Annotated in this window: 56 protein-coding genes and 3 riboswitches (2 of these 59 running past the window's edge); of the genes, 47 read left to right on the top strand and 9 right to left on the bottom strand. The window is 42.1% G+C overall.

Annotated elements, in window-relative coordinates:
* From metX to ACXAEY_RS04305, 19 genes are all read left to right on the top strand, one after another.
* Positions 1–166, top strand: partial view of a homoserine O-acetyltransferase MetX gene (metX, locus tag ACXAEY_RS04215; protein WP_474810641.1) — the 3' portion only. 908 nt of this gene lie to the left of the window's left edge; only the last 166 of its 1,074 coding nucleotides appear in the window; the start codon falls outside the window, past its left edge; its stop codon occupies positions 164–166.
* Between the two features lie 3 nt (positions 167–169).
* Positions 170–1,468 carry an O-acetylhomoserine aminocarboxypropyltransferase/cysteine synthase family protein gene (locus tag ACXAEY_RS04220; RefSeq protein WP_474810642.1) on the top strand — a complete coding sequence of 433 codons (1,299 nt, stop codon included), beginning with the start codon at positions 170–172 and terminating at the stop codon, positions 1,466–1,468.
* Positions 1,469–1,485: 17 nt separating this feature from the next.
* Positions 1,486–1,598, top strand: a riboswitch (SAM riboswitch).
* 74 nt (positions 1,599–1,672) lie between these two features.
* Entirely contained in the window at positions 1,673–3,451 is a 1,779-nt protein-coding gene (locus ACXAEY_RS04225) for a PLP-dependent aspartate aminotransferase family protein (protein WP_474810643.1), read from the top strand.
* A gap of 21 nt (positions 3,452–3,472) precedes the next feature.
* Positions 3,473–4,477 carry an aliphatic sulfonate ABC transporter substrate-binding protein gene (locus ACXAEY_RS04230; RefSeq protein WP_474810644.1) on the top strand — a complete coding sequence of 335 codons (1,005 nt, stop codon included), beginning with the start codon at positions 3,473–3,475 and terminating at the stop codon, positions 4,475–4,477.
* 18 nt (positions 4,478–4,495) lie between these two features.
* Complete coding sequence (locus tag ACXAEY_RS04235; protein WP_474810645.1) at positions 4,496–5,326, top strand: ABC transporter permease; 831 nt, start codon at positions 4,496–4,498, stop codon at positions 5,324–5,326.
* A 12-nt stretch (positions 5,327–5,338) separates the two neighbouring features.
* On the top strand, positions 5,339–6,094 hold the full coding sequence (locus ACXAEY_RS04240; RefSeq protein WP_474810646.1) for an ABC transporter ATP-binding protein: 756 nt from the start codon (positions 5,339–5,341) through the stop codon (positions 6,092–6,094).
* Positions 6,091–7,740 carry an acetate--CoA ligase gene (gene acsA / locus ACXAEY_RS04245; RefSeq protein ID WP_474810647.1) on the top strand — a complete coding sequence of 550 codons (1,650 nt, stop codon included), beginning with the start codon at positions 6,091–6,093 and terminating at the stop codon, positions 7,738–7,740. The genes ACXAEY_RS04240 and acsA overlap by 4 nt, the downstream gene beginning before the upstream one ends.
* 14 nt (positions 7,741–7,754) lie before the next feature.
* Positions 7,755–8,957, top strand: a complete 1,203-nt coding sequence (locus ACXAEY_RS04250; RefSeq protein WP_474810648.1) for a homoserine dehydrogenase — start codon at positions 7,755–7,757, stop codon at positions 8,955–8,957.
* 663 nt (positions 8,958–9,620) lie between these two features.
* Positions 9,621–10,526, top strand: coding sequence for a branched-chain-amino-acid transaminase (ilvE, locus tag ACXAEY_RS04255; protein WP_270179926.1), 906 nt, complete (start codon positions 9,621–9,623; stop codon positions 10,524–10,526).
* A gap of 365 nt (positions 10,527–10,891) precedes the next feature.
* Positions 10,892–12,607: an acetolactate synthase large subunit gene (gene ilvB / locus ACXAEY_RS04260; RefSeq protein WP_474810649.1), complete on the top strand. Its 1,716-nt coding sequence runs from the start codon at positions 10,892–10,894 to the stop codon at positions 12,605–12,607.
* The gene (gene ilvN, locus ACXAEY_RS04265) at positions 12,604–13,125 is read left to right on the top strand and encodes an acetolactate synthase small subunit (protein WP_270179924.1); all 522 of its coding nucleotides are present in this window, start codon (positions 12,604–12,606) and stop codon (positions 13,123–13,125) included. The genes ilvB and ilvN overlap by 4 nt, the downstream gene beginning before the upstream one ends.
* Before the next feature lie 29 nt (positions 13,126–13,154).
* A complete protein-coding gene (ilvC, locus tag ACXAEY_RS04270; protein ID WP_270179923.1) occupies positions 13,155–14,180 on the top strand; it encodes a ketol-acid reductoisomerase in 1,026 nt (341 codons plus the stop codon).
* Positions 14,167–15,708, top strand: a complete 1,542-nt coding sequence (locus tag ACXAEY_RS04275) for a 2-isopropylmalate synthase (protein ID WP_270179922.1) — start codon at positions 14,167–14,169, stop codon at positions 15,706–15,708. The genes ilvC and ACXAEY_RS04275 overlap by 14 nt, the downstream gene beginning before the upstream one ends.
* A gap of 17 nt (positions 15,709–15,725) precedes the next feature.
* Positions 15,726–16,832: a 3-isopropylmalate dehydrogenase gene (gene leuB / locus ACXAEY_RS04280; protein ID WP_474810650.1), complete on the top strand. Its 1,107-nt coding sequence runs from the start codon at positions 15,726–15,728 to the stop codon at positions 16,830–16,832.
* Positions 16,833–16,849: 17 nt separating this feature from the next.
* Positions 16,850–18,262: a 3-isopropylmalate dehydratase large subunit gene (gene leuC, locus ACXAEY_RS04285; RefSeq protein ID WP_474810651.1), complete on the top strand. Its 1,413-nt coding sequence runs from the start codon at positions 16,850–16,852 to the stop codon at positions 18,260–18,262.
* Between the two features lie 12 nt (positions 18,263–18,274).
* Positions 18,275–18,856, top strand: coding sequence for a 3-isopropylmalate dehydratase small subunit (gene leuD / locus ACXAEY_RS04290; RefSeq protein WP_270179919.1), 582 nt, complete (start codon positions 18,275–18,277; stop codon positions 18,854–18,856).
* 240 nt (positions 18,857–19,096) lie between these two features.
* A riboswitch (SAM riboswitch) is annotated at positions 19,097–19,206 on the top strand.
* 116 nt (positions 19,207–19,322) lie between these two features.
* On the top strand, positions 19,323–20,345 hold the full coding sequence (locus tag ACXAEY_RS04295; RefSeq protein ID WP_474810652.1) for a methionine ABC transporter ATP-binding protein: 1,023 nt from the start codon (positions 19,323–19,325) through the stop codon (positions 20,343–20,345).
* The gene (locus tag ACXAEY_RS04300; RefSeq protein ID WP_270179917.1) at positions 20,338–21,006 is read left to right on the top strand and encodes a methionine ABC transporter permease; all 669 of its coding nucleotides are present in this window, start codon (positions 20,338–20,340) and stop codon (positions 21,004–21,006) included. The genes ACXAEY_RS04295 and ACXAEY_RS04300 overlap by 8 nt, the downstream gene beginning before the upstream one ends.
* Before the next feature lie 23 nt (positions 21,007–21,029).
* The gene (locus ACXAEY_RS04305) at positions 21,030–21,872 is read left to right on the top strand and encodes a MetQ/NlpA family ABC transporter substrate-binding protein (protein WP_474810653.1); all 843 of its coding nucleotides are present in this window, start codon (positions 21,030–21,032) and stop codon (positions 21,870–21,872) included.
* 41 nt (positions 21,873–21,913) lie between these two features.
* Here ACXAEY_RS04305 and ACXAEY_RS04310 read toward each other — a convergent pair whose 3' ends face one another.
* The gene (locus tag ACXAEY_RS04310) at positions 21,914–22,864 is read right to left on the bottom strand and encodes an L-lactate dehydrogenase (protein ID WP_474810654.1); all 951 of its coding nucleotides are present in this window, start codon (positions 22,862–22,864) and stop codon (positions 21,914–21,916) included.
* A gap of 162 nt (positions 22,865–23,026) precedes the next feature.
* Here ACXAEY_RS04310 and ACXAEY_RS04315 point away from each other — a divergent pair, with 162 nt between their 5' ends.
* The 14 genes from ACXAEY_RS04315 (at position 23,027) to ACXAEY_RS04380 (ending at position 39,008) form a co-directional block, all read left to right on the top strand.
* Positions 23,027–23,398, top strand: coding sequence for a carboxymuconolactone decarboxylase family protein (locus ACXAEY_RS04315; RefSeq protein WP_270179914.1), 372 nt, complete (start codon positions 23,027–23,029; stop codon positions 23,396–23,398).
* A gap of 258 nt (positions 23,399–23,656) precedes the next feature.
* On the top strand, positions 23,657–23,797 hold the full coding sequence (locus ACXAEY_RS04320) for a YuzK family famiily protein (RefSeq protein WP_474810655.1): 141 nt from the start codon (positions 23,657–23,659) through the stop codon (positions 23,795–23,797).
* A 317-nt stretch (positions 23,798–24,114) separates the two neighbouring features.
* Positions 24,115–24,900 carry a Fe-S cluster assembly ATPase SufC gene (gene sufC / locus ACXAEY_RS04325; RefSeq protein WP_270179913.1) on the top strand — a complete coding sequence of 262 codons (786 nt, stop codon included), beginning with the start codon at positions 24,115–24,117 and terminating at the stop codon, positions 24,898–24,900.
* 18 nt (positions 24,901–24,918) lie between these two features.
* A complete protein-coding gene (gene sufD, locus ACXAEY_RS04330) occupies positions 24,919–26,226 on the top strand; it encodes a Fe-S cluster assembly protein SufD (RefSeq protein WP_474810656.1) in 1,308 nt (435 codons plus the stop codon).
* On the top strand, positions 26,226–27,449 hold the full coding sequence (locus tag ACXAEY_RS04335; protein ID WP_474810657.1) for a cysteine desulfurase: 1,224 nt from the start codon (positions 26,226–26,228) through the stop codon (positions 27,447–27,449). Before sufD ends, ACXAEY_RS04335 begins: the two co-directional genes overlap by 1 nt.
* Positions 27,439–27,885: a Fe-S cluster assembly sulfur transfer protein SufU gene (gene sufU, locus ACXAEY_RS04340; RefSeq protein WP_270179910.1), complete on the top strand. Its 447-nt coding sequence runs from the start codon at positions 27,439–27,441 to the stop codon at positions 27,883–27,885. Before ACXAEY_RS04335 ends, sufU begins: the two co-directional genes overlap by 11 nt.
* Before the next feature lie 101 nt (positions 27,886–27,986).
* Positions 27,987–29,384: a Fe-S cluster assembly protein SufB gene (sufB, locus tag ACXAEY_RS04345; protein WP_474810658.1), complete on the top strand. Its 1,398-nt coding sequence runs from the start codon at positions 27,987–27,989 to the stop codon at positions 29,382–29,384.
* Positions 29,385–29,558: 174 nt separating this feature from the next.
* Positions 29,559–30,371: an ABC transporter ATP-binding protein gene (locus ACXAEY_RS04350; RefSeq protein WP_270179908.1), complete on the top strand. Its 813-nt coding sequence runs from the start codon at positions 29,559–29,561 to the stop codon at positions 30,369–30,371.
* Between the two features lie 66 nt (positions 30,372–30,437).
* A complete protein-coding gene (locus ACXAEY_RS04355) occupies positions 30,438–31,379 on the top strand; it encodes an iron-hydroxamate ABC transporter substrate-binding protein (protein ID WP_474810659.1) in 942 nt (313 codons plus the stop codon).
* A gap of 15 nt (positions 31,380–31,394) precedes the next feature.
* Complete coding sequence (locus tag ACXAEY_RS04360) at positions 31,395–32,438, top strand: FecCD family ABC transporter permease (protein ID WP_270179906.1); 1,044 nt, start codon at positions 31,395–31,397, stop codon at positions 32,436–32,438.
* Positions 32,435–33,439 carry a FecCD family ABC transporter permease gene (locus ACXAEY_RS04365; protein ID WP_474810660.1) on the top strand — a complete coding sequence of 335 codons (1,005 nt, stop codon included), beginning with the start codon at positions 32,435–32,437 and terminating at the stop codon, positions 33,437–33,439. Before ACXAEY_RS04360 ends, ACXAEY_RS04365 begins: the two co-directional genes overlap by 4 nt.
* Before the next feature lie 339 nt (positions 33,440–33,778).
* Entirely contained in the window at positions 33,779–34,456 is a 678-nt protein-coding gene (locus ACXAEY_RS04370; RefSeq protein ID WP_474810661.1) for a response regulator transcription factor, read from the top strand.
* Positions 34,453–35,811 carry a sensor histidine kinase gene (locus ACXAEY_RS04375; protein ID WP_474810662.1) on the top strand — a complete coding sequence of 453 codons (1,359 nt, stop codon included), beginning with the start codon at positions 34,453–34,455 and terminating at the stop codon, positions 35,809–35,811. The genes ACXAEY_RS04370 and ACXAEY_RS04375 overlap by 4 nt, the downstream gene beginning before the upstream one ends.
* A gap of 68 nt (positions 35,812–35,879) precedes the next feature.
* A complete protein-coding gene (locus tag ACXAEY_RS04380; RefSeq protein WP_474810663.1) occupies positions 35,880–39,008 on the top strand; it encodes an efflux RND transporter permease subunit in 3,129 nt (1,042 codons plus the stop codon).
* A 38-nt stretch (positions 39,009–39,046) separates the two neighbouring features.
* Here ACXAEY_RS04380 and ACXAEY_RS04385 read toward each other — a convergent pair whose 3' ends face one another.
* Complete coding sequence (locus tag ACXAEY_RS04385; RefSeq protein ID WP_474810664.1) at positions 39,047–40,093, bottom strand: NAD(P)/FAD-dependent oxidoreductase; 1,047 nt, start codon at positions 40,091–40,093, stop codon at positions 39,047–39,049.
* Positions 40,094–40,819: 726 nt separating this feature from the next.
* Between ACXAEY_RS04385 and ACXAEY_RS04390 the strand changes: the two genes are divergently transcribed.
* From ACXAEY_RS04390 to ACXAEY_RS04425, 8 genes are all read left to right on the top strand, one after another.
* Positions 40,820–41,671, top strand: a complete 852-nt coding sequence (locus ACXAEY_RS04390; RefSeq protein ID WP_474814732.1) for a DUF72 domain-containing protein — start codon at positions 40,820–40,822, stop codon at positions 41,669–41,671.
* Between the two features lie 15 nt (positions 41,672–41,686).
* A complete protein-coding gene (locus tag ACXAEY_RS04395) occupies positions 41,687–42,508 on the top strand; it encodes a sulfite exporter TauE/SafE family protein (RefSeq protein ID WP_474810665.1) in 822 nt (273 codons plus the stop codon).
* A 15-nt stretch (positions 42,509–42,523) separates the two neighbouring features.
* On the top strand, positions 42,524–43,912 hold the full coding sequence (locus tag ACXAEY_RS04400) for a bifunctional metallophosphatase/5'-nucleotidase (protein ID WP_270179898.1): 1,389 nt from the start codon (positions 42,524–42,526) through the stop codon (positions 43,910–43,912).
* Between the two features lie 74 nt (positions 43,913–43,986).
* Positions 43,987–44,289, top strand: a complete 303-nt coding sequence (locus ACXAEY_RS04405; protein WP_270179897.1) for a YunC family protein — start codon at positions 43,987–43,989, stop codon at positions 44,287–44,289.
* A gap of 103 nt (positions 44,290–44,392) precedes the next feature.
* The gene (yunB, locus tag ACXAEY_RS04410; protein ID WP_270179896.1) at positions 44,393–45,163 is read left to right on the top strand and encodes a sporulation protein YunB; all 771 of its coding nucleotides are present in this window, start codon (positions 44,393–44,395) and stop codon (positions 45,161–45,163) included.
* Positions 45,164–45,239: 76 nt separating this feature from the next.
* Positions 45,240–45,420, top strand: a riboswitch (Lysine riboswitch).
* Between the two features lie 116 nt (positions 45,421–45,536).
* On the top strand, positions 45,537–47,108 hold the full coding sequence (locus ACXAEY_RS04415) for a Na+/H+ antiporter NhaC family protein (RefSeq protein ID WP_474810666.1): 1,572 nt from the start codon (positions 45,537–45,539) through the stop codon (positions 47,106–47,108).
* 232 nt (positions 47,109–47,340) lie between these two features.
* Positions 47,341–48,867: a sodium-dependent transporter gene (locus ACXAEY_RS04420; protein ID WP_474810667.1), complete on the top strand. Its 1,527-nt coding sequence runs from the start codon at positions 47,341–47,343 to the stop codon at positions 48,865–48,867.
* Between the two features lies 1 nt (position 48,868).
* Positions 48,869–48,973: a methionine/alanine import family NSS transporter small subunit gene (locus ACXAEY_RS04425; RefSeq protein ID WP_270179893.1), complete on the top strand. Its 105-nt coding sequence runs from the start codon at positions 48,869–48,871 to the stop codon at positions 48,971–48,973.
* A gap of 30 nt (positions 48,974–49,003) precedes the next feature.
* Here ACXAEY_RS04425 and ACXAEY_RS04430 read toward each other — a convergent pair whose 3' ends face one another.
* Positions 49,004–49,996 (bottom strand): M23 family metallopeptidase, encoded by a 993-nt coding sequence (locus ACXAEY_RS04430; protein ID WP_442865125.1) that lies wholly within the window; start codon positions 49,994–49,996, stop codon positions 49,004–49,006.
* A 181-nt stretch (positions 49,997–50,177) separates the two neighbouring features.
* Between ACXAEY_RS04430 and lipA the strand changes: the two genes are divergently transcribed.
* On the top strand, positions 50,178–51,065 hold the full coding sequence (gene lipA / locus ACXAEY_RS04435) for a lipoyl synthase (RefSeq protein WP_474810668.1): 888 nt from the start codon (positions 50,178–50,180) through the stop codon (positions 51,063–51,065).
* A gap of 33 nt (positions 51,066–51,098) precedes the next feature.
* On the opposite strand, the gene ACXAEY_RS04440 is transcribed toward lipA, so the two are convergent.
* Entirely contained in the window at positions 51,099–51,758 is a 660-nt protein-coding gene (locus ACXAEY_RS04440) for a YhcN/YlaJ family sporulation lipoprotein (RefSeq protein WP_474810669.1), read from the bottom strand.
* 124 nt (positions 51,759–51,882) lie between these two features.
* On the opposite strand from ACXAEY_RS04440, the gene ACXAEY_RS04445 reads away from it, so the two are divergent.
* Positions 51,883–52,188 (top strand): YutD family protein, encoded by a 306-nt coding sequence (locus ACXAEY_RS04445; RefSeq protein WP_270179889.1) that lies wholly within the window; start codon positions 51,883–51,885, stop codon positions 52,186–52,188.
* 23 nt (positions 52,189–52,211) lie between these two features.
* Here the strand turns inward: ACXAEY_RS04445 and ACXAEY_RS04450 are convergent, their stop codons facing one another.
* Positions 52,212–52,487: a hypothetical protein gene (locus tag ACXAEY_RS04450; protein ID WP_270179888.1), complete on the bottom strand. Its 276-nt coding sequence runs from the start codon at positions 52,485–52,487 to the stop codon at positions 52,212–52,214.
* 49 nt (positions 52,488–52,536) lie between these two features.
* Complete coding sequence (locus tag ACXAEY_RS04455) at positions 52,537–52,809, bottom strand: DUF3055 domain-containing protein (protein WP_270179887.1); 273 nt, start codon at positions 52,807–52,809, stop codon at positions 52,537–52,539.
* 142 nt (positions 52,810–52,951) lie between these two features.
* Between ACXAEY_RS04455 and ACXAEY_RS04460 the strand changes: the two genes are divergently transcribed.
* The gene (locus tag ACXAEY_RS04460) at positions 52,952–53,395 is read left to right on the top strand and encodes a DUF86 domain-containing protein (protein WP_474810670.1); all 444 of its coding nucleotides are present in this window, start codon (positions 52,952–52,954) and stop codon (positions 53,393–53,395) included.
* Between the two features lie 57 nt (positions 53,396–53,452).
* A complete protein-coding gene (locus ACXAEY_RS04465; protein WP_474810671.1) occupies positions 53,453–54,217 on the top strand; it encodes a TIGR01457 family HAD-type hydrolase in 765 nt (254 codons plus the stop codon).
* Between the two features lie 35 nt (positions 54,218–54,252).
* Here the strand turns inward: ACXAEY_RS04465 and ACXAEY_RS04470 are convergent, their stop codons facing one another.
* Positions 54,253–54,750 carry a phosphatidylglycerophosphatase A family protein gene (locus ACXAEY_RS04470; protein WP_270179884.1) on the bottom strand — a complete coding sequence of 166 codons (498 nt, stop codon included), beginning with the start codon at positions 54,748–54,750 and terminating at the stop codon, positions 54,253–54,255.
* A gap of 167 nt (positions 54,751–54,917) precedes the next feature.
* On the opposite strand from ACXAEY_RS04470, the gene yutH reads away from it, so the two are divergent.
* A complete protein-coding gene (gene yutH, locus ACXAEY_RS04475; RefSeq protein WP_474810672.1) occupies positions 54,918–55,919 on the top strand; it encodes a spore coat putative kinase YutH in 1,002 nt (333 codons plus the stop codon).
* Between the two features lie 43 nt (positions 55,920–55,962).
* Here the strand turns inward: yutH and ACXAEY_RS04480 are convergent, their stop codons facing one another.
* Positions 55,963–56,190: a NifU family protein gene (locus ACXAEY_RS04480; protein ID WP_270179882.1), complete on the bottom strand. Its 228-nt coding sequence runs from the start codon at positions 56,188–56,190 to the stop codon at positions 55,963–55,965.
* A gap of 206 nt (positions 56,191–56,396) precedes the next feature.
* Between ACXAEY_RS04480 and ACXAEY_RS04485 the strand changes: the two genes are divergently transcribed.
* Positions 56,397–56,702, top strand: a complete 306-nt coding sequence (locus tag ACXAEY_RS04485) for a DUF1462 family protein (protein ID WP_270179881.1) — start codon at positions 56,397–56,399, stop codon at positions 56,700–56,702.
* 37 nt (positions 56,703–56,739) lie between these two features.
* Here ACXAEY_RS04485 and ACXAEY_RS04490 read toward each other — a convergent pair whose 3' ends face one another.
* Positions 56,740–57,671, bottom strand: partial view of an NAD(P)/FAD-dependent oxidoreductase gene (locus ACXAEY_RS04490; protein ID WP_474810673.1) — the 3' portion only. Its footprint extends 133 nt past the window's final position; the window shows 932 of its 1,065 coding nt (coding positions 134–1,065); its start codon lies off the right edge, out of view; its stop codon occupies positions 56,740–56,742.

Genomic DNA, 57,671 nt, shown 5'->3' on the forward strand with positions numbered 1-57,671 from the left:
AATTTACCCTCCTAAAGATCTTGAAGCTTTATTTTCGCTTAAGGCGCGTTTTACGATCGTTGATACAAAGTATGGTCATGATGGATTCCTCGTTGAATTTGATAGATGGGGGCAATTGATTAAAGAACAATTACAAGAACCGTCAAAAATACAAAGGAGTGGATAAGAGATGGCAGAGAAGCGTTATAACCTAGAAACGATTGGCATCCATGGTGGTTTACAGGCAGATCCAGCTACAGGAGCGAGAGCACTACCGATCTATCAATCCAACGCGTACAAATTTAACAGCACGGAACATGCAGCTGATTTGTTTGGTTTAAAAGAAGAAGGGTTTATTTATTCTAGAATTGGTAATCCGACGGTAGGAACGCTTGAAGAACGGGTTGCGGAGCTTGAAGGCGGAATTGGAGCACTCGGTCTTGCAAGTGGTATGGCAGCTATTACAAACGCGATTTTAAATATTGCGAATAGCGGTGATGAAATTGTTTCTGCTTCTACTTTATATGGCGGGACATATAATCTTTTTTCAACGACGCTTCCTAAATACGGAATAAAAACCAACTTTGTTGATCCGAAAGATCCGGAATCGTTTAGAAGTGCGATTACTCCTAATACAAAAGCAATTTTTGCAGAAACGATTGGTAATCCAGGTCTTCACGTACTCGATATCGAGAAAGTGGCTGAAATTGCTCATGAAGCTGGCATTCCGCTTATCATCGACAATACCTTCGCAACACCATATTTATGTAGACCGATCGAGCATGGTGCTGATATTGTTATTCATTCTGCGACGAAGTGGCTTGGTGGTAACGGTTCAACGATGGGAGGTTTGATCGTCGATAGTGGAAAGTTCGATTGGAATTCATCTAAATTCCCAGGCTTTATCGAACCAGATCCTTCCTATCACAACATCGTTTATGCAGAGGCCCTGCCTGAAGCAGCTTTCATCATAAAAGCTCGTGTTCAACTATTACGAGACACAGGCGCCTCATTGAGTCCTTTTAACGCTTTCCAAATCGCATTAGGAATTGAGACACTTCACGTTAGAATGAAGGAACATGTTGCAAACACGCGTAAAATCGTTACCTATTTGAAAGAAAACCCCGCAGTTGAGTGGGTGAGTTATCCTGAAGAAGAAAATCATCCGTCAAAGACCTTAGCTGCAAACTATTTACCAAAAGGTGCGGGAGCCGTAGTCGTCTTCGGAATAAAAGGCGGCCGCGAAACCGGAGCAGGAATTATTAACTCAGTAAACCTGTGGTCACATGTGGCAAACGTTGGGGATGCAAAAAGCTTGATCATTCATCCTGCAAGCACAACTCACCAGCAGTTAAGTGCAGAAGAACTAACCGCTGCGGGTGTTCGAGATGACTTGATCCGCTTGTCGGTAGGCATCGAACATATCGATGATCTTATCGACGATTTGGATCAGGCAATTTCAAAAGCAAGAATAGAAGCAAGTGTATAGCAAAACTAAATAAATCACTCTTATCCAGAGAGGCAGAGGGACTGGCCCGATGATGCCCGGCAACCTTTAAGCAAGATGCTTAAAAAGGTGCTACTTCCTGCAGAATAGCTACTATTCTGAGAGATAAGAGGAGGCAAAAGCCCTCTTCTTATTGAAGTGGGCTTTTTTTATATTTACTACAACACAATTACTGGAGGAATTACGATGACACAACAATATCAGTTCGACACACTTTCCCTACACGGAGGCCAATCCCCAGATCCAACGACTGGCTCGAGAGCAGTACCGATTTATCAAACGAGCTCGTACGTTTTTCATGATAGTGAACATGCCGAGCGATTATTTTCCCTTGATGAACCAGGAAACATTTACTCCCGGATTGGAAATCCCACGGTGGATGTTTTTGAGAAACGAATGGCTCTGCTTGAAGACGGGGTCGCAGCGGTTGCAACTTCATCAGGTCAGGCAGCAATCGCACTTTCTATTCTGAATATCGCAAGTGCGGGTGACGAGATCGTAGCGGCTTCTAACTTATACGGCGGTACTTATAACTTATTTGCGGTAACCCTCCCGAGATATGGGATCAACGTAAAGTTTGTCGATCCAACAGATCCAGAAAACTTTAGAAAAGCGATAACTGATAAAACAAAAGGCGTTTTCGCTGAAATCATCGGGAACCCAAGCTTGTCTGTACTGAATGTAGAAAAAGTCTCAGCAATCGCACATGGAGCAGGCATTCCATTGATCGTCGATAATACGTTTGCCACTCCATACGCATGTAAGCCACTCACTTTAGGAGCAGATATCGTTGTACATTCTGCGACGAAGTGGATCGGTGGCCACGGTACATCGATTGGAGGAGTAGTCATCGACGGAGGTCGTTTTAATTGGAACTTTCCGAAGTTTCCAACGTTCACTGAACCTGACGATAGCTACAACGGCATTCGCTATGCGATTGATTTTGCGACTCTTGCGTTCAGCACAAAATTACGTGTCCAGCTCCTTCGAGACTTTGGGTCTTGTTTGAGTCCATTCAATGCCTTTCTTCTTTTACAAGGACTTGAGACGCTTCATCTCAGAGCGGAAAAACATAATGAGAATGCACTTAAGCTAGCAACCTATTTACAAGATCATCCTGCAGTAGAGTGGGTGAGCTATCCTGGTCTCCCAAGTCATCCTTCCTATCATGATGCGAAAGAAATTTTAACGAATGGTTTTGGTGCAGTTGTGAACTTTGGCATAAAAGGAGGAAAGGAAGCAGGGCGTAAGCTCATTGATCATGTTTCACTTTGGTCTCACCTTGCAAATGTGGGGGATGCGAAAAGCTTGATCATTCATCCAGCGAGTACGACTCATCAGCAGTTGAGTAGAGAGCAGCTAGAGAAAGCGGGAGTAAAAGAAGAACTGATTCGCCTATCTGTCGGTGTAGAAGGTGCAGACGATTTAATCTTCGACTTGGATCAATCGCTTCGTAAAGCGGCAGGTCTAGAAACGGATACTCGTATCGTCATCAATGATGAAGGTGAAATTCAATGGGCACTTCAAAGTCCTTATGAAAAAGAAGTGATCGATGGTGTTGAAACGCAAAGACAGAAAACACTTGCCGTCGTTGGTCTAAGTGGGAACGAATCGCGACCGAGTCACCGATTAGCAAGGAAGATGCAAAGGCTAGGTTACAAGATAATCCCTGTGAATCCGAAGGCAGATACAATCCTAGGTGAAAAAGCGTATCCCGATTTAAAAAGTGTCCCACATTCAATTGATGTCGTGCAGGTGTTTAGAAGTCCTGAGGCAGCTGTTGAAATCGCAAGAGAAGCAGGGGAGATCAAGCCACGCATATTCTGGCTGCAAGAAGGGGTGGTATCTGAAGAAGCTGCACAAATAGCAGCAGACGCTGGTTTACAAGTTGTTCATAATCGATGCACATATAAAGAAGCCCAGAGGCTAAGAGGCACGATTTCAACATATGCATGTGAACTTTAAAAAGGAGAGGGAGAAACCATTATGAAGAGAATTCCATGGATTGATTTAAGAAGTTTCGTTGCACTCGCACTGATCGCGGCGTTGATTATTAGTGCAGGCTGTTCTTCTTCAGACGCTTCTTCAAAAGAAGGGCCTGATGAAATCAGAGTGGATTACGCTTACTATTCTCCTACTAGTCTTGTCGTGAAGAAGCAAGGGCTTCTTGAAGAGGAGTTTGAGGACGAGGACATCAACATCGAATACGTATTGAGTCAAGGAAGTAACAAAGCGCTTGAATTCTTAAATAGTAACAGTATTGATTTTGGTTCAACGGCAGGTGCAGCGGCACTGATGGCAAAAGCAAAAGGAGCACCGATTAAAAACGTGTATATTTATTCAAAGCCAGAATGGACAGCACTCGTTACTGGAAAAGATTCAAGTATTCGTAGTGTAGAAGATTTAAAAGGTAAAAAGGTAGCCGCAACGCTCGGTACGGATCCTTACATCTTCTTGCTCCGTTCTTTGAATGAAGTGGGGTTAACTCAAGATGATATCGAACTTGTGAATCTTCAACATGGAGACGGGGCATCTGCCTTAAGTACTGGTCAGGTAGATGCTTGGGCAGGACTGGACCCTCATATGGCGCGTCTTGAACTAGAAACAGGAGCAGAACTTTTCTATCGAAATGCAGATTTGAATACGTATGGTTTCTTGAACACACGGACAGAGTTTGCTGAAAAATATCCTGAACACGTGAAACGAGTGATTAGCGTTTACGAGAAAGCTAGAAAATGGGTGATCGAACACCCGGAAGAGGCAGCTGAGCTATTAGCTGAAGAAGCTGATATCCAACTTGACGTAGCAAAAAAGCAGCTTGAAAGAAATGATTTTTCAAGTCCCGTTCCTGGTGAAGAACAGAAGAAAGCGATTGTTGAAGCAGGAAACGTACTACAAAAAGGGGAGATTATTGAGCCAGATGCTGATATTGAAACGTTAACGGATGAATTGATCGATCCATCGTTTGCGGAAGAAGTCATCCAGAAATAGAAAGGGGATAAGAGATCCATGGCAAAAAACCATACGGAAGCAATCCCCTTAAAGGGGGTTACGGGTAAAGCCTCGCCTAAACCGTTCAATTTACATCCGATTCTTATAGGAAGTATTCTCCCTTTCATATTGTTAGTTGTTTGGGAAACGCTGAGTCGGTTAGGGGTGATCCCTTCCTATCTACTTCCAGCTCCAACAGTAATCTTTAACACGATTGTCGATCTAGGAGCTGATGGCTCTCTCTTTGGCCATATTGGAATCACGCTTTATCGGATTTTCTTAGGTTTTCTCTTAGGAGCGGGGGTTGCCTTAATACTCGGATCTTTTGTAGGGATTTATCGTAAAGCTGAGCAATTTTTTGATCCGATCATCCAAGCCTTTCGCTCGATTCCATCGCTAGCCTGGGTTCCTCTTTTTATCTTATGGATGGGGATCGCAGAGGCATCGAAAGTGACACTGATTGCAGTAGGCGTGTTTTTTCCAGTCTATCTGAATGTTGTTAGTGGAATTTTGAGCGTCGATCGTCAATTGATCGAAGTAGGAAAAATGTATGGATTAAATAGTTATCAATTAGTAAAACGAATTATTCTCCCTGCTTCACTACCTTCATTTCTTATCGGCCTTAGAAGTGGTCTAGGGCTTGGATGGATGTTTGTCGTTGCAGCTGAATTGATGGGTGCAAGTCAAGGATTAGGATATTTGCTGGTTCTTGGGCAGAACACATACTCACCAGAGCTAATTATTGCAAGCATCGTTCTCTTTGCTCTGCTTGGAAAAGTGAGCGATGCGATATTGAAGGTAGTCGAGAACAGATCGCTGCATTGGCAGGATCGAATGGAACAGCGGTAAGGGGGAGTAAAAATGAGTTTACAAATACGAAATGTGAGTAAAGAGTTTGAGAGTCGAAAAGCCATTAGCAACATTTCGTTTCATGCAGAAAGTGGCGAAATCATCGGGATACTTGGAACGAGTGGGTGTGGGAAGAGTACATTGCTACGAGCGATTTCAGGATTAGATACATCGTATACCGGCGATGTCATCATCGATGGAGAGGTGTGCAACCATGTTGATGAGAAATTAGGATTCATTTTTCAGCAGCCGAGGCTTATGCCATGGTTATCCGTCATAGACAACGTATCGTTTGGTTTAAAAGGAACGAGAGAAGAGAAGCGCTCAAGCGCAGCGAAGTACCTTGATCTTGTTGGCCTAAAAGGCAATGAAAAAGACTTTCCAAAACAGCTTTCTGGTGGAATGGCGCAGCGTGTTGCGATTGCAAGGGCGCTTGTAACATCCCCGCAGTATTTGTTATTAGATGAGCCTTTTAGCGCACTCGACGCATTTACGAAAATGAAGCTTCAAGATCTATTGTTAGAAATATGGGAGTCTTACAAAACAACGATTCTGCTCGTTACTCATGACATTGAAGAAGCGCTATACCTTTGTGACAGGCTCATCATTCTTAAGGGTCAGCCTGGAAGGAAAGAAGAAGAAATCATAATCGATGAACCACGACCTCGATCTCGAGGAAGTGTAAAACTCGCAGAATACAAAGAACAAATTTTAGAGAGGTTGGAATTGACCACACCTGCAACCGTCAGTGGAGGGACCAGCATATGAGCATTACACTACCAAAACAGATTTCATCTCAAGCGAAGTATACGAACCTTGAAAGTTATGAAGAAGCATACGCAACATTTCAGTGGGAAAGTGTCGATCATTTCCTCCATCGTTCTGGGAAAATGAACGTCGCTTATGAATGCATCGACCGACACGTTGAAAATGGATTTGGAAATAAAGTTGCATTGCATTATGTTAATGAAGATGAAAAAAGATCGTTAACGTTTGAAGAAGTGAAAATCAAGACGGATCATTATGCCGCTGTGTTAAAAAAGCATGGGGTAAAAAAAGGAGAAAGGGTTTTTGTTTTCCTCCCTAAAAATCCTGAATGCTATATTGCCATACTCGCAGTGATTAAGATCGGGGCGATCGCAGCTCCTTTGTTTGAAGCATTTATGGAAGAAGCTGTGAAGGATCGCATCATCGATTGTGGAGGTACAGCGCTCCTTACCGATCGAGAACTTCAGAAAAGAGTGCCTGCAAATGAAATACCTACTCTTCGTCTTATTCTCACAACCGAAGAGGTGGAAAGAACTCAGGTAGACGAAGAGCCACGTATAGAGTGGGCAGATCCGGAGGATGGTTTTTTACTTCACTATACAAGTGGTTCAACAGGAAAGCCAAAGGGCGTTCTTCATGCTCAACGCTCCTTGGTTCACCATTTTCAGTCAGGTAAATGGGTACTTGATATAAAAGATACAGACGTGTATTGGTGCACCTCTCACCCTGGGTGGGTAACAGGAAGCGTATATGGATTGTTTGCTCCCTGGTTAAATAAAGCTACGATCGTCATTAACGGAGGCCGCTTTAAAGCTGAGGATTGGTATAGCTTAATCGATGAGCTGAAAGTCACAATCTGGTATAGTGCACCAACTGCGTTTCGCATGTTGATGGCAAAAGAAGATATAGTAGAAAACTATCGCTTAACATCATTACGACACATTTTGAGCGTAGGAGAACCATTGAACCCAGAAGTGATTCAGTGGGCATCCCGGGTATGGGGGCAACGAATTCATGATACGTGGTGGATGACAGAAACAGGCGGACACCTGATCGTGAATTTCCCTGGTGAGAAGATTAAGCCTGGTTCGATGGGACGGCCGTTTCCAGGTGTAAAGGTTGGGATCCTGGATGAGAACGGAAACGAGGTTCCTGTCGGAAATACAGGACAGCTTGCTATTCAAGCACCGTGGCCAGGATTAATGAAAACGATCTGGAACAACAAGGAGAAGTATGAAAGCTATTTTCCTTATTCAGGTTGGTATGTGTCAGGTGACCTAGCTTATAAAGATGAGGAAGGATTTATATTCTTCCAAGGTCGAGATGACGATATGATCAATTCTTCAGGTGAACGAATCGGTCCATTCGAAGTTGAGAGTCAATTGATCACCCATCCTGCTGTTGCTGAAGCAGGCGTGGTAGGTAAACCCGATAAACTCCGAGGTGAAATCGTTAAAGCCTATATCACTTTGCGATACGGTTATAAAAAAAACGACCAACTTCTAGATGAGATTCGCCAACATGTAAGAAAAAATTTGGCTGCCCATGCGGCTCCAAGAGAAATAGAAGTACTCGATGAGCTTCCTAAAACCAAAATTAGCGGAAAAATATTAAGAAGAGTACTAAAAGAATGGTCAGCACAATAACGGGGGTGGAGATGATGGAAACATTACATGTAGCGTTAATTGGTTTTGGAACAGTAGGCAAAGGGGTTTATGAGAGTATTGGAAAACAGCGTGAACAATTGGAGGCTTTACTGCGAAAAAAGGTGTCGATAGAAGCGATTTTGATTCAAAACGGTGAAATAAAGCGAGAAGTAGACGATCGCGTGTTGGTGACGACGGATGTTGACGAGTTATTAAATCTCCCAAAGCTTGATGTCGTATTCGAAGCGATTATAGGAGTTGAACCTGCACATACGTATTTGTCTAGATTCATAGAAAAAGGCTGTCATGTTATTACGGCGAATAAAGAATTACTTGCTACTTCGGGTAATGAACTTAGGAAGTTAGCAGAAAAGCACAACGTAGGACTTAGATATGAAGCGGCAGTTGCAGCATCTATTCCGATTCTTAGCACGCTGCGAGAAGGAATCAGAAGTAACCAGATTAAAGAGATAAGCGGAATTCTGAACGGAACTTCTAATTTCATTCTCAATGAGTGTCAAGTGAGCGGGTTGTCTTTTGAAGAAGCACTCCGGTTAGCACAAGAGAAGGGATATGCGGAGGCTGACCCTACGAATGACGTCGACGGCTGGGATGCATTTTACAAGATTCTCATTCTCTCTGATCTTGTTTATGGAAAACAGCCTGAATGGGAAAGTATCACTAGAAAAGGAATTAGGGAAGTGACCAGCTTTGATATTAAGAAAGCTGAGGCACTTGGTCTTAGAATTAAACATATCGCAAATCTTCGTTTGCAAAAGGAAGAGCCAGTTATTACGGTTGAGTCAGTTGCAGTTTCTGAAGCCCATCCTTTTTTCAATGTGACAGGTGTTAACAATGCTCTATCTGTTGCAGGTAATCTCGCAGGTAACATAACGTTAACTGGTCAGGGTGCAGGAGCAGATCCTACAGCGAGCGCAATGGTAGAAGATTTATTAAGCATCGACCGAAACAGCACTGAACCGGTTTACTATTCCCGAATAGAAAAGGGGAATGCTGTTGAAGAGGACTTCTTGTTGATCGGAGACGATTCAGAAGTAAGGGGACTCGAAGTACTTCCTACCTCAGAAAAAGGAGCTTACTATGTCACAGGCAAAAGAAGTGAAGTAGAAGCATTACTGGAACATAGTAAAGCGAGCCTCTATCCTCTCCAAGGTCTGACCCTAAATCATTCTACTTCTAGATTAGCGGTTGTTTAGTTCCTCCCCCTCTCGAACTGAGAGGATTCAACCTGTTGGGAAACCTAGGATATTCTATTCCCTACAAGGTAGGAGTTAGATAGGTCTATTAACTTAAGAAAATTTTTCTGAGCGATTATGTTATTCACGTCAATGCAAGTTAGTTTTTTATTTGAATTAAAGATTTGAGCACAATGCAGATTGGAGCGGAAGGATGCTCGACTCCTGCGGGAGCAGCGGGACGGGTCCACAGGAGCGTAAGCGACGAGGAAGCTCACCGCCCGCCCCGCGGAAAGCGAGCATCTGGAGCGGAAATCTCACTATATCGTTGGTAGGAGCTTTAAAGCTTTCACGACAGACTGTCCCCTCTCAAATTGAGAGGGGGTTTTTACTTTTTTACAATGTAAGCGCTTTAATAAAATTTACAATAGAAAACTTGATGTCATGTAATCTCACTCTAGATGGGATTGTAAGCGGTTGCAAATAAACAGATATATCTAAATAGTCTAAAAACTTTCAGAAAGGGTGTTGACCTTCTGTGGAAACGGGAGTATTATTGTCCTCAATTAAACAAATTATTTAAACAATTCACACACATTGAACAAGGACCTGACTCGCTTTGGTCCTTGAAATTAAACTTGACGCTTTAATGCGTCTATTACCAAAAGGAAAGGAGTGAACAAGGTGAGTGAACAATGGATCTACCTTAACGGAGAATTTGTAAAAAAAGAAGATGCCAAAGTATCGGTATACGATCATGGCTTTCTATACGGCGATGGGGTGTTCGAAGGAATTCGCATGTATGACGGAAACGTATTCCGACTAAAAGAACATCTTCAGCGACTTTTCGACTCAGCTCATTCAATCATGCTAAATATTAACTATACGATGGAGGAACTGACTGACATTATCGTTCAGACATTGAAGAAAAACGATCTTCAAGATGCTTACATTCGTATTGTTGTATCACGAGGCGTGGGAAATCTTGGGCTTGATCCATTCACATGCAAGGAGCCTCAAGTGATTGTTATTGCAGAATCACTAGCCTTGTTCCCTAAACATCTTTACGATACAGGAATTGAGATCGTAACGGTAGCAAGTCGAAGAAACCGTTCGGACGTTCTTAGTCCTAAAGTGAAATCATTAAATTACTTGAACAATATTTTGGTGAAAATCGAAGCGAACCTTGCCGGTGTGAGCGAAGCACTCATGCTAAATGATCAAGGCTATGTTGCGGAAGGTTCTGCAGATAATATATTCATTGTCAAAGGTAACGTAATTAAAACGCCACCTGGGTATGTTGGCGCACTAGAAGGCATTACGCGAAATGCCATCATGGAACTAGCGAGAGAAAAAGGATATGAGATGCGAGAAGAAACGTTCACTCGACACGATGTGTATGTTGCCGATGAAGTTTTCCTTACTGGAACAGCTGCAGAAGTGATTGCAGTCGTTAAGGTAGACGGAAGAGTAATCGGTGAAGGCCGACCAGGTAAAACGACGAACAACCTTCTAAAAGCTTTCAGAAATATTGTGACAACAGATGGCGTAAGCGTATACCCATCTAAGCGAGACGTTCAAGCGGGTTAAGGATTCAAAATTAAATACACAAAATCAATGACGAGGTAAAAGGTGCAGGATCGAGTGGTTACCAGAGAGCCGGTGTAGGTGGAAGCCGGTATTACTCCCTGCTCCGACATCCCCTCTGAGTGTTGATCTGAATTGAGCTACTTAGGATCAGCCAGGTGTTTTACAACACTTGTTATTAAAAAACAGCATTAGCTGTTACTGAGGTGACGAAGTTTGTCACAAATGTAGGGTGGTACCGTGAAAGTCTTTTCGCCCCTACGGACCGTATAAAGCGGCGTGGGGATGAGAAGGCTTTTTTTCTTTAGCAATAACCAGTTCATACAGGATGAAAAAGCTCATCAATAAGCATTGGAGGGATCAACAGTATGCGGGCGAAGGCAAGAAATGAAGCCGAAGCTGTTACAACGGAGATGACCGGAGCGGATATTCTGATCGATTCATTGAAGAAAGAAAATGTTGAAGTGCTGTTTGGCTATCCGGGAGGTGCGGTTTTATCAATTTATGACGCACTCTATCGTTCACCGATCAAGCACATCCTATCAAAGCATGAACAAGGTTCGATTCATGCTGCAGAAGGGTACGCGAGAGTAAGCGGTAAGCCTGGTGTTGTCATTGCTACATCTGGTCCTGGTGCGACGAACCTCGTGACAGGCATTACTGACGCCATGATGGATTCGCTGCCAATCGTTATTTTTACAGGTCAAGTTGCGAGCAATGTGATCGGCACAGATGCTTTTCAAGAAGCTGATGTTATGGGGATCACATCTCCGATTACAAAGCATAATTTTCAGGTGCGCGATGTAAAAGACCTTCCTAGAATCATTAAAGAAGCTTTTCACATCGCCTCCACAGGGCGACCAGGCCCAGTCCTCGTTGACATCCCTAAAGATGTTTCGAATATGAAAATGGTTCCAGGTGATGAGTCCAAGGTGAATCTGCCAGGCTATCAACCAACCTTTTCTCCTAATGTCTTACAAATTAAGAAACTAGCAGATGCAATAGGAACAGCGAAGAAACCGGTTATTTTAGCTGGTGCTGGGGTTCTTCACGCGAATGCTGGGAAAGAGTTGCGTGCATTCTCTGAAAGGCACGAAATACCTGTAGTCAACACTCTCTTAGGCTTAGGAAGCTATCCAGGAAAGCATCCACTGTTTCTTGGGATGGGCGGAATGCATGGTACGTATACAGCCAACATGGCGCTTTATGAATGCGATCTACTCATCAGCATCGGAGCGAGATTCGATGATCGCTTAACAGGAAACTTGGATCATTTTGCTAGGCATGCAACGGTTGCTCATATCGATGTTGATCCAGCAGAGATCGGGAAAAACATTCCTACCCAAATACCGATTGTTTCAGACGCGAGGGAGGCGCTTATAAGTTTACTCGATACAGAAACACGAACCCCTGAGACGGAGGAGTGGCGCAAACAACTTGCCCAGAAGAACGAAGACTATCCACTTTGGTACAAATCGAACACAGAAGAATTCTTGCCTCAGCGCGTAATCGAGCTCGTCCATAAGCATACGAAAGGGGACGCCATCATCACGACAGATGTCGGGCAACACCAAATGTGGGCAGCTCAATATTATTCTTTTGCTGATCCGAACAAATGGGTGACTTCAGGGGGATTAGGAACGATGGGCTTTGGTTTTCCGGCTGCGATCGGTGCCCAGCTAGCGTTTCCAGACCAAACCGTCGTCTCGATCACTGGAGATGGAGGGTTTCAAATGACGCTTCAAGAACTTTCCGTTCTTCAAGAGCTGAACCTGCCTGTAAAAATAGTCATCGTGAACAATCAATCGCTAGGTATGGTGCGACAATGGCAGGAAGCTTTCTATGAACAGCGTTACTCTCAGTCTCTTATACCGGTTCAACCTGATTTCGTAAAGCTAGGTGAAGCTTATGGAATCAAAGCTTATCAAGTGCATACAGAGGAAGAGGCTGAAGCAGTCTTCAGTGAAGCTTTCGCCCATAGAGATCCTGTATTGATCGACTGCAGGGTAAGTGGTACTGAGAATGTATATCCAATGATAGCGCCTGGTAAAGGTCTTCATGAAATGATCGGGGTGAAACCATGAAGCGAATTGTGACAGCTACAGTCATCAACCAAAGCGGGGTATTAAACCGAATCACTGGGTTGATGACGAAAAGACAGTTCAACATCGAGAGTATCACAGTTGGTCATACCGAAACGGAAGGTATTTCAAAAATGACGTTTGTGGTGAATGTTGAAGGCGATGGAAAGATTGAACAGCTGATCAAACAGTTAAACAAGCAAGTAGATGTATTGAAAGTGTCTGACATCACAGATCAAGCCATCGTTGTAAGAGAACTCGCGCTGATCAAAGTCGTTAGCAATGCACAGGTCAGAAGCGAACTATCGGGAATAATCGAACCATTTAGAGCTTCTATCATCGATGTAAGCCGTGAAAACTTAACAGTTCAAGTAACGGGGGATTCAGATAAGATCGAAGCGATCATCGATCTTTTGCGACCATACGGAATTAAAGAGATGGTTCGTACGGGAATCACAGCTTTCCCAAGAGGTAGTCAAAGATCTGTAACTGATCTAAAACAGTATTCAATTCTTAATTAATCAACCAAAATTAGAAGGGATGGAGAATCATGGCAAAAGTTTACTATAACGGAGATATTAACGAAGGTGTACTGAAGGATAAGAAAATCGCGGTAGTTGGGTACGGTTCACAAGGGCATGCACATGCACAAAACCTAAGAGAAAGCGGATTTGACGTAACGATCGGCCTACGAAAAGGACGTTCATGGGATCAAGCAGCTGAAGACGGTTTCGATGTAAAAACTGTTAAAGAAGCAAGTGAAGAAGCAGATGTCGTAATGGTTCTTCTCCCGGACGAACATCAGCCGGATGTCTATAAACAAGAAATTGAGCCAGGTCTTAAAGCAGGCAATGCACTTGTCTTTGCTCACGGCTTCAACGTTCATTTTAATCAAGTTGTTCCTCCGTCAAATGTGGATGTCTTCCTAGTTGCACCTAAAGGTCCAGGGCACCTTGTAAGAAGAACATTCGCTGATGGTGCTGGTGTTCCTGCATTGTTCGGTGTTTACCAAGACGTGACAGGAGAGGCGAAAGAACTTGCTCTCGCTTATGCAAAAGGAATCGGCGGAGCGCGTGCAGGAGTACTTGAAACATCATTTAAAGAAGAAACAGAAACAGATCTATTTGGAGAGCAAGCTGTCCTTTGCGGCGGTCTAACGTCACTTGTTAAAGCTGGATTCGAAACGTTAACTGAAGCAGGATACCAGCCAGAAGTCGCTTACTTTGAATGTTTACACGAGCTGAAGCTTATCGTGGATTTGATGTATGAAGATGGAATTGCCGGTATGCGTTACTCGATCTCAGATACAGCTCAGTGGGGTGACTTTGTATCAGGACCACGCGTTGTGGATGCAGATACAAAGCAGCGTATGAAGGATATCCTAGAAGAAATCCAAACAGGAAAGTTTGCGAAAGGATGGATTCTAGAGAACAAGCTGAACAGACCTGAGTACCATGCGATCAATGAGAAAGAAAAGCAGCACCCTATCGAACAAGTTGGAAAAGAACTAAGAGCAATGATGCCGTTCGTTAAGCCAAAATCCAAGAAGGAAGTGGTTTCAAGTGCAAAAGATTAATGTATTCGATACGACGCTTAGAGATGGAGAACAGTCAGCGGGTGTCAATCTGAATGCATTAGAAAAGCTCGAAATCGCGAAACAGCTTGAGAGACTAGGAGTCGATATTATGGAAGCGGGTTTCCCAGCCGCTTCCAAAGGCGACTTCGAGGGTGTGAAGAACATTGCAGATACTGTACGAAATGTTTCTGTAACTGGTCTTGCTAGAGCGAATAAAACAGACATCGATACAGCATGGGAAGCCTTGAAAGGCGGTGCGGATCCAAGGCTTCACGTATTTCTTGCGACATCTCCGATACACATGACACACAAGTTGAAGAAGACGCCTGACCAAGTGGTAGAAACAGCAGTTGAAGCTGTGAGGTATGCCAAGACGATGTTTCCGAAGGTTCAATGGTCTGCAGAAGATGCGTGTCGTTCAGACCGAGCGTTCCTTGCAAAGATCATTACTGAAGTGATCGAAGCTGGTGCTACTGTCATAAATATACCTGACACTGTAGGGTATCGTAGCCCGCAAGAATATGGTGAACTATTCACTTATTTGAAAAACAACGTACCTAATATCGATCGAGTGGCACTTTCTGCTCATTGTCATGATGATTTAGGAATGGCTGTAGCAAACTCTCTAGCTGCGATCGAATGCGGTGCTACTCAGATTGAAGGAACGATCAATGGGATCGGTGAGCGTGCAGGGAATGCTGCGATCGAAGAAGTAGCGGTTGCCCTTCGAATAAGAAATGATTTCTACAACGCTGAAACGAACTTGAAATTAGATGAAATTAAACGAACGAGTACGCTAGTCAGTAAGCTGACTGGAATGGCGGTGCCGGGAAATAAGGCGGTTGTTGGAGCAAATGCGTTTGCCCATGAATCAGGAATCCACCAAGATGGCGTTCTTAAAGAGAAATCCACCTATGAAATTATTAGTCCTCAATTGATAGGTGTTCAATCGAATAGTCTTGTTCTAGGTAAGCATTCTGGTAAGCATGCTTTCAAAGATAAAGTGAAAGAGCTTGGTTTTGTTCTGGATGACGCGAAGATTCTTGAGGCTTTTTCAGACTTCAAAGACCTTGCCGATAAGAAAAAACACATTACCGAGGAAGATCTGATCACCCTTCTTACAGATATTCAAACCGATGAAACAGTTGAGAAATATGAGATTCATAGTATTCAAGTACAGTATGGTACTGCTAACATTCCGACGGCAACCATTTCGATGGTCTCACCTGATGGATCGATGCTGCAACAAGCTGGAACGGGTTCAGGTAGTGTAGAAGCAATCTATAACACGATCGAGCTGATGATTCCGGGTACGTTACAACTACAAGACTATCGTTTAAGCTCAGTCGGTGGCGGGCGTGATGCTCTAGCTGAAGTCCATGTACGGGTATTGTATAACGGAATCGAATCGAGTGGTAGAGGTACTGCCCAGGATGTATTAGAGGCTTCGGCCAACGCATATCTAAATGGAGTGAACCGTACGCTCGCTCGTGAAAATTATTTAGTGAAAAAGCAAGCTCACGTTTAAAAAGGAGGTTATATAGGATGAAGAAAACAGTTGCGGTATTACCAGGAGACGGAATTGGCACAGAGGTGATGGAGGGAACGATCAAGGTTCTCAATGCCGTAGCAGATCGATTCGGCCATGTGTTCGAATTTCAAAAAGGCGTCATCGGGGGCGTAGCGATCGATGAAACAGGCGAACCGTTGCCTAAAGAAACACTAGATATGTGTAAGCGATCTGACGCTGTACTTTTAGGCGCTGTAGGCGGACCGAAGTGGGATGATCTGCCTGGAAGACTTCGTCCTGAAAAAGGCCTTCTAACAATTAGAAAAGAGCTTGAATTGTTCGCAAATCTACGTCCGGTCAAAGCGTATGACAGTCTTTTAGACGCATCACCGTTAAAGGAAGACCGCATCAAAGGCGTCGATATGCTGATTTTAAGAGAATTAACGGGTGGCTTGTACTTTGGTACACCGAGTGAACGGAGAGAAGGTGGAGAGCGCGTAGTCGATACGCTTTCTTATACGCGTGAAGAAATCGAGCGCATCGTAGAACAAGGATTTAAAGCAGCTAGGAAACGAAAGAAGAAGCTGACGAGTGTCGACAAAGCGAATGTTCTAGAATCGAGCAGGATGTGGCGTGAAATCGTAAATGAAAAAGCAGCCTCATACCAGGACGTGGAAGTTGAGCATATGCTTGTGGATGCTGCAGCGATGAAAATTGTTCAGAATCCTGCACACTTTGACGTAATCGTAACAGAGAATCTTTTTGGAGATATCTTGAGTGACGAAGCTTCGATGATCACTGGGTCTTTAGGGATGCTTCCATCTGCAAGCTTAAGAAAAGATGGGTTTGGCATGTATGAACCAGTACACGGTTCAGCGCCCGATATCGCTGGTAAAAACCTTGCCAATCCACTAGCGATGATCTTATCTGCATCGATGATGTTAAACCATTCGTTCAATATGAAGGAAGAATCTGATGCGATCGATAAAGCTGTGATGGAAGTTCTTGAAGCAGGGTATTTCACAACTGATCTTGCGGGTGTTGGAAAGCGAAGTCTAAGTACTGATAAGATGGTCGATCAAGTTATCTTTCAACTAGCAGAAGATAATGCTACGGCTGGTATCATGGAAGCTTATGCGTGACAGTGAGGAGGATGGGTGTGGAGCCAAAAACAATTATAGAAAAGATCTGGGAAAAGCACGTTGTGCATAGAGAAGAAGGCAGTCCAGATTTACTTTATATCGATTTACACCTTGTGCACGAAGTAACATCTCCGCAGGCTTTTGAAGGCTTGCGTATGAATCAGCGGAAGGTCAGACGTCCTGATCTGACCTTCGCTACTATGGATCATAATGTTCCAACGATTGCGCGGCATATCATTAATGATCCTGTTTCAAAGGTACAGATGGAGAAGCTAGAAGAAAATTGTAAGGAATTTGGGGTCGAAATTGCCGATATTAACCATCCAGACCAAGGTATCGTCCATGTGATTGGCCCAGAACTAGGGTTGACTCAACCAGGCAAAACAATCGTTTGCGGTGATAGTCATACCTCGACACACGGTGCTTTTGGAGCACTTGCATTCGGGATCGGAACGAGTGAAGTCGAACATGTTCTTTCAACTCAAACTCTTTGGCAATCCTCTCCAAAAACAATTGAAGTTCGAGTGAATGGTCAGCCGGGCGCAGGTGTAACGGCGAAGGATATCATTCTTGCAATCATAGCGAAGTTTGGAGTGAATGCAGGAACAGGGGCTATTCTTGAATATACAGGTGAAGCGATTAGAAAGATGTCGATGGAAGAGCGAATGACAATCTGTAACATGTCGATAGAAGCCGGTGCTAAAGCAGGATTAATCAGTCCTGATGAGGTAACGTTTGACTACCTAAAGGGAAAAAGGCATGTTCCACAAGGAGAGGAATTCCAAGCAGCGATATCAGAATGGAGAAACCTTGCTACTGATGAAGGAGCAACGTATGACGACGTTTTAGAGATCCATGCTGATGAGATAGAACCTCAGGTTACGTGGGGTACGAATCCTTCTATGGGATCATCCGTCTACGGTAGAGTGCCTTTTCCAGAGGACTATGAAGATCCGGCTGATCAAAAAGCAATCGCACAGGCCTTAACGTATATGGGGTTAACAGCTGGGATGGCAATTCAGGATATCGACATCCAACATGTCTTTATCGGATCTTGTACAAATTCAAGGATTAGTGATCTTAGAGCCGCAGCAAATATTGTTCGTGGAAGGAAAGTACACCGCAATGTTCGAGCGCTAGTCGTGCCGGGTTCTAAATCTGTCAAAGAAACAGCGGAAGCAGAAGGACTAGATCAAGTGTTTATTGATGCTGGCTTTGAGTGGAGAGAAGCAGGATGCAGTATGTGTCTTGCGATGAATGACGATATCGTTCCACCAGGAGAGCGATGCGCTTCTACATCAAACCGGAACTTTGAGGGACGGCAAGGAAATGGTTCTAGAACGCATCTAGTCAGTCCTGCCATGGCAGCCGCCGCTGCTTTGGAAGGCAAATTTACAGATGCAAGAAAAATGAAGCAGCCTGTCGTGTAAAGGAGTGAAATCATGGAACCTATCAATGAATATACAGGTGTCGTCTATCCTCTTGAAAAGGTGAATGTGGACACTGATCAAATAATACCAAAGCAATTTCTGAAACGGATCGAGCGACAGGGGTTTGGACAGTTTTTGTTCTATCATTGGCGTTTCGATGACGATGGAATCGCACGGTCTGATTTCTCTTTAAATGAAGAGCAATACAGGTCGGCTTCAATCCTAGTAGCGGGTAAAAACTTCGGCTGCGGTTCATCGAGAGAACATGCTCCATGGGCCCTATTAGACTACGGATTTAGAGTGATCATCGCACCAAGCTTCGCAGATATCTTTTACAACAACTGTGTGAAAAACGGTATCCTTCCAATCGCTCTTCCTCAAGAAACCGTTGCTGAATTATTTACAAAGGCAAGCGAAGGTTATTCACTCACTGTTCAACTCGAAAACCAATCTATTAGTGATAATGATGGGCTGCACGTATCGTTTGAAATCGATCCCTATTGGAAGGAAATGTTGTTGAACGGGTGGGACGAAGTATCTAGAACCCTCTCTCTTGAGGATAAAATCGAGCAGTATGAAAATCAAAGAGCGTAAATAAGAGAGCATGTTTGATCCGTATAGAGATACAACTGAATCATTGGCGCGAGCGCTGTATGGATTGCAGCGCTTTTACGCTGTCAGAAAAGAGGGCTGACTTTAGAGGAGTAGTTGAAACTCTGACAGCTGGTTTTATTTAAAAATTCGGACTTTTTACTCATCGATTGACACACTAAAAGTCCCATGCTAGAATTCGATTTAGTACTTAACTAGAGTAACGTGTTAATAACTAAATATCTCTTATTCAGAGAGGTGGAGGGACTGGCCCTATGAAGCCCGGCAACCGTCAAACAGCGTGTTTGAGAAGGTGCCAATTCCTGCAAAGCAGATGCTTTGAGAAATGAGAGAAAGACATCGATTTCAAGTGCCTTTCTGCTCATAGCGGAAAGGCATTTTTTATTTCAAAAGGTTTTAAAATCAACCTATTGTGATGGGATATCGTAAGGTAAAAGGAAGTGTGCAAATGATTGAGTTAAAAGGTATAAAGAAGACGTTCTTTGCAGCCTCTGGACCAGTAGAAGCGGTGAAGAATACTGATCTTACAATTGAAAAAGGCGAAATTTTCGGAGTTATCGGATATAGTGGCGCTGGAAAGAGTACACTTATCCGCATGTTAAATCTACTTGAGCGACCAACTGAAGGCAGCGTAACAGTAGATGACAAAGCATTATCTAAGTTGAATAACAAGGAACTTCGTCTAGCAAGACAAGAAATCGGAATGATTTTTCAGCATTTTAATATTCTCTGGTCACGCACTGTAAAAGAAAATATTGCGTTCCCGCTTGAAATATCGGGCGTGCCGAAAGAGAAAAGAAAAGCTCGAGTGGACGAGTTGATCAACCTCGTTGGGTTATCCGGGAGAGAAGATGCGTACCCATCTCAACTAAGTGGTGGTCAAAAGCAGCGAGTTGGGATTGCGCGGGCACTTGCTAATAACCCTAAAGTGTTACTCTGTGACGAAGCGACATCGGCCCTGGATCCGAAGACCACAGATAGTATTCTCGACCTATTAAAGAAAATTAATAAAGAGCTAGGACTAACGATCGTGTTGATCACTCATGAAATGCACGTGATCAGAAAGATTTGTCATCGTGTTGCGGTCATGGAAGGTGGCAGTGTTGTTGAAGAAGGTCCAGTACTTGATATTTTCCATCATCCCAAGCAGCCGATCACCCGTGATTTTGTAAACCAACTGAGTGAGCCAGAGGAAATGAAAGAATCGATTTCACATCTTACTGAAGGTGCAGAAGGGACACTCGTACAATTTACTTTTGTAAAAGGAGCTACGGGGTCACCTCTCGTAACGAAGTTAATCAGAGAGTTTCAGATCGAAGTGAACATCATTCAAGGGAAGGTCACCCATACGCAGGATGGTCCTTATGGTAAGCTATCGGTCTTACTAAAAGGTGAACAATCTTCTATCGACAAAGCACTGAGCTATGCACGTGAGCAGAAAGTAGAAGTGGAGGTGATTCCAAATGCTTAGTTCACTATTTCCTAACGTGCGTTGGGAGGATATGTGGGAAGCGGCATTACAAACGATCTACATGACCGCGATCTCTGTGTTCGCAACGTTTATACTCGGCATTGGACTCGGCCTGCTGCTTTTCTTAACTTCAAAGGGAAACGTCTGGGAAAATCGATATATTAACGGTTTTGTTGCAGGGATTGTAAACCTGTTCCGTTCGATTCCATTCATCATATTAATTATTTTGCTTATCCCACTATCTGTATATATTGTTGGTACGATGCTGGGAGCTAATGCTGCATTGCCAGCACTTATTGCAGGGGCTGCCCCATTTTACGCACGAATGGTCGAGATCGCTCTAAGAGAAGTAGACAGGGGAGTGATCGAAGCATCCCAAGCGATGGGGGCTACGAATGGCCAGATTATTTTTAAAGTACTGCTTCCTGAAGCGATGCCAGCATTGATTTCAGGAATAACAGTAACTGCGATCGCTCTAGTGAGCTATACAGCGATGGCAGGTGTCGTTGGGGCTGGAGGATTAGGAGATCTTGCATATCTAGATGGTTTCCAACGAAATAATCCCGACGTGACGCTTGTCGCAACTGTATTAATTCTCGCTATTGTAGCAGTTCTTCAGGTTATCGGAGATGTTACAACGCGAGCTATGGATAAAAGATAAGATAAAAAAAGGAGAGAGAAACCATGAAAAAACTATTACTACTTTTGTCAGTTGTTGCTCTTGCAGCTCTAGCGGCTTGTGGAGCAAATAACGGTGGAAACAGTGAAGGCTCAGGATCAGAAAGTGAAGAAACGAAACTAGTTGTTGGTGCATCAAACGTTCCACACGCTGAAATCCTAGAAAAAGCACAGCCGCTTCTTGAGGAAGAAGGAATTACTCTTGAAATCGAGCGCTTCCAGGATTACATTCTTCCGAACAAAACTCTCGCTAATGGTGAGTTAGATGCGAACTACTTCCAAACAGTGCCTTATATGGAGCTACAAATGGAAGAAAACGATAACTATGATTTCGTAAACGCTGGTGGGATTCATATCGAGCCGATCGGTGTCTATTCACAGGAATATGAAAACCTTGATGCACTTCCTAAAGGTGCAGAAATCATCATGAGTAACTCTGTATCAGACCACGGTCGTATGCTTCAATTGCTAGAAGCGAAAGGTTTGATCAAGATTAAAGAAGGTATCGATCCAACAGATGCACAAGTCGAAGATATCGCTGAAAATCCAAAAGACCTTACCTTTAAAACAAACGTAGAAGCTTCCCTTCTTCCTCAGATCTATAAGCAAGGTGAAGGTGATGCTGTTTTAATCAACACGAACTATGCGATCGATGCTGGATTAAATCCACAAGAAGACGCAATAGCACTTGAAGGTTCGGACTCTCCATACGTGAACGTGATCACCGTGAACAAAGGTGATGAAAGTAACGAAGCTGTAAAAACGCTTGTTGAGGTTCTACGCTCAGAAGAAATTCAAACCTTCATTAAAGAAGAATATGATGGAGCAGTCGTACCAGTAAATGAATAAAGCAAAAAAGGTTCTCCTTTGTGGAGAACCTTTTTTTAGTGCTATTTATAAAGAAGGACCGGTTTCATAGCGTCAGTAAGCGTTTTTGCAGAGTGTTGAAGCTGTTCAGTTTCCTGAGGAGTGAGATCAAGTTCAATGACTTCTCGAATACCATTTCTATTGACGATTGCAGGTACGCCAATATAGAGATCTTCTAAACCGTATTCACCTTCTAATAGAGTGGATATAGTAAGAATAGAATTTTCGTTACGCAAGATGGCTTTGGTTAATCGAAGTAATCCCATCGCAATACCGAAATGTGTCGCACCTTTACGATTGATGATGTGGTAGGCTGCATCACGCACATCTGCAAACAGGGCATCAAGTTCTGCTTTTCCTTCAGAGGTATCTTTGATTAGTGAAAGAACGGGCCTGCTGCCGATCGTTGTGTGGCTCCACACAGGTAATTCAGTATCTCCGTGTTCACCTAAAATGTATCCATGAACATTTCTAGAATCTACATCAAAGTATTCCCCTAATAAATATCTAAATCTTGCAGTATCAAGAATTGTCCCTGATCCGATAACCCTTTCTTTCGGGAGGCCAGAGAACTTCCAAGTTGCATAGCTTAGGATATCAACTGGATTTGTAGCGACAATAAAAATTCCATCAAAATTGTAAGACATCACATTCGTCACGATTGTTTTGAAGATTTTGGTGTTTTTATCAATTAAATCTAACCTTGTTTCACCTGGCGCTTGGTTCGCTCCAGCCGCAATGACGACGATATCTGCATCACGACAGTCACTATAATCACCTGCCCAAATTTTCATCTGCGCACCAAAAGGAAGGCCATGATTAAGGTCCCTTGCTTCTCCTTCAGCTTTCTCTTTATTGGCATCGATTAATACGAGCTCATTTGCAACTTCTTGATTAAGTAAAGAAAATGCATAGCTAGTCCCTACGAACCCTGTTCCAATCACAACGACTCGTGTTGTTTTACCTTCAAACATATCATCCACTCCTTTAGCTCTTATAGTTACATAGTAAAGAACTATTCCCTCCATTAATGTGATAATTCTCACACAACCTTTAATTTTTTCTCTTCAAATTTATGGATAGCATTGTGATTGTCTTCTCATACTAACTCTGAATAATTGAAGGAGGAATGTGACGTGACGCAGGAACAACAAAATACAAATTTTGCACAAACAGCATTGCATGATTACAAAGAAGGCCTTGGAGTCTTTACTGAGAAAATGCCCCAAATAGCAAAGAAATATAATGCATTTACAGAAGCTTGTTTTAGAGAAGGTGCCGTTAGTAAGAAGGAAAAGCAGATGATTGCACTTGGGATCTCGATTTTCTCTCAAGATGAATATTGCATCATTTATCATACGAAAGGGTGCTTAGATCAAGGGTGCACTGAAGAGGAAATCCTCGAGACAGTTGGAGTAACAGCAGCCTTTGGTGGAGGAGCTTCCATGAGTCAAGCTGTAACCCTCGTTCAGGAATGTATTACGGATCTTAATCAAATGAAGCATTAAACTACGAGTTTCTTCCATTATATATATGCACAGTATTGGAATTGCTTCTTAAACGAAGGAAAGATAAGATTTATACTTTTCAATATATTCAAAACATAGAAGAGCAGGGTATTTCCTTTGTAATTGGTGTATATGGCATTTGTAGGCGACTGTATTAAAGTGGTAAATTAAGTGAGTAAATAAATAACCAATTACTGAAAGGATTGATTCATTATTAGCCCCTTGCGGTTAAACCACACACCTGAAATGGAAAAGGCAATGTTCCAGTCTCACGGAGTAGGATACGCAGAATATAGCAGGAATTTTAACAAACGAATGCAAGTAGAGCGCGATCGAGACATGGATCATCGCCAAAGTCTGATGTTGGTAAGTGAATTCGACCGTAAATTGCAAAAATGAATCAGCAATACGCTATAAAAACCAGTCGCTGACTGGTTTTTTATTTTGAAATGAGTACAACATCCGTTGTTTCCCTTATAAGGAAATGATACGCTTATTCTTGGGTGAGATTTGTAGTCTGAATAGGACACATAGATGTTGTTAACTCTAGTTAAGGACGCATTTCTCGTTCCTTGATAATAGTTTGGATTTGTTATAAAATTAGAATGAAAATAGATTGAGAATGACTCAGCACACATTCCTTGACATAAACCTTATAGCTAATACAATAAGGAAGGAAGAAGGAATAGTATAAACGTTATTGGAGGTATTCACAAATGGCAGCATCAACTCTTAAGATTGAAAATCTTCATGTTTCCATTGAAGGAAAAGAGATTATCAAGGGACTAGACCTTGAAATAAATGGTGGCGAAATTCATGCAGTAATGGGGCCGAACGGTACAGGAAAATCTACCCTTGCTTCCGCTATCATGGGACATCCGAAATATGAAATCACTCAAGGTAAAGTATTTCTTGATGATGAAGATGTGCTTGAAATGGAAGTTGATGAGCGTGCGAAAGCGGGCCTCTTCCTTGCTATGCAATATCCAAGTGAAGTAAGCGGGGTTACAAACGCTGATTTCCTACGTACATCAATCAATGCTCGTCGTGAAGAAGGCGATGAAATTTCTCTTATGAAATTCATTAAAAAGCTAGACAGCAAAATGGCTGAGCTTGATATGGGCGAAGAATTTGCTCAGCGTTACCTTAACGAAGGATTCTCAGGCGGTGAGAAAAAGCGTAACGAAATTCTTCAACTTATGATGCTAGAACCAAAGATTGCAGTTCTTGATGAGATTGATTCTGGTCTAGATATCGACGCTCTTAAAGTTGTTTCAAAAGGTGTTAATGCAATGCGTAACGAAGAGTTCGGTTGCTTGATCATCACTCACTATCAGCGTCTTCTTAACTATATTACTCCAGATAAAGTACACGTAATGATGCAAGGACGCATCGTGAAGTCAGGCGGAGCTGAACTAGCTCAGCGTCTTGAAGCAGAAGGTTACGATTGGATTAAAGAAGAACTAGGTATCAAAGACGAAACAGTTGGCCAAGAAGCGTAAGCAGTAAGGAGGATGACAATGTCAGTGGATACGAAGATTGCATTCGATCAAGATTATGTTCGGTCTTTTTCAGAGAAGCGACAAGAGCCACAGTGGCTTACTCAGCTTCGCCTAATGGCACTAGAGAAGTCAGCAGACCTACCTATGCCAAAACCTGATAAGACGAAAATAGATAAATTTAATTTCACTTCGTTTAAGCACGATGTACAGACAGAAGGTATTTCTTCATTGGATGAACTTCCTGAAGATATTAAAGAACTGGTTGCCAAAGACCAGCAATCTGGTAACCTTCTCGTGCATCGTAACTCAACGCCAGTTTTCAAACAGCTTTCTGATGAGCTTAAAAATAAAGGTGTTATTTTTACAGACATCTTAACGGCTGTACAAAACCATAGTGAGCTTGTTGAGAAGTACTTCATGAAAGATGTTATGAAAGTCGATGAGCATCGTTTAACAGCACTTCATACAGCACTTCTTAATGGAGGAACATTCCTTTATGTACCTCGTAACGTGGAAGTAGACGTTCCAGTTCAAGCGCTATACTGGCAAGAGGATCCTGAAGCAGGATTATTCAATCACGTGATCATCGTTGCTGAAGATAACAGTTCAGTAACATACGTTGAGAACTATCTATCTTATTCTCATGACGTTGAATCAGTTGCTAACATTATTGCTGAAGTTCACGTTGGGCAAAATGCTCGCGTAACGTTTGGTTCAGTCGATAACTTTGCAAAAGGTGTTACAACGTATGTGAATCGTCGTGCGAACGTAGGGCGTGATGGTAAGATCGATTGGGCTCTTGCTCAGATGAATGACGGAAACACGATTTCAACGAACTCAACGAACCTAGTTGGTGACGGCTCTTATGGTGATTCTAAGACGGTAACGATTGGCCGCGGTGATCAGAAACAGAACTTTACCAATGAGATGTTCCACCATGGTAAGAACTCTGAAGGTGTTCTTCTCGTTCATGGCGTTCAAAAAGAAAGTGCAAGTGCAATCTTTAATGGTGTTACAAAGATCGAGCACGGCGCTACAAAATCAAACGGCGACCAGACTCAACGCGTTCTTATGATGAACAGCAAGGCAAGAGGGGACGCTAACCCTATCCTTCTTATCGATGAAGACGACGTAATGGCTGGACATGCTGCATCTGTAGGTAAAGTAGATCCACTTCAGCTCTTCTATCTACAAAGCCGCGGAATCAACCGTAAAGAAGCAGAACGTTTGATCATCCATGGTTTCCTTGCTCCAGTTATTAACGAACTTCCGATCGAAGGCGTTAAAAACCGTGCGATCGAGGTAACTGAAAGGAAAGTAAATTAATGTTCGATGTGCAGGATATACGCAAGCAGTTTCCCATTTTACATCAAGAGGTAAATGGGAAACCTCTTGTTTATCTTGATAGTGCTGCAACGTCTCAAAAGCCAAAGCAAGTCATCGATGCAGTTGAGCGTTACTATAAAGAAATCAATTCGAACGTACACCGAGGGGTTCATACGTTAGGGACACACGCCACTGATGCATATGAAGGTGCCAGGGAAAAGGTACGTGAATTTATTCATGCACCCTCGACTGAGGAAGTTATCTTCACGCGAGGTACGACCACAGCACTGAATATGGTTGCATCAAGCTATGGCCGTGCGAACCTTCAGGAAGGTGACGAAGTTGTCATCACCCCTATGGAACACCACAGTAATATCATTCCATGGCAGCAAGCTGTCAAAGCTACAGGTGCCACACTCAAATACATTCCTCTTCAAAAAGACGGATCGATTTCTCTTGAAGATGTGGAGAATACGATAACTGAAAATACGAAGATCGTATCTGTTATGCACGTGTCGAACGTTCTTGGGACGATCAATCCAATCAAGGAAATCGCTGCGATTGCTCACCGAAAAGGTGCTGTGATGGTCGTAGATGGTGCACAAAGTACACCGCATATGAAGATCGATGTTCAGGACTTGGACTGCGACTTTTTCGCATTTTCTGCTCACAAAATGTGCGGTCCTACTGGCATAGGTGTTCTATACGGTAAAAAGCATCTCCTTGAAAACATGGAGCCGTTTGAATTCGGTGGAGAAATGATCGATTTCGTTGGTTTATATGACTCCACGTGGAAAGATCTACCTTGGAAGTTTGAAGGAGGAACTCCTATCATCGCAGGAGCTGTCGGCCTTGGTGCTGCGATCGACTTTTTGAACGAGATCGGAATGGATAACATTAAAGCACATGAACAGCATCTTGCTCATTATGCAGTGAAGCAAATGTCTAAAATTGAAGGTGTAAAGATTTATGGTCCTGAAGAACGTGCTGGAGTCGTAACGTTTAACAGTGACGATGTTCACCCTCATGACCTGGCGACAGTGCTCGATACAGAAGGAATCGCCGTTCGAGCAGGACATCACTGTGCTCAACCTCTTATGAAGTGGTTAGAGGTATCGGCTACAGCTCGTGCTAGCTTCTATTTATACAACACTGAAGAAGACGTGGACACTTTTGTAGCAGGGTTACAAAAAGCAAAGGAGTTTTTTGGTCATGTCTTTTAACAATCTTGACCAGTTGTATCGACAGGTCATTATGGATCATTATAAAAACCCTAGAAATAAAGGGGAGCTTGAAGAAGGCGACCTGAAAATCAATATGAATAATCCAACATGTGGAGACGCTATTCAGCTTCAGTTAAAAGTTGATGAAGGTAAAATCTCAGACGCCAAGTTTATTGGAGAAGGGTGCTCGATTTCTCTAGCATCCGCATCCATGATGACAGAATCTGTGAAGGGCCTTGAAGTTGATGAAGCACTCCGTATGTCTAAGATCTTCTCTGATATGATGCAAGGGAAAGACTACGATGAAGAAGAATTCGATCTAGGTGACATCGAAGCGCTTCAAGGAGTTTCTAAATTTCCTGCTCGTATCAAATGTGCAACACTTTCTTGGAAAGCGATGGAGAAAGGGTTTAAGGAACAGAACGACCAGGCTTAAGCCCTTTCCAGGTGTTGTAATAGATGCTTATTCATACTAGAATGATGGAAAGAGAACGTAAGCCAAACACTGACATGTAATATGTCTAGGAGGGAAATACTATGGCTAAAAAAATGCCTGAAGTTGGCGATTACCAATATGGTTTTAGTGATAAAGACGTTTCAATTTTCCGCTCACAGCGTGGCTTGACTCCTGAAATCGTTAAAGAAATTTCTCGAATTAAGGATGAGCCGCAGTGGATGCTTGATTTCCGTTTGAAATCTCTTGAAACATTTTATAAGATGCCTATGCCTCAGTGGGGCGGCGACCTTGCTGATTTAGACTTTGATGAGATTACGTACTACGTAAAGCCTTCTGAGAAGTCTGAAAGATCATGGGATGAAGTACCTGAAGAAATCAAAACAACGTTTGATAAGCTTGGAATTCCTGAAGCTGAGCAAAAGTACCTCGCTGGTGTATCTGCTCAGTACGAATCCGAAGTTGTTTATCATAACATGCAAGAAGACCTTGAAAAGATGGGAATCGTCTTTAAGGACACGGATACAGCTCTTAAAGAAAACGAAGACTTGTTCAGAGAACATTTCGGTAAAACGATTCCTCCGACAGATAACAAGTTCTCAGCTCTTAACTCTGCTGTTTGGTCTGGTGGATCATTCATTTACGTACCAAAAGGCGTAAAAGTGGATACACCTCTACAAGCATACTTCCGTATTAACTCTGAAAATATGGGACAGTTTGAGCGTACGCTTATTATCGCTGATGAAGGTTCTTCTGTACATTACGTTGAAGGTTGTACAGCTCCTGTTTATACAACGAATTCACTACACAGTGCGGTTGTTGAAATCATTGTTAAGAAGGACGCTTACTGTCGTTATACAACGATCCAGAACTGGGCGAACAACGTATATAACCTTGTTACGAAACGTGCTGTTGCAGAAGAAAATGCAACGATGGAATGGATCGATGGTAACCTAGGTTCAAAACTTACGATGAAGTACCCAGCTGTTCTTCTTAAAGGTGAAGGTGCACGTGGAATGACACTTTCCATCGCGCTAGCTGGTAAAGGACAGCATCAGGATGCAGGTGCTAAGATGATTCACCTTGCTCCAAATACGTCTTCAACGATCGTTTCTAAATCCATCTCTAAACAAGGTGGTAAAGTAACGTACCGTGGTATCGTACACTTTGGCCGTAAAGCTGAAGGCGCTCGTTCTAACGTCGAGTGTGACACGCTTATCATGGATAATGAGTCTACTTCTGATACGATTCCTTACAACGAAATCCTTAACGATAACATTTCTCTTGAACACGAAGCGAAAGTATCGAAGGTTTCTGAGGAACAGCTCTTCTATCTAATGAGCCGTGGGGTTTCAGAAGAAGAAGCAACAGAAATGATCGTAATGGGCTTTATCGAGCCATTTACAAAAGAACTTCCAATGGAATATGCGGTCGAAATGAACCGCCTTATCAAGTTTGAAATGGAAGGTTCGATCGGTTAACATTCAAAAAGACCCTGGTGGTTACTCCAGGGTCTTTTTTTATTGCATAAGAATGCTGATTATTCGGTTGACAGTATAAATACGATAGACTAGAATAAGTTATGACATTGATAATCATTTTCATTTGGTGAGTTGAAGTTCAGTGATACTCGAGAATTTCTAAGGAGGGGAACCATGTCCAGACTATATGCAGAGGATTTAAAGGTTGGTTATGGTGAAAAAAATATCGTTAAAGATTTAAAAATTGAGATTCCAGATAAAAAGATCACGACGATTATCGGCCCGAATGGGTGCGGTAAATCAACGGTTCTTAAAACGTTATCACGCATACTCAATCCGAATGCTGGAACAGTTTACTTAGACGGTAAAAGCATCAGCAAAGAATCTACTAAGAAAATCGCGCAAAAAATGGCGATCTTACCTCAGTCACCGGATTCACCTGCTGGTCTGACTGTTGGAGAACTTGTTTCTTATGGCAGGTATCCTTATCAAAAAGGATTCGGTAAGCTAACGAAAAAGGACTATGATGTGATCGACTGGGCACTTCGTGTAACGGGTATTCTTGAATTTAAGGAACGACCTGTAGATGCTCTTTCTGGTGGTCAAAGACAGCGTGTTTGGATCGCCATGGCACTCGCGCAAGAAACCGATATCATATTATTAGATGAGCCTACCACTTATCTAGACTTATCTCACCAATTAGAAGTACTCGAGCTATTACATCAACTGAACCGTGATGAAAAGCGTACCATCGTAATGGTCATACATGATTTAAATCATGCTGCGAGGTTTGCTCATCACATGGTGGCTATGAAAGACGGCTCAATTGTAAAAGAGGGAAGAGCTGAAGAAGTGATGACGTCTAAAGTCCTTTACGATGTGTTCAATATCGATGCTGAAATCGGGATGGACCCAAGAACGAGGAAGCCAGTATGTTTGACGTATGATCTCGTAAAAACTGAGCAGTTCATAGAGAACTTAGCGTAACTGCTTTTTTTATTTCCATCATATGAGAATGATTCTTATTATCATACATTCAGGAGGAAGAACAACATGAAAAAAGGATTTAAACAACTTTTACTTAGTTTATCTTTATTAACTTTAGTGTTTGCATTAGCAGCGTGTTCTGAGAACACATCAGGTGAAAGTTCTGCGGAAAAAGACGATAGTGATAAACAAGATACAAGGGTTTATGAAGGTGAAAATGGAGAGGTTGAAGTTCCTAAAGAACCAGAGCGTGTTGCAATGCTAGCGGCTACATATGCAGGAAACTTGTTGGAATTAGGCATTACACCGATCGCTGTAAATGAATATCCAAAATCTAATAAATTTTATGGAGATAAGCTTGATGACGTTGAAGTCGTTACTGCAGACTCATATGAAAAACTGTTAGAACTTAATCCAGATCTAATCATTACGTATTCTGATGATAAAAACTTAAAGAAATATGAAGAAATCGCACCTACAGTAACGATGTCATACGATAAGTATGATTACATGGAACAGCATGTTGAAATCGGGAAAATAGTAGGAAAAGAAGATGAAGCAAAAGCATGGGTTGAAGAGTGGAAGGAAAAAGCTGCAGATGCTCGTGAAAAAGTAAAAGCTGCTATTGGAGAAGACAAGACGTTCATGGTTATGGAAGCATACGGCAAAGATATGTATGTATATGGTGAAAACTGGGGACGTGGAACAGAGGTCATCTATCAAGCTCTTGAATTAAAAGCACCTAAGAAATTAGAAGAAGATGTCTTCGGTCCAGGTTGGAAAGCCATCTCTACAGAAGTGATTCCTACTTATGCTGGAGATTATATCTTTGTTGGAACTGGAGCAGGTAATCCAGACAACTCCTTTATGGAATCTGATGTTTGGAAAGAGCTTCCTGCTGTAAAGAATGGAAATGCAATTCAGTTTGACTCAGAATCGTTCTATTTTAACGACCCGATCTCTCTAGAGAAAGAATTGGAGTTTATCGTCGAAGAATTAACGAAATAACAAAGGATAATTTCAATGTTCAAAACGAAGACGAAGGTTATAAAAGATGTAAAAGTGTATTCGAGACCTGAGGTAGGCCTGACCATCTTGCTTTTGGGGTGCTTACTCCTCTTATTAAGTATTGGTCTTGCTATCTCAGTCGGAGCTGCAAAGATTGATTTTCGAACAGTTTGGGAAGCTATATTTAATTATGATTCTAGCAGAGAAACAGATCGCATTATCGTAAGTCTTCGGTTACCAAGAGAGCTTGGAGCTGCAGTTGTCGGCGCTGCCTTTGCTGTGAGTGGAGCAATCATGCAGGGAATGACTCGAAATCCTCTTGCAGATCCTGGTTTACTCGGTTTGAACGCTGGTGCAAGTTTAGCCCTCGCTTGTGTGTTTGCATTTAACCTAGGTTCGTCATACTTCACCGTTATGCTGCTTTCGTTTGTTGGAGCGGGAGTTGGGGCGTTGTTAGTATTCGGTTTAGGTTCAATGACTAGGGGGGGTCTTTCTCCTATCCGTATTACGTTAGCAGGTGCAGCTGTGTCTGCACTGCTTTCTTCGTTAGGAGAAGGCGTTGCGATCTATTATAAACTTTCTCAAGATCTTGCTTTTTGGACAGCAGGTGGTGTCTCTGGAACGAACTGGACACAGTTGAAAATCATTGTTCCTGTTGCTCTAGTAGGAATCTTAATTTCTATTATGCTATCGAGGCAACTAACGATTCTTAGCTTTGGAGAGGACTTAGCTAAGAGTCTTGGACAACGAACTCTTTTAACGAAAACGATCTTGATGACCGTAGTATTGATCTTGGCAGGAGCGGCTGTGTCACTCGCAGGGGCGATTGCTTTCGTTGGTTTACTCGTGCCACATATCGTACGCTTTCTAGTAGGAACAGATTATCGTTGGATCATTCCTTGTTCAGCTGTTTTTGGCAGTGTACTTTTAGTCCTAGCAGACACATTTGCCAGAACGGTGAATGCTCCATATGAAACGCCCGTAGGAGCTGTTGTCGCTATGGTTGGCGTTCCTTTCTTCCTTTATCTCGCTAGAAAAGGAGGGAGGAAGCTATCATGAATGCACAACAGGTCAAACGGTTTAGAATTACTGTAATCACTGCAGCTATGTTGTTAGTCCTTGCGATTATTATAAGCATAGGAACAGGTTATGCTTCTCTAACTCCTGGCGAACTTTTTCGTACGATCATCGGGCAAGGGACTCAGCGGGAAAATTTAATTCTATTTCAATTTAGAATGCCAAGAATCTTCGTTGCGGTACTTGCTGGAATGGGACTTGCCGTCTCTGGTGCGATATTACAGAGTATTACGAAAAACCCACTCTCTGATCCTGGTATCCTAGGTATCAATGCCGGAGCAGGCTTAATGATCGTAGTCTACATCATGTTCTTTTCGGTAGAGTCTACAAGCTTTCTATACATCCTTCCTCTTTTTGCGTTAGCTGGTGGAATGGTGACTGCTGCTATCATCTATGTCATGTCATACATAAAAGGTGAAGGTGTTGAGCCCACGAGGTTAGTGTTGATCGGTGTAGGTTTAGCTGCTGCTTTGTATGGAGCTACGTTGGTGCTATCTACTCGGTTAGAGATGGAAGACCATGCGTTTATGGCCAATTGGATGGCGGGGCGTATTTGGGGAGATGATTGGATCTTCGTCCTTTCATTAGCACCTTGGATCCTGATTCTTTTCCCGATTGTTTTTATGAAAGCGAACGTGTTGAACACGTTAACACTTCATGAAAACGTATCGATCGGTGTGGGCGTAAACATTGGTAAAGAGAGGATCCTATTAATTATCATCGCTGTTGCGCTAGCATCTGCTTCAGTAGCAGTAAGCGGTGGTATCGCATTCGTAGGGTTGATGGCTCCGCATATTTCTAGGTCCCTCGTTGGACCACGCCACCAAGCGTTCGTTCCGGTCACTGCATTATTAGGAGGTATTTTGCTCCTGACTGCCGATACGATTGGGCGTGTGATCTTGGATCCTAGCGGCATTCCAGCTGGAATCATCGTTACCATTATCGGAGCTCCTTACTTTATGTATCTTTTAGCGAAAAAGTAGTAAGGCTACGAAAATAAAGCCACATCTTAATCCTTAGCTGGATCAAGGTGTGGCTTATTTTTATATAGTCCACTCTCATTATTTGAGATATATACTTGAGACCATGACGAATCTCATTTTATTCGTAGTAAAGAAACGATTGTAACAGGTTTGATGAAATAGTTGTTGCAGGATTCATTAAAAGGGCGTGTAAAGATACAAACAAGAGCTAAAATAGAGAGAGGACTAGTTTTCCTACTATCTTTTTCATTGCACATTATGTAATAATTTTTTATTTACTGTTCTCGTTTAGCCATAATACACTAGTAACATTTATTTTTTTAAAAAAGGAGGAAACTCATGATTCGCGTTTTAATAACAGATGATGATCCAAATATTCTACAGTTAGTATCTCTATATATGAATCATGAAGGGTATCATGTAGTGCAAGCTGCAGATGGCGAAGAAGCGTTGTCGATCTTAGTATCTCAGTCCATTGACCTCGCAATCATTGATATCATGATGCCAGGGTTAGATGGCTATAGCTTATGTGAAGAGATTCGACGCTACTACGAAATTCCAGTATTGATGCTGACTGCGAAAGGTGAAACACACGACAAAGTAAAAGGCTTTCAAGTGGGGACAGACGACTACGTCGTCAAGCCGTTTGAACCAACAGAGCTAGTGATGCGTGTTAAGGCTTTACTCCGGAGGTATCAGGTCCAGGCTTCTAAATCACTCCAAGTTGGCAATATCAGAATGGAGACAGAAAAAAAGGAAGTGAAAGTGAACGAGGAGCTTGTTCAATTTCCACTGAAAGAATTTGAACTACTATATATGTTAGCTAGCTATCCTGAACGAATTTTCACCCGACAGCAGCTGATCGAAAAGATTTGGGGATTCGATTATGAAGGAGACGACCGCACCGTCGATGTTCATGTGAAACGGATAAGAGACAAGCTTAAACAAAGGGATGCAACAGTATCGATTAAAACCATTCGAGGACTAGGGTATCGGATAGAGGGGATCGAAGCGTGAAAAGCTTATATGTTCAAATCGTTGTCACCTTCCTCATTGCTATCTTTTTTAGTCTTTTCGTTACCTTTTTGATTTCAGGTCGTTTGTATGAACATCAGATTTCAGATCGTGTGGAACAACGGATGCAAAGTGTTGGAAGAGATTTTATAGAAATTTATCAATCAAATCCAGATCTCGATATTTCTACATACTTGGATGCGATATCTTCTATTAGCTTTGATATCGTATTGTTCAGCGAGAAATTAGACACGTCAGTTTATGAGAGTCGACCGATTCGAAATCTTTCTCAAGAAGCAATTAGTGAGGTATTGAACGGGGAGCCGTACAAGACACAAGAACAACTCCGTCGAACTATCGTTGGAATACCTTTTGAGGTAGAAGGTCAATCCTACGCTATATTCATCACTCCAAACTTCCAATTTATCTTTAATGATTTTAGAAAAGTGATGTTAACGCTATTTTCCTCCATTCTCTTATTGGGCAGTGCTATTTTTATCATCACAACAAAATACACAATTCGCCCTATAAAAGAGATGACCACATTAACGAAGAAGGTAGCACGGGGAAATTTTAATGTATCAATCAAGAGTAAGCGAAAAGATGAGCTTGGAGAATTAACGCATCATTTTAACCACATGGTGAAAGGGTTAAATGAGCTTGAGGACATGAGGCAGCAGTTTGTATCTAATGTTTCTCATGAGATTCAGTCGCCACTAACGTCTATTCAAGGATTTGCTAGAGCGTTAAAGGATGATGTTGTTAAGGACGAAAAAGAACGTAAGGAATATTTATCGATCATTGAACATGAGAGTATGCGATTATCTTCATTGAGTCAGAACTTATTAAAACTTGCTACGCTAGACTCCGAACATCCACCGTTCGAATCGTCAGCGTTCTATTTGGATGAACAGTTGCGGAGAGTGGTTGCTTCCTTAGAGCCCCAATGGTCTGAAAAACATCAAACGATTCAGCTAGATACGGTCGATTACAAAATCCAAGCTGATGAGGACCAACTAAAGCAAGTGTGGATCAATTTAATTACGAATGCTATTCGATATACTCCTGAAGAAAAGAAGATCACTGTAGCAATGCAAGAAAGGGAGGATGCAATCGTAGTTTTTATTTCTGACGAAGGTGTCGGTATTTCACCAGAAGAGCAAGCGAGGGTGTTTGAACGCTTTTATAAAGTAGACAAATCTAGAACAAGAAACCAGGGAGGCAACGGCTTAGGGCTCTCGATCGCGCGTAAGATTATTCATCTTCATCAAGGTTCTGTGGAAATAGACAGTGACATAGGAATCGGCACGACGTTCCTCGTTACGCTTCCGCAAATAAAAAAAACTCATAAATCTTAATTTGTTCATATTCAGTTCATAATAAGTGGGTATGCTGACTCTAGGTATTTGAAAGGAGAGAACCCACTATGAGTTGGATTACAAAGCTAAGTTTAAAAAATACAGTAGCTATTATTATTTTAACGTTACTTGTTGTCGTCAGCGGAGTGCTGGCAGCTGATAAAATTAAAGTTGAAACATTCCCAGATGTATCTTTCCCTGTGTTAACTGTTCAATCCCCATATCCGAATGCTTCTACAGAGGAAGTAGAGGAAAAGGTTACGACTCCACTTGAGGATGCACTGCTTAATATGGAAGGGTATGACTCAATATCTAGTACAACGAGAGAAAACATGTCTATGATTACCATCATGTATCCTTTTGGTCAGGACATTGAGGAAGCTCAATCCGATGTTGAAAACGTAGTGAACGGTGTATCGCTGCCTGATGATGTGGAAGCTGATGTCACGGCTATATCGATCAACTCTACCCCAGTGTATCAAGCAGCACTTTCATCTACGGAAATAGAAAAGCTACAAAATGATATCGAATCGAACATCGTTCCTACGATTGAGAATATGGAAGGTGTATCAGGTGTTCAAATTACAGGGGGGCAAGAGACGAGTTTACAAATAGTCGTCAACGAAGAAAAAGCATCTCAATATGGGTTATCGCTATCTAACATTAAAGATGCCATTCAACAATCACAGTATAAATTGCCAACTGGTTCATTGAATGAAGAAGGAAACTCCATTCCTGTAGAGATTAAGGGTGACTTGCAAGATGTTGAAGACTTAAAAGAGGTTGAGATTCCCTTATCCCAAAATCAGGCGATTCAGCAGCAATCTCCTGCTGAGGAACGTAATGGCCAAGGATCCCCTAGTCAGCAAGCGGCACAGCCTTCTCAGCCCTCTGGGAATGGAAAACAGAGTGTCGTATTGTCGGATATAGCTGAGGTGAAAGAAGCAACGGAACGACCTGAAATATCTCGTTTTAATGGAGAGGATTCCATTTTAATCGAAATTACGAAAGGTCAAGAAGCAAACACAGCTGATGTAGCTAAATCTGTCAAAACGTATTTAAATGAACGTGTAAATGAGCAAGGTTATGAGCTATACACTGTGTTGGACCAAGGTAAAGAAGTAGAAAAATCAATCTCGGCACTATTAAAAGAAGGCGGATTTGGCGCATTGTTTACAGTTGTCGTGATTTTGGTGTTCTTACGAAATATCCGTGTAACTTTCATTGCCATTCTTTCCTTACCTATTTCCATTCTAGGAACAATCGCACTACTCAATCAGTTTGATTACACGCTAAATATCATGACATTAGGTGGAATGGCTGTTGCGGTCGGTAGGATTGTAGATGACTCAATCGTTGTTATCGAAAATATATATCGGTGGAAGCAGAACTATCCTGATATGAAGCAGCGGGAACTCGTGTTTCGTGCAGCAAGAGAAGTGATGGGTGCGATCGCCTCTTCTACGATTGCTACGGTGATTGTATTTATGCCTCTAGCTTTTGTAAGTGGTATCTTAGGAGAGTTCTTCCGACCATTTAGTTTAGCAGTTGTTTTTTCTGTTCTCATTTCACTCCTTGTAGCAGTGATGCTCATTCCAGTACTTGGAAATACCTTCTTTAAGAAAGTGGATAAAAAGCCTAATCATTCTAAAGGGTCCTCTTGGTACGAACGGTTCCTACATGGGGCTTTGAAGCGAAAATGGATTGTATTTACTCTATCAATCTTTTTGTTGGTTGGCTCATTCTCGCTTATCCCAGCACTAGGGGTATCATTTCTACCAACAGAAGGGAACGAATCGTTTGAAGTGGAAGTGACCTTACCGAAAGAGGTGACATTAAAAGATACAAATGAGCTGGCTCAACAAATTGAACGTGTCCTAAGTGATGAAGATGCGATCGATTACAATCAGGTTTCGATTGGCTTTACGAGTCAGCAGCAAATGCCAGGATCCAGTGCAAACACAATGGAAAACGTTGCTCGATTTTTCGTTCAGTTAAATGAAGATGAACCGATCGATGAGTGGATGACGAAATATGAACAGGAAATTCTGACTATCGCTCAAGATGAGTATGAGTCAGCAACTGTCAAGGCAACAGAAATCCAACAGGAAGGACCGCCATCTGGAAATAGTATAGATGTAAACCTCTACAGTGATGATCTGGATCAATTAGATCAAGCATCGAATCAAATTGAAACGTTATTAATGCAAGATGATAGGCTGAAAAATGTTCAAAACGGGATGGAGGATTCGCAAACAAAATATCGGATCCGTCTCAGCGAAGAAGGAGAGGAACTAAAGCTTAGTCCATACCAGCTCATACAACCTATCCAGGAACGTTTGCATACGGTTGATGGTGGAACGCTAACGCTTAACGACCAAAGTTGGGAAACTGAGCTTGTTTTCGACGATATGTTGTCTTCTAAAGAAGAATTAGAAGCGTTCTCTGTAAAGACAATTGAAGGTGAAAAAGAGTTGAATGAAGTGGCGACGATTGAAGAGATTAACGTTCCATCTTCTATTGAGCACCAAGATGGAGATACAGCAAATACGATTTCTGCTACGATCAAAGGGGATGATACTGCGGCTACCTCAAGAGATATTGAAGAACGTATTCAGAATCTTTCTCTACCAGATGATGTCGAAGTAGACCTTTCTGGTGGTATGGACATGATTACTGAAGGGTTTTCAGATCTTGGTTTAGCAATGGCCGCAGCTGTCGGCTTAGTGTTTCTTGTATTGAGTATCACATTCGGTGGCATTATCACACCGATTGTTATTCTATCATCTCTTATCTTTGTTCCGATCGGAGCATTGGCTGGACTCCTCATAGGTGGTCAGACCCTGTCGATGAGTGCGATGATCGGAATGCTCATGTTGATTGGGATTGTCGTAACGAATGCTGTCGTTCTTCTTGACCGTGTGGAAAATAATCGACGAGAAGGGATGGACTTAACCGAATCCATTGTTGAAGCTTCAGCAACAAGATTACGTCCAATTCTAATGACGGCACTTGCGACCATCTTTGCATTAATTCCACTAGCCCTTTCTAATTCTGCTTCAGGTTTAATTTCAAAAGGATTAGCCATCACGGTAATCGGAGGGTTAACAACATCTACCCTGCTAACTCTCGTGTTTGTTCCTGTCTTTTATCAAGCTATTGGAAAGTATAGAAAAATAGGAGTCGTTGATAAGTGAAGAGTAAGAAGGACCGCCCTGCAGAGCGGTCCTTCTTCTTATATCATTCGTTTGATCAGCTCACGATTTCGCTCCTTAAACACTGAGTTGTGTGAAGAAACCATGCCAACAGCTTGTGCTTCCGGCTGAATATGCTGCTTTGCCTTGTTTATAGCATTTGCTGCATCTTGGAATGCACCGGCAATAAGGTTTAATTTTCCATCGTGTTTCAAGATATCTCCTGCTGCATAGAGTCCTGGAATAGATGACTCACTCGTTGAATTTCCTTCAATAAAAAACTGATCGACTAGTTCAATATTCAAATCACTATTACCAATTAACGAAGAATCCCTTTCATACCCATGATTAATAACCACTTCATCGATCGGGAGGTAGGAAACCTCACCTGTAACATGGTTGGTTAATTCGATCTGTTCAATCGTTTCATGGTTACAGCAAGCGATCAGTTTAGAGATCGAAGTGTTAAAGATACAGTCTACACAGCTTTCTTTAAGTTTTGAGACTTGTGCTTCATGGCCAGTAAGAGCATCTTTTCTATATGTAAGGTATATTTTCTTTGCGACAGGTATTAATTCGTTCGCCCAATCGATCGCTGCGTTACCACCGCCTGAAATGACAACCGTTTTATCTTTAAAATGTTTCAAAGACTTGATCGTATAATTCAAGTTAGAAACCTCAAACCTTTCTGCGCCTTGAATCTCAAGTTTTTGTGGTTTTAGGATTCCACTCCCAACAGCGACGATAACGGTTTTTGAGTAGTGCTCTTCACCTTCAGCACTCTTTAAAGTGAAAATTCCTTCTTCATCTCTTGTGATACTTTCAACTTTTGTATTTAAAATTACTTCTGGGTCGAATGTTAATCCCTGCTCAACTAAGGATTCGATGAGATCTGCACCAGATAATGGCTTGTGTCCTCCTACATCCCAAATCATTTTTTCAGGATAAACATGAATCTTACCGCCTAATTTAGGCTGGAATTCTATAATTTTGACTTTTAGTTCTCTTAAGCCACCATAAAATGCAGAATAAAGCCCAGCAGGACCTCCACCAATTATCGTTACATCGAATACATCTCTATTAAACATTTACAGTCCTCCCCAGAAAGTAAACAGTAGTGATTATCATTATCAATTAAAATATATACTACATTCTCAACATTTACAATACATAGGGGGTATTTGCGAATGTGATTGAAGGGTTATTGTCATTGTTGAAAGGGCTCCAGCGCTTGTCGGGTCTAAACGCCCACCTCCGCTTTTCTGATCTAGCTGCGGTGGGCAGACCCTCGAGTCGCTTCACCCTTTCGCGTGAACACAAAGAACGTGTTCAAACGAAAGGCTTCCAGCGCTTGTCGGGTCTAATCGCCCACCTCCGCTTTTCTGATCTAGCTGCGACTCGCAGAAACTACGATATTTCACTCTTTCAACAGAACACAAAAAGCGTGTTCTATTTCAAGAGTTCCAATATCTTCGTTTCTAAACGCTCGCCTCCGCCTTTCTGATGTCTAGCTGCAGGGGGCAGGTCCTCGGGTCACTTCACCTTTTCGATTGAACACAAAAAGCGTGTTCATTCGAAAAGGTTCCAGTGCCTGTCGGACCTAAACGCCCCCTTCCGCTTTTTTGATCTAGCTGCGGTGGGCAGACCCTCGAGTCGCTTCACCCTTTCGCCTGAACACAAAGAACGTGTTCAAACGAAAGGGCTCCAGCGCTTGTCGGGTCTAAACGCCCACCTCCGCTTTTCGGGGTTTTTCCCTTGCTATTTCTCCTTTAAAGTCAGAAAATAGAGGCAGAGAAATAGAAGGGAAGGATTTGATGATATACATAGGTGTTACTGGTTGGGGGGATCATGATGATTTGTATCCTCCGGGTGTAAAGAGTAATGAAAAGCTATCGATTTATAGTTCTCATTTTCCGGTTGTAGAAGTTGATTCTTCTTTTTATGCAGTGCAACCTATAAGAAATTATGAGAAATGGGCGAGTGAGACGCCTGATGGGTTTCAGTTTGTTGTGAAAGCTTATCAGGGAATGACAGGACACGAGCGGGGGGAGATTCCTTTTGAGACGAGAGATGCTATGTTCAAGGCTTTCAAGGAGTCAATCATGCCTTTACAACGTTCTGGAAAACTTGCGATGGTTCTTTTTCAGTTTCCACCATGGTTTGATGTGAACAAAGATAACGTGAATCTTTTGCGAGATTGTAAAGAAAGAATGGGAGATATCCCTTGTGCGGTAGAGTTTAGACATCAATCCTGGTATCATGAGGCATTTCGGGAGAAAACACTTTCTTTTCTTGAGGAACAAGGATACATACATTCAATCTGTGATGAGCCTCAAGCTGGAGAAGGTTCGATCCCAATCGTCATGGAGACGATTTCGAATGATGATGTACTTGTACGACTTCATGGAAGAAATGTTAATGGGTGGCGGAACCCTGGGAACAATCAAAAGTGGCGAGAAGTTCGCTATCTGTATGAGTATGACAATAATGAGCTCAAGGAATGGAAAGAAAGAATTGAGCAGTTACGAAAAGAATGTAAGAATGTGTATATACTATTCAATAATAATTCTGGTGGTCATGCGTCGGGGAATGCGAAAGAAATGATTCGAATGCTTGATATCGAGTATACGAACCTTAACCCAAGACAACTTGATCTTTTCGACTAATAAGGAGTTCTTTTCATGTTAACTTGGGTCTTATTATTCTTTATCGGATTAGCTGCAGGTACGATTGGAAGTTTGGTTGGTCTTGGTGGAGGGATCATCATCGTTCCTGGGCTTTTGATCATAGATCAGTATACGAATTGGCTACCTGAGTTATCTCCACAGCTTATCGTAGGTAGCTCGATCGTCGTATTGGTAGCGATTGGATTATCGTCAACATTGTCCTATATGAAGAAAAAGACAGTTGATTATAAAAGCGGTGGGTTGTTCTTTCTTGGAAGCGGTCCTGGTGCAATTGCAGGAGCTTGGTTAAACAAATTTATCGCCGTCGATCAATTTTCTGTATATTTCGGGGTATTTATGGTGCTTGTTTCCATATTATTAATGGTAAGGGGACGTTTGCGACCATTGAAGTTAGATGGACGTTTTTCGCGATCGATTACTGATTTGAATGGGAACGCTAGTGAATATCGGTTTTCAGTGATAGCTGCCTTAGTTGTTTCGTTTATCGTTGGGATTCTATCAGGGCTTTTTGGTATCGGCGGTGGGTCGTTGATGGTTCCTGCCATGATTTTATTATTCGGATTTCCAACCTCTATTGCAGTTGCAACATCGATGTTTATGATATTTCTGTCGAGTATAATCGGTACGATGACGCATTTAGCCCTTGGGAATATCGCAGGATTTTTATTGATTGGATTAGTTCCAGGCGCATGGATTGGGGCAAAATGTGGCTCTTTCATTAATCAGAAACTGTCAGATAATACGATTGTCGTTATTTTAAGGTGGATGTTAATTCTCGTCGGGATACGATTGGTCTGGCAGGGAATGACGGGTTAAGAAAGGAAGAGTGTCTTGACTTCAAAAAAGGTACATTTATATTATACGAACGATCTTCATAGTCACTTTGAAAATTGGCCTAAGGTGGCTGGCTATATAAAAGATAGAAAAAGAATTCATGATTATCATCATGATCACTACTTATTGTTAGATCTTGGTGATCACGCGGATAAAGTTCACCCGATTACTGAGGGAACCTCAGGTAAGGGAAATGTACATTTATTAAACGAACTCAAATATGATTATGCGACGATCGGAAATAACGAGGGAATCACATTTTCAAAGCAAGAATTGGAAGAGCTATACACTGATGCCAATTTTCAAGTCATCGTGTCGAACTTGTTTCACTCTGATGGAGCAAGACCTGCCTGGGCAGTTCCGTACGCGATCGATGAGAAAGATGGCGTTAAGGTCGGACTAATCGGGATAACGATTCCATATGAACAATTCTATAGTCTCCTCGGCTGGTCGATACAATCACCATGGGAAATGCTGCAAAAGGTGGTTGATGAAGTACGTTCGAAAGCTGATGTAGTCGTGTTGATGTCACATATGGGACTTGGGAACGACGAGCAGATTGCAACGGATATTGAAGGAATCGATGTGATCATCGGCTCTCATACCCATCACGTTCTTAAGCATGGAATGAATGTAAATGGAACGTTGATTACTCAAGCAGGTAAGAATGGAAATTATGTAGGAGAAGTCGTCCTGAACTATGATACTGAACAGTGCAAATTAGTTGAGGCAGAAGCTTATGCGATTTCTGTGCGTGATCATAAAGAAGATCAAGCGACAAAGGAACAGCTAGATCGATTAGGAGCGAATGCACAAAACTTATTAGACGAGGTCGTGTGTCGCCTCGAACAACCTCTAGAAGCAGAGTGGTTCAGGCGCTCTGTCCTTCCTGACGAGCTCTCTGCTGCTCTTAGAGAATGGTGCAATGCTGATATTGGAATGATCAATTCGGGTATGCTACTTGATGGATTAAGTGAAGGGAAGGTGTCGAGAGAAGACCTTCATCGTATATGTCCACACCCAGTCAATCCATGTAAAGTTATTCTAAAAGGAAGTGAATTACGTGAGATCGTCGCATATGCAATGTCTGACGAACTCGTGCATTTAACGTTTAAAGGATTAGGTTTCAGAGGAGAAGTCATGGGTATCATGGCTTTTGACGGACTCGAAGTGAAAACAGTCGTAATGGATGATGGTCTTCATCACGTAACAGAAATTCTCCATAACGGTCATCAGCTATCTCCAGAAAAAGAATATTCAGTGGCTACGGCGGATATGTTCACCTTCGGAAAATTTTATCCGCAGATGAAGCACGCTAGGAAGAAGTACTACTTACCAGAAATGCTTCGGGATCTTCTTGCATTTAGACTTGAGAACAGATATTAATCTTTGATTGTCAAACATGCCTCCGCGCTCATATAAATAGAATGACAACTTGTGAGTCAGGAGGCGGAGGATACGTGATCAATGTTACACCTATCATGATCGATGGTCATCCATTTACAGCGATTAGCATGAAGCTACCTAAGACCAATTTTCTTGCTGTTACAAATGAAAATGGCTACATCATGTGTGGAGCACTGGATATTGCGTTACTTAATGAAAAGTTAAGTGATCGCAAAATCATTGCAGGCAGAGCTGTTGGTGTAAGGTCAATTGAACAGCTGCTAGAAGCACCACTTGAATCTGTAACGCTTGAAGCAGAGGCAAGGGGCATCAAAGTAGGAACCATCGGAAGAGATGCGATGCTCAAAATGTTATAAGAAAAACCACAGCTTGCGGGCTGTGGTTTTTCTTTAGGGAAAATATGTCCATACTTCTTTCCTTCTTCGCATATACATGTTGAGGAGAAGGGAGGATATTGGCTTGTTCCGAACTCGAAGAAGGTTCATTCGAAAAGGTCCGCTTCCTTTTCGATATGTGTTTGTTATCTCGTTCATTCTATTTATTTTTATGACAGTTCAAGGACTATGGATCGTTGAAAAAGGTATTAAGCCTACTCTTATCGAAATAGCTAGAACAGAAACGAACCGAATCGCAACACTCGCGATCAACCAGGCCATCAACAAAAAAATCGTTGAAGAAGCAGATAGCACAGAAGAGCTGATCAAAAAAGAAACGGTTAACCAAGTAGATATTGTCCAAATTAACCAAAGCGCTGTAAATAAAGTACTTGCTCAATCGACAGACAAAGTGCAAAAGTTCTTAAAGAGCGTTGAAGATAACTCGATCGATTATTGGGCAGAGGAAAATGGGGTCGAGCTTCAAGTTGATGAAGATGTACCATTAAGTAAAGGAATCATCCATAACATTCCGATTGGGCAAGCGTTTAACAATACGTTACTCGCGAACTTTGGACCAAAAGTTCCTGTGAGATTTACAGCGATTGGAGAAGTAAAGTCTGATATCAAACATAACATTCAGCAAGTAGGGATCAACAACACGTGGGTTGATATTCGCGTCCATATCGAAGTGCATGTGAAAATCGTTATTCCATTTGCTACAGATTCAGATGTCGTCACAACGGATATCCCTGTTATTGCAACGTTTATAAAGGGAGATGTGCCGAACTTCTACAATAATGGATCTGGTACAGGATTGCCTGATCCGGCTATCGATATTGGAGGAATGGAATAAATTGTGTTTGCATAGCACTTAGAACTAAGCTATAATAACGAATTGTATTAAACTAAATAATGTTCCTTATCTTATACGATGAGGTAGAGGAGCAGATACTCATAAGTACGTGTTGGGAGAATGACATCTATGATCAGCATCGAAAGGGAGATCTGCCGAAGCAGAAATAATCGTCACATTATTTTTGTTGGGGCGACATTGAATAAATGTCGAACTGTCATTATGAGGCTTACTTATAATGGAGAACTACTGATCGGGATGGACACTTGACATTGTAACCGCAAAACGGGCAATGATAGGACCATATCCTTTCATTGGCCGTTTTTTTGTTTATCCAAAAGTAGTGAACCATAACTTGAAAAGGATGGTGAATATGGAAAATACGATTTATTCGATTATTCCGCCGCTCATCGCATTATTGATGGTAGTGGCAACCAGGAAGGTATTGCCTTCACTAGGGGTGGGAATTATCCTTGGTGCGTTGATGATCAACGACTGGAGTATTGGTGGTTCTATTAAAGAGGTCTATACGATTGTGAAGGGCATTTTTATTTCTGACGGTGGGTTAAATACCTGGAACATGTATATTATTTTCTTCTTACTTCTATTAGGCATGATGACTGCATTTATTTCAATTTCAGGTGGTAGCCGAGCGTTCGGTGAGTGGGCAATGAAACGTGTGAAAACGCGCACTGGTGCTCAGATCGTTACTGCAGTCTTTGGAGTTATAATTTTTATCGATGATTACTTCAATTCTCTAGCGGTTGGGAATGTTAGTCGTCCTATTACAGACAGGCACAAAGTTTCGAGAGCCAAGCTTTCTTACATCATCGATTCAACTGCTGCCCCGATGTGTATCATTTCCCCTATTTCTAGCTGGGGAGCTTATATTATTGCAATTATAGGTGGTATTCTTACTACACACAGCATCGTTGGTGTTGGTGCTTTAGAAGCTTTCATAAAAATGATTCCTATGAATTTATATGCGATCTTCGCACTTGGAATGGTTTTCTTCGTAAGCTATTTCGATATTAACCTTAAGGCGATGAGAGTTCATGAAAACCGTGCACAAAAAACAGGAGAAGTACTCGACCCTTCAAAAGGTGCTGTACCAGGGGAAACAACTGGCTTACCTGAAAGTGATAAGGGGAAAGTAGCAGATCTTGCTTGGCCAATCATTATGCTGATCGCAGGTACGGTCATCTTTATGATCATCACAGGTATTCAGGCAGTGAGTGGAACGGATGCTGCCGTAACGCCGTTAACGATTTTTGAAAATACGGATGTTGCAGCTTCGTTATTATACGGTGGTTTGATCGGTTTAGGTACGTCTCTAGTGTTCTTCTTCTTTAAGAACATGGGAGGAGCAGCGTTTGGAAAAGGTGTCGTTGAAGGAATCAAATCGATGCTTCCTGCAGTTTACATCCTTCTCTTTGCATGGACGTTGATCGAGATTATCGGAACACTTGGAACAGGTAAATATCTAGCTGGTCTAGTTGATCAGCATATAGCCATCGGTTTTCTTCCAGCAATCTTGTTCTTATTAGCAGGCGTAATGGCATTTGCTACTGGAACATCATGGGGAACATTCGGTATTATGCTTCCGATTGCTGGAGAAATCGCTGCTGCGACAGACCCAACCTATATGCTACCTGTACTAGCCGCTGTACTAGCGGGAGCGGTGTTTGGAGATCACTGCTCGCCGATTTCTGATACAACGATCCTTTCTTCTACAGGCGCGGGAAGCCATCATATCGACCATGTGTTGACACAGCTTCCTTATGCTCTGACTGTAGCTGGAATCGCGCTCGTAGGCTATCTTGTACTTGGGTTTACAGGAAGCTCGATTGCTGGGCTGCTTGCAACAGCAGTAGTTTTTGCGGTTGTTGTCTATATACTAAAAACAAAATACGAAAATCGTACGGTTGAAGCCGTTAACGAATAATCGAACAGGGGGGACCATCCTCCTGTTTTTTTTATGTCATCCTACAAAAAAGGGGTGTTTTTGGCTAATTTTCGAAGTGATTTTACAAATTATCTGAAAGATTGCTTTGACATGGCCAATAGTACTAGATATACTATAAACAAAATAATCAGAATTTAATTAAAAATCTAAACCTTTTTCTGGAAGGAGGAGAACAAGGAGAAGGGTTACAACGTCTAAGGGGGTAATACTAGTGGAAAAAAGAGCTCAGTGGGGAACGAGAGCTGGCTTTATCTTAGCAGCTGTTGGTTCTGCAATCGGACTAGGTAACATTTGGAGGTTTCCAGCCGTTGCATATGACAACGGTGGAGGGGCATTTTTTATACCATATTTATTTGCACTAATAACTGCGGGTATTCCGATTCTTATTTTGGAGTTTACGATTGGCCATAAGTTCAGAGGTTCAGCTCCGCTTTCGTTCTTCAGAATGAATAAAAAGACCGAATGGCTCGGTTGGTGGGGCGTTATTGTTGCGTTTGTTATTTCTACGTATTATGCGGTCATTATAGGTTGGGCAATTTCTTATAGCTATTTTGCATTCAATTTGAGCTGGGGTTCAGACACAGAAGGCTTCCTATTCAATGACTATCTGCAGCTGACTGTTAATCCTGGTGAAACAGGTAGCCTTGTGCCAGGAGTATTCATTCCGCTTGTGGCAGTTTGGATTATTACGCTAGGCGTTCTTCTTGCAGGGGTTAAGAAAGGAATCGAACGTGCGAACAAAATCTTTATCCCTACGTTGATCGTGCTTTTCTTAATCATCGTAATTAGAGCTGTGACGCTTCCTGGGGCAGCTGAAGGTTTAAGTGCATTCTTTACACCGAATTTTGACTCCATTACGTCCGGTAGTGTTTGGGTAGCAGCGTATGGACAGATCTTCTTCAGTTTATCGATTGCTTTTGCTATTATGATTACGTATTCAAGCTATCTTCCGAAGAAATCTGATATTACGAACAATGCGTTTATTACAGGGTTTGGTAACTCTTCATTCGAGCTTTTAGCAGGTATCGGAGTTTTCTCTGCATTAGGATTTATGGCTACTCAACAAGGTCTAGGTGTCGATGAAGTTGTAAGCGGTGGAGTCGGACTAGCGTTCGTCGTATTCCCTCAAATTATCAATGAGTTCCCTGCACTAAATGGTATGTTTGGATTCCTTTTCTTTGCATCACTCGTACTTGCTGGATTATCTTCACTAATCTCAATTTCAGAAACGTACGTTGCTGGTATCTCTGAAAAGTTTGGCATTTCTCGTACGAAAGCTGTATTGATCGGTGGAGGTGTCGCATCACTCATCTCGATCTTGTTCGCGACACAAGGTGGATTGTTCTTCCTAGATGCAGCGGATTACTTCATCAATCAGTTTGGTATCGCGTTTGTAGGTCTTGTAGAAGTCGTTGTTGTAGCATGGTTCCTACGTCAGCTTACTGGTCTTGAAAATCATGCCAATGGCATTTCTGACATTCCGCTAAACTATTGGTGGAAAGCATGTCTTGGGGTCATCACTCCAATCGTGCTCGGCTACATGATGTTCGATCTATTTAAAACGAACCTTCTTAAAGAATTTGAAACTGAAACAGGAAACTATGGAGGATACACAGATGGCTTCATCCTATATAGTGGCTGGTTCGTAGCTGGATTTGCTCTTCTTGTTGGTATCCTATTCAGCGTAAAGAAATGGGACGCTAAAGTAGAACAGGAAAAGTATAAGGAGGTAAGTTAATATGGGTGGTAGCGCAATTTTCATGATGATTGTTGGGATTGTCATTATATGGGGAGGCCTTGTAGCAAGCATCTTAAATGCTGTTCGAGTCTCTAAAAACCAATAGATCAAAAAAGGAAGAACTAACGTTGTGGCGTTAGTTCTTCTTTTTGTATGATCGCTCTTGTCTTTCCCACAACCGTAATGATGGATAAGGGTCGTAGGACCATTCGGTTCTACCATTATCTTTATAGATGCCATAGTGAAGGTGAGGAGGGAACTTACCAGCAGTGCCTTTTGGTCCATAACCAGAACTACCTACATAACCGATTATTTCCCCTGGCTGTACGACACTTCCTTTGTCGATCCCTTTTTCAAAGCCATTCAAATGCGCATAGTAGTGGTAATTTCCGTTTATGTCTCGAATTCCGATTCTCCAACCTCCATATCGGTTCCAACCTTTTGTTTCAACTGTTCCATAGCTTGTTGCTTTAACAGGAACACCGTACGAAGCAAAGATATCGGTTCCTTCATGAATGCGAAGTCCTCCCCAGCCTCGACGATCCCCCCACGTACTGCGATAGCTGTAATTCGCAGTTAACGGTACTGGAAAGGCATGTTTCTCGAGCTTCAACGTATTGAACGTTTTATAAACTAAGCTATTGCTTGTGATTGTTCTAACGGCTTGATCTCGCTGATAGTAGTCCCACAAACCAATACGAATATCTTCCATATCCGTCCCATACTGTTGTAGAAACGAGCCTATCGTAAAGAGCAAGTCTTCATCATCTGTTCGTGTTGCTTTGCCATCTTCATTTCCATCTAAACCGATCCCTCCAAAGAAAGAGATCGCTTCTGGGGATGAGTCATCTTTATTTGGGTTAGTAGCTCCAGCCCATTTCTCTGGTGAAATGTTGATGGCGATCGACCCGGTTTCTCTAGGAATATCATTTCGAGATCTTCTTATGCTTCTTTCGTATTGATCTATTCCAGCAAAGACGTACCATGGAAGTTGCGTAACAGTTTCCATTTTATTAAACAGCATCATTCGTGTCTTTCTTAACTCGTCTTCATTTTGCTCATTAGCAGAGAGATTCGCAGGGAATAGGAAAAAAAGTATAAGGATAAGAAAGCTGTATTTTCTCACGATTCTTCTCCTTTCATTATGTTGTCGTTATGTATAGTGTGGTTTTACAGTGGTAAATCATTATGTCTAAATAATGGAAGAGAAGCCTGGGACATTCGTCATTAGATTCAGACTTTTCCTAGAAAAATTCACCATACGTATGTTATTCTTTAATACAGAAAAGCAGTTTTAGGGGGACACAATTATGACGAAAAAAGAAGAACATCTACGGAAACCGGAATGGCTAAAAATAAAATTAAATACGAATGAAAACTACAAGGGTCTTAAGAAGATGATGCGTGAGAAGAACTTACATACCGTCTGTGAAGAAGCGCGTTGTCCTAACATCCATGAGTGCTGGGCTGAGAGAAAAACAGCAACATTTATGATTCTTGGTGATGTGTGTACGCGAGCTTGCCGTTTCTGTGCGGTTAAGACAGGATTACCAACTGAGCTTGATTGGGCAGAACCAGAGCGAGTGGCGGATTCCGTGCAGATGATGGGTCTTAAACACGTCGTTATCACAGCAGTTGCAAGAGATGATTTAAAAGATGGTGGGGCTGCTGTTTTCGCAGAAACCGTACGTGCCATCAGAAGAAAGAACCCTTTCTGTTCAATCGAAGTGCTTCCATCTGATATGGGCGGTCAATTTGAAGCTCTGAAAACATTGATGGATGCAAAACCTGATATTATGAACCATAATATTGAAACGGTTGAAAGATTGACTCCAAGAGTCCGTGCTAGAGCAAAATACCGCCGTACACTTGAGTTTTTACAACGTGCGAAAGAAATGAATCCAAACATTCCAACGAAATCAAGCATCATGCTAGGTCTTGGGGAAACGAAGGAAGAAATTATTCAAACGCTTGATGATCTTCGTGCTCATGACGTTGATATTGTGACATTAGGGCAGTACTTACAACCTTCAAAGAAGCACCTGAAAGTAATGAAGTACTGGACACCTCAGGAATTCTTGGAATTGAAAGACATCGCTCTTGAAAAAGGATTCAAACACTGTGAATCAGGTCCGATGGTACGTTCTTCTTACCATGCTGATGAACAGGTTAATGCTGCAAAAGAAGCTACAAATTAATTAAGAAATCGGCCCTGAATGAGGGCCGATCTTTTATTCATTCTTCATTTCTTTTCCACGCATGTCGTTTAATTCGTCGTTCGATTCACCGACCATCTCACCGTTTTCGTTCTCTCCATCATTTACTTTTTTCCCTTGTGGCGCTTTTTTCATTTGAGCGATCGTCTGATCGATGCTCTTGTCCATTTGACCATTTGCAGCAGATCCATTTTGATAGCGTTCGATCTCTGGGATGATTCCTTCCATATCAGAAACGTACACATGGTAATACCTAGGAATTACGGAAAGAGCTGTTTTCTTAACTTGGTCAGCAGTAGCGTCACGATTTTTTGTTGTTGATTTATACCCGATCAATACTTCTTCGTCGGTTACAAGAACAGCAGTGTCATGTACGTAAGGCAGCTCGACCGCCATAGAACTGATCATCTCAGCTAAACGATCGCGATCAAGGTAAACAACATTTGATGGTTTTTTTGCTGAGTTCATGTTGTTTGTGTTTCTAGAATGACGCACATAACCAAATGAGCCTTTTCTTGCTTTTTCCTGTGTATTCGCATGGTTCATTCCGTATTCATCAGGGTCGGTTTTAACCGGTGATAAGTCCGCATGGTCGAACGGGTCTGTTGCCTGCTCCCCTTGGCAAGCAGCTAGGCCAAACAAAAGCGGAACGATAAGCAGGGTTTGCTTTTTCAAAAGATTCACCTCCATAGTGTTATCATCACCGATTGTAAGATCTTTTTTCCTAGCAATACTTGGACATTTGGAATAAAAAAGGTATGATTATCTTAACGAGCCATATCAAAGTGAGGGAAGTAACATGATAAAAGTTAATCAACACTCCTATGAGTTGGTAAAAGAAGAACGGGAGGGCTGGAACGAGGAAGCGTTTCAAAATCGTTACAGCGAAATCCTCGATAAATATGATTACATCGTTGGTGACTGGGGATATGGTCAATTAAGGTTGAAGGGATTTTTTGAGGATCGCAACCAGAAAGCCACATTCGATACAAAGTTCAGCACGGTTCTTGACTATCTATATGAATATTGCAATTTTGGCTGCCCTTATTTTGTGTTAAAGAAGCAGAAGAAAGAGAAAACCAAAAAGCAGTATCAAGAAGCATAACCCTCCAAAGGTGGAGGGTTTTGTTATGCTTTATAAGGTTTTTCAGATTCACGATCCGGATCATCGTGAGGAGGATGTGATGCAGGATCTTGACGAGGAAGCCCTTGGTGAAGGTTCTTGTTTTCGTAGTTAAACGCACTGTATGAGCGTTGCCCTTCTTTCCAGGGAGTCGTTTTACCTAGCTTTTTATTCACCGGAGAACCATAAGGACCTTCAGGAGTATCCTCTGGAAGGACATAGTTTCTACCTTTTTCAACATTTGCAAAATCTGTATACGTTTCATCATCATCGTAAAACATGAAAAAACACCACCTTCATCAGGTAGTGTATTCATAATGAAATTATTTATTAAACGAGTGCGCCACGAAGAAATTCGCGAAGTTCTTCTGCATCTTCTTCATTAAGCGTATAGGCATGTTCTAAGTATCCTGGTTCATCGAGATCATCTTGTCCAACGATCGCAAATTTTCCACCTTGAATATCTAATACGAGGGACTTTCCATAAAATCGATCTGATTTCACGATGCACAAGTCAAACCGATGATTATGTCCCATAAAACAAATGAACCTTGATTCCGTGCTTTCCTTTTCATCATAAATGAACTGATCATCTTCTAACATATTCTACACCCTCTCTTAACTTTATCAGTTTTTATCCTTATCATACCAGACTCTGAGGCATTCTCAAATTCCCGATTAACTGATATCTCATTCGAGATTATGATAAACTATATTCAGTTCTCGTCGAAGGTAGGGGATATGAATGTATTTTGTAGATCGTAAGAAAATCGAAGAACAGCTTATCTTTCTTGAAAATAACCTAACGCTTCTAAAGGAAAATTCTTTCCAAACCCCTCTAGAAAAAGTAGCGTTAGAAAGACTTCACCATGTATTTATCGAAAGCATCATCGATGTTGGAAATACGATTATCGATGGGTTCATCATGAGGGATCCAGGAAGCTATGAGGATATCATTGAAATTCTTACTGATGAAAAAGTGATTCCAGCTACGAGCAGTGATGCGTTAAAGCAAGTCGTTGCAAAGAGAAAGTCGCTTATGCAGGAATTTACCAGTATAGACCATGACGCTCTCTTTACGAACTTAACGAACAACTTACGTGTGCTAGAATTATTTCCAGAACAAGTGAGAAGATATTTAAATGAAGAACTTGGTGCTGTTTCAGCTTTTATGCCTGAAGATTCATAGAAAATGCTAACCGCTTTCATTGTGAAAGCGGTTTTTAGATAAGTGGAGGTAGACATGATGAAAAAGTATAAAGGATATTTGATCGATTTGGACGGTACGATGTATCGTGGCACAGAAAAGATACAAGAAGCTGTAGATTTTGTGAAAAGGCTAGAAGTAGCAGGAATTCCATACTTGTTTGTGACGAACAATTCTTCAAAACGAAAAGAACAAGTAGCAGAGAAGCTTGTAAACTTTGGCGTCCCTTGTACAAAAGAGCACGTATTTACCACGAGCATGGCGACGGCAAGCTATATTTCTAATGAAAAGAAAGGTGCTTCCGTGTATGTGATTGGCGAAGAGGGAATTCGTGATGCCTTAACGGATGAAGGCCTAACCCTACAGGACGAAAACCCAGATTATGTAGTGGTCGGAATCGACAGGGAAATTACATATGAAAAATTAGCGAAGGCATGTATCGCAGTTCGTAACGGTGCAACATTTATCTCGACGAACGGTGATATCGCAATACCGACAGAAAGAGGACTGCTTCCAGGCAATGGCTCCTTAACAGCAGTTATAACTGTGTCTACAGAAGTAGAGCCAATTTTTATCGGTAAGCCGGAACCAGTGATTATGGAGAAAGCGCTCAAACAGCTTGGAACGGACAAAGATGAAACGCTAATGGTTGGGGATAACTATAGAACAGATATTATGGCAGGTATTCAGGCAGGGATGGATACATTACTTGTCCACACGGGTGTTACAACGAAACAGCATTTAGAAAGTGTAGAAAAAGCACCGATTTATACCGCAAACTCACTAGAAGAGTGGGAAGTATAGCTGAAAATGCCCTAGGCGACCGCCTAGGGCATTGTTTAGTTAGACTCTGTTGAACGATGGGCAAGACGGCTTGAAGCGGCAGCGGCAATTGCTCCTACTATATCATCGAGGTACGTGTGACAACTTCCTGATGACTTATCGTTTAATTTCTCGAGAATTCCGGGCTTTAATTTATCGATATATCCATAGTTGGTAAAACCGATCGATCCGTATACGTTTACGATCGATAGCGCAATAATCTCGTCGACTCCGTACAATCCTTCGTCTTTCATCAATATATCTTGAAGAGGCTGATCGAGCATATTCTTTTCAGCGAGCTCATCGAGCTGGATGCCCGTAAGGACTGCGTTTTGTACTTCTCTTTTCGATAGTACGCGATCAACGTTTGTTCTACATTCATCCATCTTTAGGTTAGGGTGATATTTTACTTGCAGGTAATACACTAGTTCTGCGATATCCTCTAATTCTACTCCTCGTTCTTTTAACTTCGATCGAGCAGCTTTCTCTACAGCATCTACAGGTTTTTCGCCCATTCTTGTCCCACCTAACTTTATAGTAAATTGGTATTGTTGTTTGGTTAGTTTTATTAGTATATGGTTAGAAGTTGTGAAATATGACAATTGTTAGCACCCATAATTCATACACAAATTGGGCGGTCGGGCATATCTTACATATATATGACGCAACGTGGAGGGCGAAGATGCTAGAGCGAGAGCTATTTCACCAGTACGGAATCGTGGTCAATCATGTATATCGAGTGAACGGTGGATACGTACTTCAGACCACAGAATTGGGTGAATGTATCCTAAAACGTGCAGAAACAGAAAGAGAAGAGGATTTCCCCTGGTACGTCCTCATCTCACAATATTTTAATCAGCAAAATGAGCCAACACTACTACCTATCTCTACAAAAAGGGGGAGGTACATCGAGACGATTGGGAACGAAGCAGTTACGCTCTATCAGCTGCCGTGGAAAACACGCACGATCAGAGAATCTGATGGTCATCGTTTAGCACTCCTTCATCGAAAAGGTGGGAATTTACTAAATAACTATAGTGAGCTTCCAGAAGTTCAACCATGGCAGCTTAGGTGGCAACGACGAATCGATCAGTTAGAGGCTTATCGATTTACGTTGATGAAGCAAGAGCAACCGTTAGGGGAGTTTGACACGTTGTTCATCGAGACGTTTCCTTATTATCTGGGGCTTGCTGAAAATGCGATACAGTATCTTGTCGACGCTTCGATCGATGCTGGCGTGAATCCGTTCGATGTAAGAACATTGGTTTTCAGACGATTTAATGCTCAAAACATCGGAGGTACTGACTTTCTATTGCCATCAGAATTCATACTCGATCATCCTGCGAGAGATCTTGCTGAATGGACACGATATAAGCTGTTTGATGAGAGAGCGGGATATGATGAAGTGAGATCATTTATTTTGGAGTATCATCAAAGAAGATCGATGAGTGCGATGGAATGGAACTTGTTGTATGCGCGTTTGTTATTTCCGATCACGTATGTGGAGGCGATCGAACGTTATTATAGTGAAGAAAACCTTAAAGAAAAACAAGAGATTACCCACATGCTACAAAACTATGTAGACCGTGAAGGAGAGCGAGAGTATTTGTTCAAAGGGGTATTCAGTGAGCTGATCGGTGAGCGGGGCAATACGATGAGACAAATCGAATGGTTGATGTTATGAAAAATTCCCTCCAAATGTTGGAGGGAATGAATTTTGTCGGTTATTAAAATACCTGTTCAAGTTCAGTCACGCCTGGGACTTCTTCAAGAAGTGCGCGCTCGATTCCTGCTTTTAGAGTGATTGTGGAACTAGGGCAGCTGCCGCACGCTCCCATCAAACGTACCTTTACCACGCCTTCTTCGATGTCTACCAGTTCTACGTCTCCACCATCACGTAGGAGGAATGGACGCAGTTTGTTAAGTACATCCTGGACCTGTTCGTGCATATTCATCGACTCCCTTCATACTTTCATTATACTAATGATTAGCGAAAAAATCTATGTGCTATCGCGGAATGATAATTATTATCACTATAAATTTATCATGCAAATAGACGACAAGCAATAACGAATTAAAAAAAGGCGAATGCTTCTTTTCGTTCTATAGAGATTGAGGTACAATAAAAGCAACAGATGGTATAGAAAGGGCGTTTTGCATCATGGAAGAAGTGCTAGTGTATGGAGCAGGTGAACGTTGTGCAAGCTGTGTCAACCTCCCATCTTCAGAAGAAACGGCGGATTGGTTACAAGCCGCGTTATCCCGTAAATACCCGGAACGAGATATTTTAGTACGCTATATCGATATATTCGGTGAACTTGAGGGCGCAGAAGCTGCTTTTGCATCAAAAGTGATCGAAGAAGATCTTTTCTATCCTGTGGTCGTTTACCAACATCAAATTGTTTCAGAAGGTAACCCTCGTTTAAAAGATCTATATGCAGTACTTGATAAGCGTGCGACAGCGTAAAGTAAAAAGGTCAGTGGGGAATCCCACTGACCTTTTTTTATCCATTATGATTTTTGTACATCCATAAAATACCTGATTTAAGAAGTCGAGGTACTCTTCCTGTTAAAGGTCTGTTTGCCATGACCCCAAAACCGTGCTTGCTCCCAAGTGAACCGAGAGTTCCTTTAACTTTGATCGCTGGTAAAGATGGCAATGATTCTTGCTTCCATTCTTTCTGAAGGACGAGGGCGATTTGTTCCGCTTGCTCTTCAGCTAGTTGAGCACTTGGAGAGAATGGAAGACTCGCGCAGTCTCCTACAACGAATGCGTTTGTATGACCAGGTATTTTGTGATGTGAATCCAGGGTGATGCGGCCCTGAGCGTCTTTCTCTACATCAAGATCACGAACTAATTTGTTCGGTTGAATTCCAGCAGTCCACACGATTGCATCACAGTGGACAGGGTCTCCGTGATTATAAAGGGTATTCGGTTCGACCTGTGTAATGTTCGATTCACTTACGACGGTAACATCTCTTTCTTCAAACCACGATTGTACATAGTTTCCAAGACGATCAGGAAATGCGGAAAGTATCGTTTTCCCACGGTCAAACAGTTTGATTTCGAGATCAGGGCGGCTTTCATGCAGTTCACTAGCAAGTTCAACGCCACTTAGTCCCCCGCCTACAATCCCAACGACAGATCTCGCACCAAGGTTATTCAAGACCTCGTACGCTCTTCGAGAAGCATCGATCGTTTGAATACTCATCGTATGTTCTTTCGCACCTGGTACATTGTGGTACTTATCTTCACATCCTAAACCGATCACAAGAGAATCGTAGGGTAACGGTTCATCGTCTTTAAGCGAAACAACATTTTCTTCTAGATCGATCCCTGTAACTTCCCCATACTTGACTTCGAGGTTTGGGTGCTTCGGAAATTGAACGCGAATATGATGGTCACTTGCTGTCCCAGCAGCAAGCGCGTAGTATT

Source organism: Anaerobacillus sp. ABA4_114, assembly GCF_056159065.1.

Bases quoted from the DNA above. Each gene is read 5' to 3' on its own strand.
- ACXAEY_RS04220 (WP_474810642.1), top strand. From the start codon at position 170: ATGGCAGAGAAGCGTTATAACCTAGAAACGATTGGCATCCATGGTGGT.
- ACXAEY_RS04225 (WP_474810643.1), top strand. From the start codon at position 1,673: ATGACACAACAATATCAGTTCGACACACTTTCCCTACACGGAGGCCAA.
- ACXAEY_RS04230 (WP_474810644.1), top strand. From the start codon at position 3,473: ATGAAGAGAATTCCATGGATTGATTTAAGAAGTTTCGTTGCACTCGCA.
- ACXAEY_RS04235 (WP_474810645.1), top strand. From the start codon at position 4,496: ATGGCAAAAAACCATACGGAAGCAATCCCCTTAAAGGGGGTTACGGGT.
- ACXAEY_RS04240 (WP_474810646.1), top strand. From the start codon at position 5,339: ATGAGTTTACAAATACGAAATGTGAGTAAAGAGTTTGAGAGTCGAAAA.
- acsA (WP_474810647.1), top strand. From the start codon at position 6,091: ATGAGCATTACACTACCAAAACAGATTTCATCTCAAGCGAAGTATACG.
- ACXAEY_RS04250 (WP_474810648.1), top strand. From the start codon at position 7,755: ATGGAAACATTACATGTAGCGTTAATTGGTTTTGGAACAGTAGGCAAA.
- ilvB (WP_474810649.1), top strand. From the start codon at position 10,892: ATGCGGGCGAAGGCAAGAAATGAAGCCGAAGCTGTTACAACGGAGATG.
- ilvN (WP_270179924.1), top strand. From the start codon at position 12,604: ATGAAGCGAATTGTGACAGCTACAGTCATCAACCAAAGCGGGGTATTA.
- ilvC (WP_270179923.1), top strand. From the start codon at position 13,155: ATGGCAAAAGTTTACTATAACGGAGATATTAACGAAGGTGTACTGAAG.
- leuB (WP_474810650.1), top strand. From the start codon at position 15,726: ATGAAGAAAACAGTTGCGGTATTACCAGGAGACGGAATTGGCACAGAG.
- leuD (WP_270179919.1), top strand. From the start codon at position 18,275: ATGGAACCTATCAATGAATATACAGGTGTCGTCTATCCTCTTGAAAAG.
- ACXAEY_RS04295 (WP_474810652.1), top strand. From the start codon at position 19,323: ATGATTGAGTTAAAAGGTATAAAGAAGACGTTCTTTGCAGCCTCTGGA.
- ACXAEY_RS04300 (WP_270179917.1), top strand. From the start codon at position 20,338: ATGCTTAGTTCACTATTTCCTAACGTGCGTTGGGAGGATATGTGGGAA.
- ACXAEY_RS04305 (WP_474810653.1), top strand. From the start codon at position 21,030: ATGAAAAAACTATTACTACTTTTGTCAGTTGTTGCTCTTGCAGCTCTA.
- ACXAEY_RS04310 (WP_474810654.1), bottom strand. From the start codon at position 22,864: ATGTTTGAAGGTAAAACAACACGAGTCGTTGTGATTGGAACAGGGTTC.
- ACXAEY_RS04320 (WP_474810655.1), top strand. From the start codon at position 23,657: ATGTTCCAGTCTCACGGAGTAGGATACGCAGAATATAGCAGGAATTTT.
- sufC (WP_270179913.1), top strand. From the start codon at position 24,115: ATGGCAGCATCAACTCTTAAGATTGAAAATCTTCATGTTTCCATTGAA.
- sufD (WP_474810656.1), top strand. From the start codon at position 24,919: ATGTCAGTGGATACGAAGATTGCATTCGATCAAGATTATGTTCGGTCT.
- ACXAEY_RS04335 (WP_474810657.1), top strand. From the start codon at position 26,226: ATGTTCGATGTGCAGGATATACGCAAGCAGTTTCCCATTTTACATCAA.
- sufU (WP_270179910.1), top strand. From the start codon at position 27,439: ATGTCTTTTAACAATCTTGACCAGTTGTATCGACAGGTCATTATGGAT.
- sufB (WP_474810658.1), top strand. From the start codon at position 27,987: ATGGCTAAAAAAATGCCTGAAGTTGGCGATTACCAATATGGTTTTAGT.
- ACXAEY_RS04350 (WP_270179908.1), top strand. From the start codon at position 29,559: ATGTCCAGACTATATGCAGAGGATTTAAAGGTTGGTTATGGTGAAAAA.
- ACXAEY_RS04355 (WP_474810659.1), top strand. From the start codon at position 30,438: ATGAAAAAAGGATTTAAACAACTTTTACTTAGTTTATCTTTATTAACT.
- ACXAEY_RS04360 (WP_270179906.1), top strand. From the start codon at position 31,395: ATGTTCAAAACGAAGACGAAGGTTATAAAAGATGTAAAAGTGTATTCG.
- ACXAEY_RS04365 (WP_474810660.1), top strand. From the start codon at position 32,435: ATGAATGCACAACAGGTCAAACGGTTTAGAATTACTGTAATCACTGCA.
- ACXAEY_RS04370 (WP_474810661.1), top strand. From the start codon at position 33,779: ATGATTCGCGTTTTAATAACAGATGATGATCCAAATATTCTACAGTTA.
- ACXAEY_RS04380 (WP_474810663.1), top strand. From the start codon at position 35,880: ATGAGTTGGATTACAAAGCTAAGTTTAAAAAATACAGTAGCTATTATT.
- ACXAEY_RS04385 (WP_474810664.1), bottom strand. From the start codon at position 40,093: ATGTTTAATAGAGATGTATTCGATGTAACGATAATTGGTGGAGGTCCT.
- ACXAEY_RS04390 (WP_474814732.1), top strand. From the start codon at position 40,820: ATGATATACATAGGTGTTACTGGTTGGGGGGATCATGATGATTTGTAT.
- ACXAEY_RS04395 (WP_474810665.1), top strand. From the start codon at position 41,687: ATGTTAACTTGGGTCTTATTATTCTTTATCGGATTAGCTGCAGGTACG.
- ACXAEY_RS04415 (WP_474810666.1), top strand. From the start codon at position 45,537: ATGGAAAATACGATTTATTCGATTATTCCGCCGCTCATCGCATTATTG.
- ACXAEY_RS04425 (WP_270179893.1), top strand. From the start codon at position 48,869: ATGGGTGGTAGCGCAATTTTCATGATGATTGTTGGGATTGTCATTATA.
- lipA (WP_474810668.1), top strand. From the start codon at position 50,178: ATGACGAAAAAAGAAGAACATCTACGGAAACCGGAATGGCTAAAAATA.
- ACXAEY_RS04445 (WP_270179889.1), top strand. From the start codon at position 51,883: ATGATAAAAGTTAATCAACACTCCTATGAGTTGGTAAAAGAAGAACGG.
- ACXAEY_RS04450 (WP_270179888.1), bottom strand. From the start codon at position 52,487: ATGTTTTACGATGATGATGAAACGTATACAGATTTTGCAAATGTTGAA.
- ACXAEY_RS04455 (WP_270179887.1), bottom strand. From the start codon at position 52,809: ATGTTAGAAGATGATCAGTTCATTTATGATGAAAAGGAAAGCACGGAA.
- ACXAEY_RS04460 (WP_474810670.1), top strand. From the start codon at position 52,952: ATGTATTTTGTAGATCGTAAGAAAATCGAAGAACAGCTTATCTTTCTT.
- ACXAEY_RS04465 (WP_474810671.1), top strand. From the start codon at position 53,453: ATGAAAAAGTATAAAGGATATTTGATCGATTTGGACGGTACGATGTAT.
- ACXAEY_RS04470 (WP_270179884.1), bottom strand. From the start codon at position 54,750: ATGGGCGAAAAACCTGTAGATGCTGTAGAGAAAGCTGCTCGATCGAAG.
- yutH (WP_474810672.1), top strand. From the start codon at position 54,918: ATGCTAGAGCGAGAGCTATTTCACCAGTACGGAATCGTGGTCAATCAT.
- ACXAEY_RS04480 (WP_270179882.1), bottom strand. From the start codon at position 56,190: ATGAATATGCACGAACAGGTCCAGGATGTACTTAACAAACTGCGTCCA.
- ACXAEY_RS04485 (WP_270179881.1), top strand. From the start codon at position 56,397: ATGGAAGAAGTGCTAGTGTATGGAGCAGGTGAACGTTGTGCAAGCTGT.